Consider the following 56,707-nt stretch of genomic DNA (forward strand, 5'->3'; position numbering starts at 1 on the left):
TCCAGGAACGGGACCACGTCGTCCGGGCCCTCGGGGCCGCCGAAGGAGAGCAGCAGCAGGGCGTCGTACGGGGCGGGATCGTGCTGATCGGACATCGGGAGTTCCTCGGGTACGGCGGACGGTTCGCTACGGTTCCTTCTGTGCGAGGCCCGCCAGGGATGCGGCCCGCCCCATACGGGGGACCGGACGCGCGGGTGTGCGGAGCGTGCATCCGTCGGCGCGCTCCGTGCGGAAGGGATTCCCACCGACACCTTCGAGGAGCATCCCGCACATGCACCGACGTCTGCCCGCCGCGGAGCGCGTCTCCGCCGTCCTTCTCACCACCGCCCTCGCCTCCCTGGCACTCGCGCCCGCCGCGACGGCGGGCCCCGACGGCCCTGCCCGCGCCGTCGGCACCGTCGACCTCGCCCGCTACACCGGAACCTGGTGGCAACTCGCCGCCGTGCCGCAGCTGTTCGAGCTCCAGTGCGCCAAGAACGTCAAGGCGGTCTACGGCACGACCGCTCGCGGCACGGTCGCGGTGGCCAACAGCTGCACGACCTGGCTGGGCACCCACAGCCGCGTCAACGGCGAGGCCCTTCCCCTCGACGCCACCAACGCCCGCCTGAACGTCTCGTTCCTCCCCTGGAAGGACGGCTACCGCCACGGCACCGGGGCCAACTACGTCGTCGCGGGCCTGGGAGCCGCGTACGACTGGGCCGTGGTGACCAACGAGGACCGGACCTCCGGCTTCGTCCTCTCCCGCACCCCGCGGCTCGACCCGGCGCGGACCGCCGACGTCCTCCGCGCGATCCGGGGAGCCGGACTCGACCCCCGCGACTTCCGCACGACCCGCCAGGACGGCGGGGACCCCAACTGGCGCCTCGTGCCCTGACGGACCGGCCCCGCGGGCGGCGGTCCATTGGTCCCCCTGGAGCATCGGAGGATAGGCCGCCCCCGCCCGGCGGGTAGCCCTCACCACGGCGTCCGGCCCTCCGGCGCGCCGCCGCCCCTCCTTCCTTGCCGGACGACGAGAGGAGACAGTCCAGGTGCGCTGCGACGTCGCCATCATCGGGGCAGGGGCGGCCGGGCTGTCCCTCGCCCGGCGGCTCCTGTGTCCGCCGCCCGGAGCCGCCGCCCCCTCCGTCGTCCTGATCGACGCGCCCCCGGGCCCGCTCAGGCCCCCACCGCGGACCTGGTGCTACTGGGAGCGGGGGCCCGGTGAGTACGACGCCTGGCTCACGGCGTCCTGGCGCCGGGTGCGGCTCCACGGCACCGACGCGCGCCCCGTCCCGTGCGACCTGGGCGCGCTGCGCTACAAGATGCTCACGTCCGAGTCGTTCACCCGGGGGATCCGGCCGCTGCTCGCCGGACTGACCCGCGTCGAGGCCGTCGTCGAGGGCGTCGCCGACCGCCCCGACGGGGTCACCGTCTCCTGCCGCACCGCCGACGGCCGCGAACGGCCCGTCCACGCGCGCTGGGCCTTCGACACCCGCCCGCCGGCCCCCCTGCCGCCCAGCCGCGTCCGCCTCCTCCAGCACTTCAAGGGATGGTTCCTGCGCTCCGAACGCCCCGCCTTCGCACCCGACACCGTCGACCTCATGGACTTCCGCACCCCGCAGCCGCCGCGGGGACTCTCCTTCGGCTACGTGCTGCCGCTGTCGAGGCACGAAGCCCTCGTCGAGTACACCGAGTTCAGCCGGGAGCCGCTCCCCGACGAGGCGTACGACGAGGCCCTGCGGCACTACACCGGCTCCCGGCTCGGGATCGGCGCGTTCGAGGTGCGCGGTGTGGAACGGGGACGCATCCCGATGACGGACGCCCGGTACGACCGCCGCGCCGGACGGAGCACCTTCCGCATCGGCGCCGCCGGCGGCGCGGTGAGGCCCTCGACCGGATACGCCTTCGCGGCGATCCAGCGGCAGACGCGCGCCGTCGCGGCCCTGCTCCACGCCGGCCGTGAACCCCTTCCGCCGCCCGCCTACCCACGACGTTCGCTCCTCATGGACGCCGTCCTCCTGCGCGGCCTCGACGCCGGCAGGGTCTCCGGGCCCGAGTTCTTCACGCGGCTCTTCGAGGAGGTCCCTCCCGAACGGCTCCTGCGGTTCCTCGACGGGGAGACCCGGCCTTCCGAGGAGTTCCGCATCGGCCTGCGCACCCCCGTGCTCCCCATGCTCCGCACCACCGCGGAGCTGCCCTTCCTCACCCGTCGGCCCTGAACCGGCCCCTTCGTCACGAGAGCGGACCCCTGCCATGCGCCACACCCGGAACGGCATCCCCGCACGCGGCCGCGACCGCAGGGCGGTCGTCGTGCCCGCCGCCGACGGACGCCCGAAGCCCCCGCCCGGCCACCGGCCGCCGGCCTGCGCCGTCGTGGGCGGCGGCATCGCGGGGATCGCGGCGGCCACGATCCTCGCCGAGCGCGGCGTCGACGTCACCCTCTACGAACGGCAGCCCACCCTGGGCGGGCGCCTGGCGGGGTGGCGGGACCGGCTGAGCGACGGCTCGGAAGTGACCATGAGCCGCGGCTTCCACGCCTTCTTCCGCCAGTACTACAACCTGCGCGGCCTGCTCCGCCGGGTCGACCCGGGCCTCGACCGGCTCACCGGACTGCCGGACTACCCGTTGCGGCACGGCTCCGGCACGTACGACAGCTTCGCCCGCGTCCCCCGTACGCCGCCCTGGAGCGCGCTCGGCTTCGTCGCCCTCAGCCCCAGCTTCGGGTGGGGGGACCTCGGCCGCATGAACGCCCGCGCCGCGCTGCCCCTGCTCGACGTCCGCGTGCCCGAGGTCTACCGGCGCTTCGACGGGATCAGCGCCCGCGCCTTCCTCGACGGCGTCAACTTCCCCCCGGCCGCCCAGCACCTCGCGTTCGAGGTGTTCTCGCGCAGCTTCTTCGCGGACCCCGACGAACTGTCCGCCGCCGAACTCGTGCTGATGTTCCACATCTACTTCCTCGGCTCGTCCGAGGGACTGCTCTTCGACGTACCGAACGAGCCCTACCCGCAGGCTCTGTGGGACCCCCTCGCCGCCTACCTGCGGAGCCACGGCGCCCGCATCCTCACCGGGACCGGCGTCCGGGAACTGGCCCCCGCGGCCGGCGGCGGACACACCGTCCTGTCCGACGACGGACCCCGGCACGCCGACGCCGTCGTCCTCGCCACCGACACCGACGGCCTGCGCGCGATCGCCGAGGCGTCCCCCGGGCTGTGCGACGCGCCCTGGCGAGCCCGGATCGGAGCCCTCCGCACCGCGCCGCCCTTCCTCGTCTCCCGGCTCTGGCTCGACCGGCCCGTGGCCCCCCTGCGGCCGGGCTTCCTGGGGACCAGCGGATTCGGCCCCCTCGACAACATCAGCGTCCTCGACCGCTGGGAGGGCGAAGCCGCCCGCTGGGCCGCCCGCACCGGCGGATCGGTGGTCGAGCTGCACGCCTACGCCGTGGACCCCGCGGCAGACCCCCGCGCGCTCTCCCGCGAACTGGTCGCGCAGCTGCGCCGCGCCTGGCCCGAGACGCGGGCCGCCGCGATCCTCGACGAGCGGCACGAACTGCGCGCCGACTGCCCGCTCTTCGAGGTCGGGGGGCACCGCAACCGTCCGACGGTCCACACCCCGGACCCCACCGTCACGGTCGCGGGGGACCTGGTCCGTACGGAGTACCCCGTGGCCCTCATGGAGCGGGCCGCCACCACGGGCTTCCTCGCGGCCAACGCCCACCTGCGCAGGTGGGGGCTCCGCGGCCAGACGCTGTGGACCGTGCCCGCGGCCGGCCGTTCGGCCGCCCTGCGGTTGCTGGCCCGGGCGGGCGGGGAACCCGTGCCGGCCGGCTGAGCGCCCGGGGCGCGGCGGCGACACCGCGCCCCGGGGCGTACGCCGTGCGGCGCTCCGCACGGCGTACGCCCCCGGGGACAGTGCCGCCTAACCGGGGAAGCGCCCCGTGCTCCGCAGCAGCCAGCGGCGCTCCGCGTACGCCAGGTCGTCCCGCCACAGGCGCGCCGACGCCGACCGCATCGCGGGGCGCAGCAACGGGGCCAGGACCCGGGCCGCCCCGAAGCCCGGACGGTCCGAGGCCGCCACGACGGCCTCCACCACCGCGGTGCGCGGGCGTGCGGCTCCGGCGGGGGTCAGCGGCGTGGCGTGGGTCTCGACCACGGAACCGGCGCCCTCGCCCTCGGTGATGCGCATGGTCACGGTCCGCGGCTCCGGCGCGGTGAAGACCGCCGTCACCGGCACCACCACGCGGCCCGCCACCTTGAACGACACCCGGACGACCAGGGCGTCCTCCTCGTCGGTCACACCGTCCGCCGGTGCGGAGAGGACCTCCAGGTCCACGAAGGAGTACGGGTGCAGCCACGAGCCGTGCCACGGGTCGAGCCGGTTGGCGACGACGTCCTCGGGCTCGCACCCGCCCACGCCCGTGTGGACCGCCGCGACCGCCGCCGCGACGGGCGGCCTCGGCGGCACCACGGGGCGCTCCGTCGGCTCCTCGCCCCCGACCCCGTCGAGCCGCACCCAGACCAGCACCCCGTCGTCGTACGCGGGCCACGGCTCCCAGCCCCCGGCCCGGGAGCCGTCCAGGGCCAGGCCGTGCCAGCGGCAGATCAGGGTCCCGCACCGCACCACGCCGTCCTTCAGGGCGGCCCCGAGGTGCGGGCAGACGCCCGGCCCCGCGCGCACCTCCCCCCGGTCGTCGCGCCAGAGCACGACCTCCGTGCCCGCGACGGTCCTGCCCGCGGGCCGGTCCGAGCGGACGTCCCGGCTCGCCCCCACGACGTACCAGTTGCCGGAGGGCCGGGACGTCGCCCGTTTCAGTCCGGCGGCGATCCCCGCCGGTCGCGCCTGCCGCCACGTCGCCCGCTGGTCCGCCCAGGGCACCGGTTCGCGCCGGAGGCTCAGGGGCAGACGGCGCCGGTCGCCCCGGCGGCTCGGTTCCCTCACCGCGCGTCCCTCCTCGCCCCTTCGTGCCGCTCGCGACCCCCGCTCCGCCCGAGGGCCCCCTCCGGCGGCCGCCCGCCGGGACGACCCGGCGCCTCCGCCGGGCCCGCCCGGCCCGACCGCCGCCCCCGGCCCGTGCCGCGCGCCGCCAAAGCCCGTGCGAGGCCGGGCAGCGCGATCGCCGCCCGGCGCCGCGCGCCGACCACCGCCCGCCGGTGCAGCACCGCGTACCCCTCCTTCTCGATCACCGTCAGGATCTCCCGGTAGAGGACGAAGGCCGTGCGCACACACGGCGCCGACACCGGATCGAGCATGCCGATGCCGGGCTCCGCCTCCCGGTACACCCCCTGGGTCAGGGCCGCGGCCGCGCGCAGCGCGTCGGTGACGCGCGGGTCGCGGCAGCCGGTCAGCCTGCTCCACCGCAGCAGGTCCCGGTCCACGCCGGACGCGGCGAGCAGGTCGGCCGGCAGGTACACCCGGCCCCGGTCCAGGTCCTCCCCGACGTCGCGGAGGAAGTTCGTCAGCTGGAAGGCGACGCCGAGCGCCGCCGCGTACGGTTCGGCCTGCTCACGCGGGACGACGGTGCCGAGGACGGGCACCATCTGCAGTCCGATGACGGCCGCCGAGCCGTGCATGTAACGCCGCAGATCGTCGTACGTCGCGTACTCCCGTACGAAGAGGTCGCTGCGCATCGACCCGAGGAAGTCGTCGAAGTGCCGCGCAGGGATGCCGAGGCGCTCGCGGGTGTGCGCGGCCGCCGCCACCGCGGGATCGGTGACGGGTTCGCCGCGCAGGGCCCCGCGCCACTCGGCCTCCAGGACGTCGAGCGAGGCCGCCCGCTCCTGCGGCGTCGAGGCGGCCGTCTCGTCCACGATGTCGTCCGCGCGCCGCGCGAAGCCGTACAGGGCGTGCACCGCGCTCCGGCGGTCCAGCGGCAGGAGGCGCGTGGCCAGGAAGTACGTCCTGCCGTGGCGCGCGTTCAGCCTGCGGCACTCCGCGTACGCCGCCCGCAGCGCCGGATCGCGCACCCCGGCGGCGTCGAGCTCCCGCGCCGTCACGAGCCCTCCAGGTGACCGGCCGGTGCGGGCGCCGCGCGGCGGACGGCCCCACGGGAGGCCCCGGTGATCCGTTGGGCGGCCAGCTTGCCCGAGACGAGGACGGGCGGCACGCCCACGCCCGGGGTGGTTCCGCAGCCCGCGAGTACGACGTTGTCGGTGCCCCGGACCAGGTTCCGCGGACGGAACGGACCGGTCTGCGCGAAGGTGTGCGCGAGCGAGAACGGGGTGCCCGCGCTGTGTCCCTGGTCCGCCCAGTCGGCGGGGGTCACCAGGCACTCCTCGTCGACTGCATCACCGAATCCGCTCAGTCCGCGCCGCTCCAGCTCCGCGACCAGTGAGTCCCGGTAGGCCGGAGCGAGTTCGCCCCAGTGCGCGGAGTCCGGGCCGATGTCGGTGTTCGGGCAGGGAGCCAGGACGTAGTGGAGGTGCCGGCCGGGTGGTGCGAGCCCGGGGTCCGTGGCCGTCGGGCGGGTGACGAGGAGGGACGGATCGGTCATGAGGTCTCCCGTGCGGGTGAGTTCGTCGAAGGTGCGGGACCAGGCGGAGCCGAACAGGAGCGTGTGGTGGGCGAGTTCGGGCCAGGTGCGGTCCGTCCCCGCGTGCAGGATCACCGCGCTGGGGGAGTGCCGCCGCCGGAGCGGCCGCTTGGGCGCACGCCCCAGGAGCCGGTAGGTGAGGGGGAGTTCCGTGGTCAGCACGACCGCGTCGCACGGGATCCGTCCCTGGTCCGTCACGACCGCCGTCACCCGTTCCCCCGACCGTTCGAGGGCCGTGACCCGCTCGCCGAACCGCAGCTCGGCGCCGGAGCGGCGCGCCGCGTCCGCCATCGCCGTGGGCACGGCGTGCATGCCGCCCCGCGGGAAGAAGACCCCGGCCACGGTGTCCATGTAGGCGATCACCGCGTAGGCCGCCAGCGCCCGCGACGGGGGCACGCCCGCGTAGAGCGCCTGGAACGAGAACACGCGCCGGAGCCGCTCGTCCGACAGGAAGGACCCGATCGCCCGGTCGAGGCGCCCGAGCCCGCCGAGGGCCGCGAGACGGACGAGGTCGGGGTGGAGCAGCTGCGTCGGCGAGTCGAAGTTCGCGTCGATGAAACGGCGCTCCTGCACCGCGTACAGCCTGCCCAGCCAGGCGCGCATGCGGAGGTACCCGTCGGCCTCGCGGGCCCCGGCGAACCGCTCGACCTCGGCGGCCATGGCGTCCGCCTCCGTGTGGACGTCGACGCGGCTCCCGTCCCAGAACAGCGCCCGGTACGCGGGGTGCAGCGGAACCAGCTCCACCCGGTCGTACAGCGAGTCCCCGACAGCCGCGAACGCCTCGTCCAGGAGGGCGGGCATCGTCAGGACGGTGGGCCCCGTGTCCACCCGGAAGCCGCCGAGGTCCATCCGGCCGGCCCGCCCGCCCGGTAGGGGCTCCCGCTCGACCATGGTCACCTCCCGTCCGGCGCCTAGCAGATGGAGCGCCGCCGACAGACCGGCGAAGCCGGCGCCCACGACGACGACGTGGTCCGTCCTGCCCGTGACCCGCCTCAACGGACCACTCCCGCCCCGGCGACCGCACCGACGGGCGCCGCACCCACGGGCCCCGTGTGCACGCGGAAGCCACCGCCCCCGGCCTCGTCGACTCCGGCGGCCTCACCGCCGATCCCGGCCTCGTCGACCCCCGCCGCGCCACCGACCCCGGCCGCATCACCGGAACCCGCACCGGAGAGCACGACGCCACCCGCGTCGAGGAGGATCCGCGCCACGTGCTCGGCCGGACCCGGAGCCAGCTCCGTCCGCCGGAGCGTCCGCAGCGCACGCGCGCACAGCCGTTCCGCGCGCGCGGCGACGTGGGCCCTGGCGCCGCGGGACTCCAGCAGGTCGATCACGCGCCGCAGCTCCCGCTCCGTGGCGGCGGGGGAGCCGACCACGGAGTCCAGGAGCCGGAGCCCCTCGGCGTCCCCGCCGCGGACGCACAGTGACCGTGCCACGGCCATCAGATAGGTCGCCTTGCCCGCCCGGAGGTCCTCGCCGGCCGGTTTGCCGGTGCTCCGCGGATCGCCGAACACCCCCTGCAGGTCGTTCCGCAGCTGGAAGGCGATGCCCGCGCACAGTCCCGCCTGCCGCAGGCCCCGCAGGGTCCGCTCACCGGCCCCCGCCAGGCGGGCTCCCAGCAGCAGCGGATGCACCGCGGAGTACTGAGCCGTCTTCAGCACGGCCGTCCGCATGGCCCGTCCGGCGGAACGCGACCCGGTCGCCTGCGTCTGGAGGTCCAGATACTGCCCGGCGACCATCTCGGTCCGCATCGCCCGCCACTGCGCCCCGAGACCGGGGGAGTACGGGGTCGTCAGAAGCGCCTCCGCGAACGCGTCGTCCGCCCAGGCGAGGGCCAGGTCACCCGCGAGGACGGCGGCGGACGCGCCGAAGCCCCCGAACGGCGGCCGGCCGGGGCCGTCCGTCCCGTACTGGCGGTCGAGCGCGACGTGGACGGACGGGCCGCCCCTGCGGAGCGGAGAGCCGTCCATCACGTCGTCGTGGATGAGGGCGCACGTCTGGATGAGTTCGACGGCCGCCGCCACCCGCAGGGCCGTACCGGCCTCGCCGGCGCCTCCACCGGCCGCGCGCATGGACCACCACAACAGCTGCGACCTGCGACGTCCTCCTCCCGCCGCGAAGGCGGCCACGCGTCCGGCGATGTCCGCGGCGAAGGTCCCCTCCACGGCCCGGGCCTCGGCGAGGCGCTGTCGGAGGAGCTCGTCGATCACGTGGTTGAGGGCCGAGGGGACGTCCCTGTCGATGGAAGGAGGGTCGAGAGTGCGCATGTGGGTTCCCTTGCTGCCGTGCGGCGGGCAGTGCGGTGCGTCTGCTTCTTCCGTACCGCGGCAGCGCGCGGATGCAGCAAACGATGGGCCGAACCGGGCACCGCGCGGGCCGACGCACGGGCTCCGCGTGGTCCCGGCGCGCCCCGTGGCCGCGGCGGGTCCGGTGAGCGACCCTGGGGAGTCCCGCCCCGAGGGGTCCCCGACCGGAAGGGTCCACGACATGCTGCGTGACGGAGACCTCGCCGCCGCGTTCGACCACGCCTCGCCGAGCTACGACCTCATGACGTCCGCCAGCCCGGGCTACCGCGCTCACCTCCGCCGGTCCGCCCGGCGGCTCGGCCTGCCGGACGAGGGCGCCGGACTCACCCTGTTGGACCTGGGATGCGGAACCGGTACGTCCACGGCGGCCCTGCTGCACGCGGCGCCGCGCGCGACCGTGGTCGGCGTCGACGCGTCGGCCGGCATGCTCGCACGCGCCCGCGCCAAGGCGTGGCCCGAGCGGGTCTCCTTCGTCCACGCCCCGGTCGAGCGCATGGAGGAGAGCGGGGCCGGCGGACCGTACGACGCCGTCCTCGCCGCGTACCTCCTGCGGAACGTCGCCGATCCCGACGCCGTGCTTCGCCTCGTCCACCGCCTCCTCCGGCCCGGCGGCCGCCTCGCCGTGCACGAGTACAGCCTCAGCGGACGGGCCTCCGACCGGCTCGTCTGGAAGACGGTCGTGAACGGGTTCGTCAGGCCCTGGGCCCGGCTGCACGGGGACGCGGAACTCTACGGGCACCTCTACCGCAGCGTGCTGGCCTTCGACACGACGGACGCCTTCACCGCCCGGCTGCGGCGCGCCGGCTTCACCCACGTGCGCTGCCTGCCCCAGCCGGGCTGGCAGACGGGCATCACCCACACCTTCGTCGCGCAACGCCCGTGATTCCCCCGCGCACTCCCGGGGCAGCGGGGGCGGGGGAGGGGCGCACGGGCGGACCGCGTCGGCTGGCGGCCGGCGGACGCCCGTGGTCGGCTGGCGCCGTGGGCACCTCTCCGCTGCCGCCTCGTCCCGAGGGACCCGATACGGCGGGCAGCATCGCGACCCCTCCCCTTTCCCCGGATGTGTCCGGAGACGACTGGTGTCCGAAAGACCGCCCTCGCCCGCGTGCGCCCACTGCCAGGACCGGAACGACGACGGGCCGCCGCACGGCGACATCGTGCGCGAGACCTTCGAAGCCCTCTTCAGCGACTGGTACCCCCGGGTCCTCGGGTGGGCCCGGCACCGCTGCATCGACCTCCACGACGCGGAGGACGTCGCCCAGCAGGTGTTCGTGGACGTCTGGCTGCACTCCCGCAGGTACTGCCCCCGCCGCGGCGGTCTCGGACCCTGGCTGCACGGCATCACCGCCCACAAGGCGGCGGACGCGTCGGGGGCCGTGGTCCGCCGGCACGAAGGCGCCCGCCGTCTGACGCGGGGCCCGGCCCCGGAGAGCACCGACGCCACCGCGCGTGCCGTGGAGCGCCTCGGCATCGCCCCGCACATGGCCGAACTGCCGGCCGACCGGCGCGAGATCCTCTTCCTCGCCTACTACCTGGGGCTCACCCAGCCGGAGATCGCACAACGCCTCGGTCTGCCGCTCGGCACGGTCAAGAGCCACACCAGGAGGGCCCTGAGAGCGCTCGCCCTCGTCGTCACCGAACGCGCGACGCCGTCGGCACGGCGGACCGCACACCACCGGTCCCGGACATCTCCCGGATGAGCCCGCGCGCGGTCCAGGCCGGGCCGCGGCGCCCGACCCACCGGGACCACCGGCCGATTCCGGGGAGCGGTTCGTCGAGCAGCCGGCGCAGGGCCCGCCCGGCCGTCAACTCGTCCAGTCGGGAGGGGTCGACGCACCGGGCGACACCGGCCCGCTCGGCGTCGTGGGCGATGGCGAACTGGTCGCTGGAGAAGGGCAGGACGAGGGCGGGCCTGCCGGCGGCCAGGCACTCCGTGAAGGAGTTGTTCCCCCCGTGGTGCACCATCGCGTCCACCCTCCCCAGCAGCCACCGTTGCGGCACCGTCGCCTCCACGTGGACGCCCGGCCCCGCGAGCGCGGACAGGGCCGCCGCCCGGTCGCCCGCGGCCACCACCGCGGCCGTCCCGGGGACATGGGCGAGCAGCCCCCTCACGAGCAGCGCGAGGACGTCGTCACGGGCGGAGAGGAACGTTCCGAGGGCGATCAGTACCAGGCGGTCGTGCGTGGCCCCGAGCCGCCGCACCACCTCCTCCCACTCCGGTCCGGGCTCCGGCTCGTCGTTGGGCCCGCAGTGCCCTCCGTACAGGAGCGACGGCCCGTTCTCCGGATGCCGGGGCAGCCAGGGGAACTCCGGATAACCGAACGCCACGGCGTACGGCGAGGTCAGCGCGAAGGCGCGGCCCGGGGGCGGGGCGTCCGGAGCGTGGACGCGCGCCACGTCCGCGAAGCAGCGGGTGAACGCCGCCTCCACCGCTCCCGCCGCGCCGCGCAGCTCCGCCAGCCGATCCTCCCCCGGCCGGATCTCCCGGGGCCACGCGTAGGGCACGCCGAACAGGACGTCGTCGGAGGGCGGGACGTACGTCGGATGGCCGGGGCAGTACGTCGCGTAGCGCAGGCCCAGGCAGTGCAGGGCCAGGGTGACGGGGTAGCTCAACTGGTCGACGACGTACCAGTCCGGGCGCAGCCGCGCGTCGAGGACCCTGAGCGCGGCCAGCGTCCCCTCGGGATCGGACAGCATGTCCCGGCCCCGGTGACGGCTCTGCGTGAGCAGCGCCGGGACCGCTCCGCGCCGCGTGGAGTCGAGGAACTCCCCGAGCCGTTCGGCCTCCCCGGCCGCCTGCCGGGTGCTGCGCGCCACTCCGGTGTTCGCGTTCCGCGTGACGGTCAGCGGGACGAACGCCACGCCCGCGCGCGCCGCGTACCCCTCGAAGGACGGCCCGGACGCGAAGACCACGTCGGCGCCCTCGCGTGCCAGGGCACCGGCCAGCACGGAGAGGGGCTGCGCGTGGGAGGCGAAGGGAGGGCTGACGACGACCACGCGCGGCGCGCGCACCCGGGCGGCTGCTGATGACTCCATGCCGACGGGTTCAGCCCTTGGGCGCCGGTCGGATGCGGGGGCGCGGCGCCGGACCGGCGGGGCCCGTCGCTCCCCGTGGATCACCGCTCGTGCATCCGGCACCCGGATCGCCGACGAAGAACTGCGCGCCGACCGTCGTCGACGAGGAGAAGCGATGAACCGCTCCCACACCGCAGGGGCCCGCCCGCTGCCCGCAGGTCAGCACCCCCTGCGCGCCGGCCCGCGCAGGGGCGCGGGGGACCCGTCCGAGCCGTTCCTCGCCGTCCGCGCGGCGCACTGGCGAGCACCCCTGACCGGTGACGACCCCGGCTGGCCGGGCACACCGCACCTGCTCGCGGAACTGGTGCGCGCCGAGTACCGGGGAAGCGACCGCACGACGGCCCCCGCGGTCTTCGCGACGCCCGGTGACCTCGTGCTGGCGCGGCTGCGGCGGCAGCTGCGCACGGGAGGCCTCCCGACGCCGTCCGCATGCGTCCGGCTGCTCGACGGCTGCGACCGCACGCGATCCGCCGTCTTCGACGCGTGGCCGGACGTCGTCCGCCGGTTCGGCCCCCTCAGGTCGGAGGCCGCCCTGCGCGTCGGTCTCCGCAAGGGGACCGCCTCCGAGGAGGCGGTCGCGGCCATGCTGGACCTCGCCGCGGCGGCCGAGCTGCGCCCCCTCACCCACCCGGAGCTCCGCGCGGCCGCCACGTCGTCCGGACGCCGCACCCGGCACGCCGCGTGGCGTCTCCTCTCCGCGACGGGCGGGCAGTCCCTCGTACCCGGCGTCCGGACGGCCGAGGACGCGTACGAACGGACGCTGCTCGCCCTGCTGGGCCGGAGCCGCTCGGCCGACCGGACGCGGGACGAGCCGCGCCACGGCGTCGTCGTCGCCCAGTCCATGCTGCTGGGGCGGCTCGACCGCCCGGGCGAGGGCATGAGCGGCGGCCTCGGCGTCCTCCTGGGCTCCCTCGGGGACGCCCTCGCGGGCACCGGGACCGTCGCCCGCGTGCTCACCGTCGTCACGGCCTGCACGCCGGAGCTGGAGGCCGACCCCGTACTGCTGCGGCGACGGGCCCCGGGACACTGGGTCCTGAGGATTCCGGTGGACAGCGCGCACCAGCTCCGCCCCGACGAGTTCGGGAGGCACCGGGAGGCGATGGCCTGGTGGGCCGCCGCACTCTTCGCCTCGCTGTCCACGCCCGTCGACGTCCTGCACGTCCGCTACGCCGACGACGGCTCGCTCGCCCTCGCCGAGGCCGCCCGCAGGGCCGGGACGCGCGTCGTCTTCACGGCCGCCCCGGACCCGCACCGGCAGATGACCGAGCGGTACGACACCACCGCCGCCGACGGGGGAGCCCTCCGGGACGACCTGCACCGCGTGTTCGTCGCCGACCGGCTGGTGGAGCGTGCCGACCGGGTGGTGGGCATCGCGGGCCGGGACGGCGCGGCGACGGAACTGCTGCGCTACTTCCCGCAACTGCTCGACCGGAACGGCGCGGGCGTGCCGAGCGCTCCTCCCGAGGGCATCCCGCCGTACGTCGCGCCCCCGCGGGAGGCGGCGAGGCGCGCGGAGCTGCTCCGGGCGGTCGACGCGGCCGTCGCGGCCACCCCGAAGCCCGCGGACGGCGGCACCCCGTCGGTGCTGCTCGGCGTGGGACGGCTCCACCCGGTCAAGCAGCAGGACCTCCTGGTCCGGTCCTGGATCGACTCCGGGTGCCACCGGCGTGCGGCCCTGGTCCTCGTGGGCGGCAGCCCGCACGCCGGAGACCCCGTCGAAGGCGTGATGCGCGCACGGGTCGAGGACGCGCTCCGCGCCTGCCCCGAGGCGCGACGGCGTCTGGTGCTCCTCCCGGCCCTCTCCAACGCGGAGGTCCGGATGCTCGAACGGAGCCTGGCCGATCCGGCGCGGCGGTCCCCCGCCCGCTACGTGTGCGCCAGCGCCAAGGAGGAGTTCGGCCTCGCGGTCCTCGAAGCCATGGAGGCGGGACTGCTCGTGGCGGGCCCGCTCCGCGGCGGTGTGCCGCACTACCTCGTCGACGGCCACAACGGGCTCCTGATCGACACCTCCCGAGCGGAGACACTCGGCGACGGACTGGCCCGGCTGCTCGCCGTCGACCCCGAGTCGGCCTCGGCGATGGCCGCCCGTGCCCAGACGCTGGTCCGCACCACGTTCTCGTCCGCGGCCATGGCCGGCACGCTGGCCGAGCACTACGCGGCGGTCACGGCCGTCCGCGCGGCCACGGCCGACGCGAGCCGCGCGTCCGGCCTCCCGGCCGTCTCCGCCTGAGGCGGTGCGCGCGGCCCGCGACGGGAGCGCAGCGGGGAACGGGAGGCTGAGCCCCAGCGCCGCCACCGACGGCTCCCGGGTGGCCCGCCGCCCGCACCGGTGCCGGAACGAGGAGTGGGAACGGGCGGTCCGAGCGCGCCGCCCGCGCCGCGCGGAGCACCCGCGGCGGGGTGGCGCCCCCGAACGAGCCCCGTGGCTCACTCGGTGATCTCGACCGGTGTACCCGCCGCTGCCGCCGGGACCGCGGGCGTCTTCCCTTGCGTGAGGCCCTGGAGCAGCGTGGCGAGGTCGACGCCCGTGGCGGAGGTGAGGAGCTCCATGCCCTGGGTGACGTTGTCGGTGACGGTGCGGGTCAGCCGGCTCGCCCCGTCCGTGGAGATGACGGTCATCTTGTCGACGGCGGCCAGCGGTTCGGCGGCCTTGGCGACGACCTGCGGAAGGACCTCGACGAGCATCTGGAGGACGGCGGCGTCGCCGTACCGCTCGAACGCCTCGGCCCGCTTGTGCATGGCCTCCGCCTCCGCGGCGCCCTTCGCCGCGATGGCGCCCGCCTCCGCGTCGCCCTCCAGCCGTGCGGCCTCCGCGATGGCGGCGCGCCGGGCCCGCTCGGCCTCACCGCGCTTGGCGCCCTCGATCGCCTCCGCCTCCGCGAGCGCCTGGCGGCGCTGCTTCTCGCCCTCACCGGTGAGGCGGGCCCGCTCGGCCTCGGCCTCCGCCGCCGCGATGGCCGCCATCCGCTCGGCCTCCGCCTGCTTCACCCGGGCGGTGCGCTGCGCCTCCGCCTGCTGCTCGGCCTGGTAACGGGCGGCGTCGGCGGGCTTGCGGACCTCGGTGTCGAGCTGGCGGTCCGTCAGAGCGGCCTGGCGGGCGGCGACCTTCTCCTGCTCGGAGAGGATGTCCTGCTGACGTGCGGCCTCGGCGAGCGGTCCCGCGGCGTTCGCCTGGGCGGCGGCCTCGTCCGTCTGCGCCTTGATCTCGGCCTGCTTCAGGTACAGGGTCCGCTGCGCGACGGCGATCTCCTCCTCCGCCTTGAGGCGGGCCTGTTCGGCGGCACGGCGGGCGACGGCCTCGGCGATGTCGGCCTCCTGCTTGGCGCGGGCCGCCTCCGGCCGGCCGAGGTCCTCCAGGTAGGAGCCCTCGGTGGTGATGTCCTGGATCTGGAAGGCGTCGAGCACCAGCCCCTGCCCGGAGAGGCTCGCCTCCGCCTCCTCGGCGACCTGCCCGGCGAAGGCGGCGCGGTCGCGGATGATGTCCTCCACCGACATCCGGCCCACGATGGACCGCAGCGCGCCGGACAGCACCTCCTGCGTGAAGCCCACGATGCCGTCCTGCTGCATCAGGAACCGCTGGGCGGCCGCCCGGATCGAGTCCTCGGTGCCGCCGACCTTGACGATCGCGACGCCTTCGAGGTTGGCCTTGACACCGCGCAGGGTGACCGCGCCCCGGACCGCCACCGGAATGTGCCGGCTGGACAGGTCGAGGCTGAACTTCTGCTGGACGAACGGCACGACGAAGACCCCGCCGCCGACGACGACCTTCTGGCCACTGTTGTCGGTGAACACCCGCCCCGTGGCGGGGTCGGTGGACTTCTTGCCGCGTCGGCCCGTGACGATGAACGCCTCGCTCGGGCCCGCGACCTTGTAGCGCGTGACGACGACGAGACCGAGCAGCACGAACAGGGCGACGATGCCGAGGACGGACAGGAGCACAGGGCTCATGACGGAACCCCTTTCGATCGGAACCGGACCAAGAAGAGAGGGAAGGGCCGAGGCGCGGCACCACCCCTGGACGGGAAGTACGGTCAGTGCTCGACCGGACGTACCGACACCGAGGTCGCCGAGAGCACGGACTCGACCCACACCTCCGCGCCGCGCACGACGGGAACGTCGGCCTTCGCCGCGTACTTCACCGGCTGCCCGGCGAGGTACAGCAGCACCTCGCCGTAGCCGCCGGCCGGGATCGCCGTGACCACCGAGCCGGTCGAACCTGCCAGGTCCTCGGCCCGCGGCGCGGGCGCGGCCCCGTCGCGCGTCAGCGCCCGACCGAACCTCCAGGTCAGGGAGGCGACGACGACCCCCGCGACCGCACCCGCACCGGCGGCGACCCCCGCCCCCGTACCGGTGGTTCCGAGCACGATCGCCCCGGTGAAACCCAGAGCCGACACGAACCCGGCGACCACCGGCAACGACAGCAGCCCGTCCGCCCCACCGCCGATGCCGTCGAGGACCCCCTCCAGCACCCCGTCGAACACCAGGGACAGGACGAGCAGCACGAGACCCGCGATGCCGAGACCCAGAAACCAGCCCATGCGCGTCCCTCCGTCCCCCGCGGCCGCTGCCGTCGCTGACCGGATGGTTCCATGGAGCCGCGCAGGTGTTCACTGCCGGAGTTCGGCAATCTTTACGCGTTCTTGATGCCGGGGACGCGCGGACGGGACATGGGGGCGGGATGAGGGACGGGTACGTGGAGGAGTACGGGCCGCTGCTCGCGGACGTGGCGGCGACCGGACGGCGGCTCGGCCGTGAGGAGTTGGAGCGGCGCCGGGAGACCGGCGAGCGCGCGGCGCGCGAGGGGCTCGCCCTGCGCGAGCTGATCGGACACCATCTGGCGGCGGTCCGGGCCGCCTGGCCCGAGCAGCCGCTCTCCCGGCGGACGACCCTCGATCTCCTCACCGCCGTCGAGCAGTCCGTCGACGCCTTCGCCGGCGGCTTCGAGCGCGCCCAGCGCCTCGCCGTGCGCCAGGAGGAGGCGGAGCGGCGGGAGTTCATCGACGATCTGCTCTACGGCCGCAGCGACCTCGGGCGGATAGCCGAGCGGGCCGAACGGTTCGGCCTGCGCCTCTCCGGTGCCCACGCGGTCGCCGTCGCCCGCGGCCCGCAGTCGTACGGCGAGGCGGACGCCGTCCCGCAGCGGGTGGAACGGGCCCTGATCGGCAGGTTCGGCGACCGGCACATCCTGCTCACCACCAAGGGCGGCCGGATCGTGTGCGTCGCCCCCGGCGACCAGGCCGACGTCCTGACGTACTTCGCCAAGCAGGCGTTCGCCGCCACGGGCGGCGGCCAGGCGGCCATCGGCCGGCCCCAGCCCGGCCCGCGCGGTGTCGTCCACTCGTACGAGGAGGCCCTCGGCGCCCTCGACCTCGCCGACCGCCTCGATCTCGACGCGCCGGTCCTGCACGCGGCGGACCTCCTCGTCTATCCGGTCCTCACCCGGGACCGGCAGGCGATGGAGGACCTCGTCCGCAGCGTCCTCGGCCCCCTGACCTCGGCGCGGGGCGGCGCGCGACCGCTCCTCGACACGCTGACCGCCTTCTTCGACTCCGGCTGCGTCACCACCCAGGCCGCCCGCCACCTCGACCTGTCCGTGCGGGCCGTCACGTACCGCCTCGACCGCATCCACCGCCTTACCGGCGCCGACCCCGCCGATCCGGCGAGCCGCTACACCCTCCAGACCGCCGTGATCGGCGCCCGTCTCCTCGACTGGCCCGCGAAGGAGCTCTGAGCAGTCGCTCCGGCGGCCGGGGCGGCGGGGAATCCGGTGTCCCCGGGCCGAGGGGGCAAGGTAACGTCCCTGTCATGTTCTTCCCGACTCCGATGTACGAGTGAGAGCGTGACGGGCCCCGCTGACGTGCTTCGACGTCGCCGCCCGTCCCCCACCGACGAATCCGTGGATCACCTCACAGCAACGGGAGAACCCGTGACCGACAGCAAGAACATCAACAACCCCGTGGGCCAGGGCGGCGGCCAGCGCAAGCGGCTTTCCCGCGCCGAACGCCAGAACAACGGCCCGCACCGCAACGCCGACCGCCAGAGCGCGGCCGAGAAGAAGGCGGAGCTGGTGCGCAAGATGCGCGAGAAGACGGGCGGGGCCGAGGGCGCGGACCGGACGGACGCACCGCAGTCGGGCGCCGACACCGCACGGAGCTGACGCACCGCCGCCACGGGGCGGCACCGCACGGCACAGGGGCACGGACCGCGACCCGCGGTCCGTGCCCCGCTGTCTTCACCGCCTGCTCCGCCCCGTCGCGAAGGTCAGGCCGCGACAGGACGGCTGGAAGGCCGTGCGCGGGGGAAGGACGGGTACGACCCGCGGTCGGAGCGGCCGCGGGACGACGAGGGAGGACACGTCCATGGCACAGGACCACCGGCCGACCGGCACCGACTCCGACGCCCGCTCCCCGGGGAGGGCCCAGGTGGCCCAGCGGAACCGGCTCCTCCGGCTGGGCGCGCCGCCCGTCGCGGCGGCCGCGCTGACGGCGACCGTCGCGCTCTGCATGACGCTGGTCGCCTTCGGGAACATCACCGACTTCGGTACCAACCAGCAGTTCGTCCAGCACGTCCTGAGCATGGACACCACGTTCAGGGACCCCGACCTGATGTGGCGCGCGGTCGAGTCCCGCGCCCTCCAGAACGCCGCCTACGTCGCGGTCATCGTCTGGGAGACGCTGACCGCGGCGGTCCTCCTCGCCGCCACCTGGCTCTGGGTCACGGGACTGCGCCGCGACGCCTACGAACGGGCCCGCGCGGCGAGCACGGTCGGCCTGGTGATGGTGCTGCTGCTCTTCGGCATGGGCTTCCTCGCGATCGGCGGCGAGTGGTTCGCCATGTGGCAGTCGTCCGACTGGAACGGCCTGGACGCCGCCGCCCGCTACGTCGCCCTGGCGGGCTTCACGCTCCTCGTGGTGCACCTGCCCGGAGTTCGCCGGGCCGCCGCCGAACGGACCTGACGCGCCGCGCGCCGAGGGGTGCCGGCGCGGCGAGGAGCACGTCCCCCGAACGGCCCGGAGGAACTCGCCGCCCGGGACGCGGGCGCGTCCAATGGGAAGCGGTCGGGCGGCGTCAGGAGGCGGCAATGTCGTGGGCGACCCGGCTGCGGAACATGCGGAGCGAAGCCGAGCGCCGCTTCCCCGTCCTCTCGGAGCTGACGAGCAGACTGGTCAGCGGGAACCTCCTCGACGCGGGCACCCGGCTCGCCGCTCAGGCGTTCCTGGCCGCCGTCCCCCTCCTGTTCGCCGTGGCGGCCTTCGCCCCGCTCGGCGTGCGCGAGCAGCTGGGGGAGTCCCTCCGCGCCATGTTCGGGCTGACGGGCCGGTCGGAGGACGAGCTGCAACAGGTGCTCGACGGGGCCGCCGCCGACGGGCTGCGGGAGACCACCGGAATCGTCGGCGCGGTCGTGGCGCTGGTGTCGGCCACCAGCTTCAGCCGGGCCATGGCGAGGGTGTGCGAACGCGCGTGGGGCCTGCCCAGGGCCGGGACGCGGGTCGCGGCCTGGCGGTGGGCGGTGTGGCTGCTCGCCCTGCTCCTGGTGGTGCTGCTCCAGGCTCCCATCCGGGACGGCTTCGGTGCCGGGGCGTGGCTCGGCGTCCCGCTGTTCTTCCTCGTGAGCACGGGAGTGTGGCTGTGGACCCAGCACCTCCTGCTCGTCAACCGGGTCCGGTGGCTGCCCCTCCTGCCCGGCGCCGTGCTGGGCGCCGCGGCCACGAGCGCCCTCGCGCTGACGGCACGGCTCTACCTGCCGGGCGCGCTCAACAGGGCCTTGGCGGAGTACGGCTCCCTGGGCCTGGTCCTGACGATGCTGTCGTGGCTGATCGTCGTGTGCGCCGCGGTCACGTTCGCGTTCACCATCGGCGCCGTCCTGGCGCGGGAGCCCCCGCTCAGCCGCTACCTCGGAACCGACCCTGACGGCACCGGACCGGCCCCCGGCCCCCTGCCGCGCCCGTGACGGGATTCACGCGGGGCCGACGACGATCAGGACGTCTCCCGTCGTCCAGCGTCGTGTCTCGGTCTTCGGGGGGTTGAGGCGGGGCGTTCGGGAGGTGCGGGGGCGGTAGCCGATCGCCGCGACACCGTGGCGGGCGGCGGCCGTCACGAGGGCCGCGAAGGGCGCCTCGGTGCCGGGCGCGACGAAGTCGGTCGCGGGGCGGAGGCGGACGCCGTCGCCGGTGGGTGCGAAGAGGGCCTCGAAGGCGGCCGTGAGATGCGGGTTCTGGGCCACCTGGGCCATCAGGAGGGCGGTCAGCCGACCGGTGACCACGAGGTCGGTGCGGGGTCCCGCCGGGGCGAGGGGGCGGTTGCGGGCGTCGGTGAGCTCGGCGACCGTGGGCACGGCCCGGCCCGACTCCCGCTCCCGGGCCCGGAGGCGGAGGAGGGCGACCAGGGTGCGGTGGTCGGCGTCGCAGGGACCGTCGCCGTCCGGACCGGCGAGGACGAGCACCTGGTCGTACGTCTCCGCCACCGGGGGCACCTGGTCGTACGGCTCCGCTTCCGCAGGCCGCCGGTCGTACGGCTCCGCTTCCGTCGGCCGATGGTCCGCGTCGGCCCGCACCGCGGTGACCCCGGCCGCCGCCAGGCCCTCCGTCAGGCGCTCGCCCCGCCGGTTCCAGCCCAGGACGAGGACCCGGCGCGCGGCGGACGGCGCCGGGGGCCGGGCGGGCAGGGCGGCCGCGGGGGTCCGGGGGGCGGCCGGGAGGACGGTCGCCCGGTGGTCCTCGGCCAGGACGAGGAGGCCGTCACCGGGGGTGAGGACGGTCTGCGGGGGCGGGTTGAGGTGCGGGGTGCCGTCCGCCCGGACGATGCCGACCGCGCAGGCGTCGGGGCAGGCGGCCGACAGCTCGCCGTAGCGGCGGCCGGGGAGGCCGGGCGGGCGGAGGGTGTGGAGTTCGGCGCCCGCGAAGTCGAGCAGGTCCTCCAGGACGGGCGCGAGACCGGGCTCGAGGACGCACTGGACGAGCAGCCGGGCCGCGAGGTCGTCGACGTCCAGGACCGTCGCGCCGGGCCCGCCGGCCAGACGGGCGTCCGGGAGGTGGACGCCGTCGCGGACCGCCGCCACGACCGGGACGGGGCAGCCCTCACCGACGGCCGCCCGGAGCGCGAGGAGGGTCCTGACGACCCGGGCGTCGGCGTCGGGGGCGTCCGGCGGGACGACGACCACCGCCCGTGCGGCGGCGGGGCTGACCCGGGCCAGCGCGGCCGGGTCGGCGGGACGGCCCCGGCGGAACAGCGGCCGCGCCCGTGCACGGGACGGCAGCACGTCACGCGTCTCCCGCTCCATCTCCGCCTTGTCGCGGTCGGCGAGGACCACCACGGCGCCGCGCCCCCGCTGGGCATGGGCGGCGAGGAGTTCCGCGACGACCGTGGGGGTCTGCTCGGACCAGCCGAGGACCAGGGTGTGGCCGCGCTCGACGACCGTGGTCTGACCGCGCTCCAGTTCGGCGAGCCGGTCCGTGAGGGCGGTGGTGACGATCCCGACCAGGAAGGAGACGTACAGGAGGGAGACCAGGGCCAGGAAGACGGTCAGGGCGACCCGCAGCGGCGGGCCGACCTCACCGCCGAGCCGGAGGGTCTGGCCGACCGTCCGCCAGACGGTGGCGGCCTTGCCCTGGAGGGTGTCCGGGGCCTTGCTGTCGGTCCAGACGAGCAGGGCGCTGACGGGGGCCACCAGCCCCAGGCAGGCCAGGGCCAGCCAGGCCACGAGGGCCGTCACCCCGCGCACGACGGTGCGGTCGACCCAGTACCGCGCGCGGGCCCGCACGCCGGGCCGGGCCGCCGGGCCCGCGGCCGGTGGTCCGGACGGCCGGACGGCCGGGGTGGGCGGGGCCCGCCGGGGCGTCCGCTGGGAGGGGACCGTGGACTCGCGCTCCTTGGGCACGGAAGCAGAGTGACGGTGGCCCCGGTGCGAAACGCCGCCGATGCCCGGTGTTCATCCTTTCGTGCAGGCGCGCGGGAGGCACGCGTTCGAGCCGTTCACCCGGCGCGCGGCGTCGGGGGCGTACGCGCGGGCGAGCCCCTCCGGGCGACGCCGGCGCACCTCGGCGAGGCCAGGACCGGTGCCGTCATTTGGAAGGTTTTGTATCGCTCCGGACATCAATCCGATCGGAGTGAGTTCCAGATCGATCAAGAACGCCTCTATAGTGCGGTCGTTCCGAACCTCCCTGTGCCTGCCTCACGAGAGTCCGGTAGATGTCGGCGTCGCCCACCCCGTTCCGCCCCGCCCTGATCACCTCCGTGCTGACCGTCGCCACGGGTGGTGCGCTCGTCGCCGCCGCGACCAGCGCCGCGCCGGCGGAAGTCCGCGCTCCCCTCGCCTGGTTCACGGTCTGCGGGGTGCTGCTCCTCGCGGCCGCCGCCTTCGCCGTCACCTGGTACGCCCGCACCGCCCGCGGCCTCGCCAGGCGGGCCGAACAGCTGGCCGCCCAGGTCGCCTCCCAGGACACCTACGCCGTGCAGCGCCAGGCCGCCGCCGAGCGCGAGGCCGCGGCCCTGAAGCAGCGTCACGAGGCCCAAGCGGCCGCCGAGGCCGCCGCGCACGCGGCCCGCACCGACGAACTGGTCCGGGCCCAGCGGGCCGAGACCGAGCGGCTCACCGCCGCACACGCGGCCGTCGTCGCCGAGCTCGAACAGCGGCTGCGCACCGCCGAGTCCGCCCGCTCCGCCGCCCTCGCCGCCGCCGCCAACACCGCCGGCCGGATGCAGGCCCTGGCGACCAGCATGATGGCCGACCTGCGGGAGATGGAGCACCGGCACGCGGACGAGGACGTGCTCGCCGACCTCCTCCACCTCGACCACCGCACCGCCCAGGCCGGCCGGCTCGCCGACTCCGTCGCCGTCCTCACCGGCGCCCGCTCCGGCCGCCGCTGGGCCCGGCCCATCGTCATGGAGTCGATCCTGCGCGGCGCCATGGGCCGCATCGCCGGCTACCAGCGGGTCCGCCTGCACTCCACCAGCGAGGCGGCCGTCGCCGGCCACGCCGCCGAGGGCGTCATGCACGCCCTGGCCGAACTCCTCGACAACGCCGCCAACTTCTCCCCGCCCAGCGCGGAGGTCCACGTCTACGTGGAGGAGGTCCCCGCGGGCGTCGTCATCACCGTCGAGGACAGCGGTCTGACCATGAGCGACGTCCAGCTGCGGCGCGCCGAGGCCGCCGTGGACGCGGCCACCCAGGACCTGGCCGGCCTCTCCGGCACCCGCCTCGGACTCCACGTGGTCGGCCGGCTGGCCCGCAAGCACAACCTGTCCGTCTCCTTCCGGCCCTCCGCGCGCGGCGGCACCGGAGTCGTCCTGATGATCCCCCAGGAACTCGTCGCCCGGGGCCCCGAGACGACCGCGGCCGCGCCGGCCTCCGCCGTACGCGCGGTGCCCGCCCGGACCAGCGCGCCCCGCGCCGTACCGGCGGCCGAGCCGGAGACCTCCCACGAGACCGCGCCCGAGCCCCCCGCGGAGGACGCGGCCTCCGGGCCCCTGCTGCCGCGCAGGCGGCGCGGCCGGACCCTCGCCGCGCACGAGAAGGGCGGCCGGGCCCCGGCCGATCCCGCGGCGCGCAAGAACACGCCCCGCACGGGCGAGGCGACCCGCGCCCGCTTCGGCGGCTTCCAGAGCGCCCTCCGCGGCACCGAGGCCAGGCCCGCCGAGACCCCCGGCACCGCCGAGGCCCCCGGCACCACCGAGGCCCCCGGCACCACCGAGACCCGCGGCACCGCCGCCCCCGGCCCCACCACCCCCGCGGCGGAACCGACCACGCCGTCCTCGAACGACCCCCACCCGGAAGGCAATCCGCGATGACCGGCACGACCACCGACGACAAGCTCAGCTGGCTCCTGGAGGGCCTGCTGGAACGCACCCCGGGCACCCGGCACGCCCTGGTGCTCTCCCGGGACGGCCTCAAGCTCTGCCGCACCTCCGCGCTCTCCGTCGACCAGGCCGACCAGCTCGCCGCCATCGCCGCGGGCATCCAGAGCCTGTCCCACGGAGCCTCCGTGGAGTTCGGCGACGGCACCGGCGGGGTCCGCTCCGCGATGGCCGAGTTCTACGGCGGCATCCTCTTCATCGTCGAGGCCGGCGAGGGCGCCCACCTCGCGCTCGTCGCCGACGAGGACGCCGACGCGGGACTCGTCGGGCACAACATGACGGAACTGGTCGAGCAGCTGGGCGAGCACCTCGTCGCGAGGCCGCGGGGATGAGCCGCCTCAGGCCGGGCCGCGACGACTCCCCCGACCGCCTCTACACGGTGACCGGCGGCCGCAGCCGTACCGGGTCCACCGCCTTCGACGTGGTGACGCTCGTGGTCGCCGAGAACGACCCGGTCCCCGGCATGCAGTCCGAGCACGCCGCCATCCTGCGCATGTGCCGCTTCCCCACCGCCGTGGTGGAGGTCGCAGCCGGGCTCGGACTCCCCGTGTCCATCACCAAGATCCTCCTGGCCGACCTGCACGACACCGGCCGGATCAGCGCGCGGCACCCGCGCCCCACCTCGTACCGCCTTCCCGATCACGACATCCTGGAGCAGGTGCTCGTTGGACTCCGCAATCTCTGAGCAGCGCCCGGCCCTCAGCAGCACCGCCGACAACGGACTGAAGATCGTCGTCGTCGGGGGCTTCGGAGTCGGCAAGACCACCCTGGTCCGCTCGGTCAGCGAGATCCGCCCGCTGAACACCGAGGAGACCATGTCGCAGGCGGGCGAGGGCATCGACGACACCGGGGGCGTCGCCGCCAAGACGGCGACCACCGTCGCCTTCGACTTCGGCCGGATCTCGCTCGACGCGCACAACGTGCTCTACCTCTTCGGCGCACCCGGCCAGGAGCGGTTCTGGTTCCTGTGGGACCGGCTGTTCTCCGGGACCCTCGGCGCGGTCGTCCTCGTCGACACCCGCCGGATCGCGGACTCCTGGTACGCCGTGGACCGGCTGGAGCACCACGGCACCCCGTTCGTCGTGGCCTGCAACGACTTCGGCGGGCCCGCGCACACCGCCGCCGAGATCCGCGAGGCCCTCGACCTCCCCGCGGAGGTCCCGCTCGTCTTCTGCGACGCCCGGTCCCGGGAGTCCAGCAAGCACGTCCTCATCACCCTCGTCGAACACCTGAAGCACGTCGTGGCCACCGACCCCGAGCGCGGTCCGCGGCCCGTCCCGGAGGCCGCCCCGTGAACCCTGCCGAGCCCGCGCCGGTCCCGCTGAGCGGCCCCGGCTTCCACACCGACCCGGTCGAGCTGTACCGGCGCATCCGACGCGAGCACGGGGCCGTCGCCCCCGTCGTCCTCGACGGCGGCATACCCGCCTGGCTGGTCCTCGGCTACCGCGAACTCCACCAGGTCACCAGCGACCCGGTGCTCTTCTCGCGCGACTCCGACCTGTGGAACCAGTGGGACGCCGTCCCCGCCGACTGGCCGCTGCTGCCGATGATCGGCCGCAAGCAGCCGTCGATCCTGTACACGGTCGGCGAGCGCCACCGCGAGCGGGCCGAGGTGATCTCCTCCGCCCTCGAATCCGTCGACCCCTTCGAACTGCGGCGGCGCGCCGAGCGGTTCGCCGACGAGCTCATCGACGGGCTGTGCGGCAAGGGCGGGTGCGACATCATCGCCGAGTACGCCATGCTGCTGCCGGTCCGGGTGCTCGCCAGCGTCTACGGCTTCGCCGACGAGCAGGGCCCGGCCCTCGTGACCGCCATGAACGACATGATCAACGGCGGTCCCGGCGCGCTCGCCGGACAGCGGCACCTCGCCGAGTCGATGGGGGCGCTGCTCGCCGCCAAGGCGGAGACGCCCGGGGACGACGTCGCCTCGCGGATGCTCGGCAACACCGCCGGGTTCACCGTCGAGGAGGTCGCCCAGGACCTCATGGTGATGATGGCCGCCGGCCACCAGCCGACCGCCGACTGGATCGGCAACTCGCTGCGCCTGATGCTGACCGACGACCGCTTCGCCGCCTCGCTCTCCGGCGGCCGGCACAGCGTCGGCGAGGCGATGAACGAGGTGCTGTGGGAGGACACGCCCACGCAGAACGTCGCCGGCCGCTGGACCTCGCGCGACACCACCCTCGGCGGCCGGTCCCTCGGCCGCGGCGACCTGGTGCTGCTCGGACTCGCCGCCGCCAACGCCGACCCGCACGTCCGGGCCGACACCGGAGCCCTCACCGGCGGCAACAACGCGCACCTCTCCTTCGGCCACGGCGAGCACCGCTGCCCGTTCCCCGCGCAGGAGGTCGCCGAGACCGTCGCCAGGACCGGCATCGAGGTGCTGCTCGACCGGCTGCCGGACGTCGACCTCGCCGTCCCCGAGACCTCACTGACACGTCGCCCCTCCCCCTGGCTGCGCGGCCTCACCGCGCTGCCGGTGACGTACACCCCGACCCCGGCCCTTGGAGGGACCGCATGACCTGCCCCATCGACCACACCGCGGGCGGCGAGCCCGTCGTCCTCGACCCGTTCGTCACGGACCTCGACGGCGAGAGCGCCCGGCTGCGCGAGGCCGGGCCGCTGGCCCGCGTGGTCCTCCCCGGCGGCGTACCCTGCTACGCCGTCACCCGGCACGCCGAGGCGCGGGCCCTCCTCACCGACGCCCGGCTCGTCAAGGACATCGAGCAGTGGGGCGCCTGGCGGCGCGGCGAGATACCGCTCGACTGGCCCCTGATCGGCCTCGCCAACCCCGGCAGGTCGATGCTGACGGTCGACGGCGAGGAGCACCGCCGACTGCGCACGCTCGTCGCCCAGGCGCTCACCGCGCGCCGTGTGGAGCGGCTGCGGGCCGGCATCGAGGCGCTGACGACACGGCTGCTCGACCGGCTCGCGGAGCTTCCGGCCGGCGAACCGGTCGACCTGAAGGCGGAGTTCGCCTACCCGCTGCCGATGAGCGTGGTCGGCGAGCTGATGGGCGTGGACGCGGCGGACCACCCGCGGATGAAGGCGCTGTTCGACAAGTTCTTCTCGACGCAGACGCCGCCGGAGGAGGTCCCGCAGATGATGGCGGACCTCGGCGCGCTCTTCGCCGGCATCGTGGCGGGCAAGAAGGAGTCGCCCGGTGACGACCTGACCAGCGCCCTCATCGAGGCCTCGGAGGACGGCGACCGGCTCACCACGGAGGAGATCACCAACACCCTCCAGCTCATGGTGGCCGCCGGGCACGAGACGACCATCAGCCTCATCGTGAACGCCGTGGTCGCCCTGGAGACCCACCCCGAGCAGCGTGCCCTCGTCCTCAAGGGCGAGGTGCCGTGGGAGAACGTGATCGAGGAGACCCTGCGCTGGTCGACGCCCACCTCGCACGTCCTCGTCCGCTTCGCGCGCGAGGACATCCAGGTCGGCGACCGGGTCCTGCCGAAGGGCGAGGCGTTGATCGTCTCGCACGGCGCGATCGGCCGGGACGAGCTCCAGCACGGCCCGACGGCGGGCGACTTCGACGTCACCCGCGCGTCGATCCGGCACATCGCCTTCGGCCACGGACCGCACGTCTGCCCGGGCGCGGCGCTCTCCCGCCTGGAGGCGTCGGTGGCGCTCCCCGCCCTGTACGCCCGTTTCCCCGAGCTGCGGCTCGCCGTGCCGCGCGAGGAGCTGAGGAACAAGCCGGTCGTCACCCAGAACGACCTGTTCGACCTTCCGGTCCTCCTCGGCTGACGCCCCGAACAACCGGTGGCCCGCTCCCCGAGGGGGAGCGGGCCACCGCGTCGTCAGGGGGCGGTTCCACGGCGAACCGTCACACGGCGAAGGGCTCGGCGGCCTCCAGGACGTACCGCGGAAGGTAGGGCGACTGGACGCGGACGGTCCAGCCGCGGCGTCGGGCGTGGCAGGCCAGGGCGAGGACGTCCAGGTTCACGGCGGCGTCCGGAGCGTCGGCGCGGTCGGCGACCTGGTAATGATCGCGGTGGGCTTCGAGCGCGTCGGCCAGGGCCAGGTTGAAGCCCTCCTCGTCACCGTCCACGAGCTGCGACAGCAGCACCGCCGGCGGCATGGCGAAGCCCCAGTCCCTGGCCTGCTCGCCCCGGTCCAGGGCCCGCCGCGCGGCCTGTTCCGGATCGGTGCCCGTCAGGTAGGCGTGCAGCGCCTCGCGGTACGCGTTGAACGCGGAGCCGTCCGGCCCGGCGAAGGCGGGGCCGGTGAGGACCAACGGGGCGAGGTCCTCGCGCGCACCGGTGATGAGCGCGAAGGCCGTGGCCTTCTGCCAGGCGCCGGCGCCGGCTCTGTTTCCGCTCTCGACCGCGTACCGCAACCGCCGGCCGTCGACGGTCACCTCGACCTCGGTGCCCGGCTCCGCCAGCGCGATCCGGAAGAGGGCCGACCCCGCCCCGGAAGCCAGCCGGAGGGACGCGAGCTGGGCGTCCACGCCCTCCTCCGGGCTTCCCGCACGCCACTTGAAGAGGCGCTCCTGATCGTCCATGACGCCGGCGAGCCGCCCGACCGCGAGGGGTCCCCCCGCCGCGGGGTCGAACGCCTCCCGGACGCGCTCCTCGTACCTGGCCTCCAGCTGCGGGCTCACCGTCCAGTCGAGCCCCGGCCGCTCGACCACCAGCGGACCGGCGGCGAGCGCGGCGACCGCGTCGGGCCGCCGGTCCCGGCCGAACCCCCCGACCCGGGGGCCGCGGCTCTCGAAGCCGGTGACCAGGGCGTGCGGGAGGTAGTCGGTGGAGACGGCGGGCGCCCAGCCATGGGCCCGGTGGGCGAGGGCGGCGAGGGCGATGGCGACGAGCGGGAGGAGGCTGCCGGGGGAGGCCGAGGAACCGTGCCGGGTGCTGTGCCCGACCAGGAGCGCGGCCAGCGCCTCGTCGAAGGCCTCCCGGTCCTCGGCGGCCAAGGCGCGCAGCGTGCGCAGTGCCGCGCTGTCCGGCCGGTCCAGCAGCGGCTCGCCGGTCTCCTCGGCGCGGACACGGACGCGGTCCAGGGCCGCGTCCACGGCGGCGAGCCTGGCCCGCGCGCTCGGCGGGTACTCCGCGTCGTCGCCGGTGTCGTTCAGGGCCACCGCCGTCAGCCCCGTGGCGAGTTCCCCCGCGGGCGTGCCCTTCGCCCGCTCGGCGAACTTCTGCCGGGCGAAGTGGAAGGCCTCGCCGTGCCACGAGGCCCTGTCCCTGAGAACGGCCAGGCAGAGCGCGTCGATCCACTCCCCGGGCGTGACGCTCTCGGCGGGGGCGTCCTCGCCCGGCTCGTAGCTCATGCCGAAGTTCACGTAGTCCAGGAAGACGTGGAAGCTGCAGTGCGGGTGGTAGGCGGCATAGGCGACGGCGCCGGCCGCCGCCTCGGAGGCGTCCTTGAGAACGGCCTTGGCCTCCGCGGTGTCGAGGTCGGGCGTCTCGACGGACAGCGCCCCCAGGTAGTCGAGGAACTCCTCGGCGATCGCCCGCCACTCGTAGGTGGCCATCCGCCCGGCCCGCGACATGGACCGGACGTGGCCTCCCACGCGGTTCGTGAAGTCCTCGCGCGCCGCTCGCACGGCCGCTCCGCCCACCTGGTGACGCTCTATTCGCACTGCCCCGCTCCTTGATCAAGTCCTGGCGCGAGCCTAAACCCCGCATCTGACAGCGCCCGGGCCTCCCCGTCGCCGCGAGCACACGTACGAGCCTCCGCGCGGTCGACACCGTGGGGCGCGCACAGGCAGACGCGGGTGCACGGCGGTGCGCGCCGCGCCCCGCCCGTGGTCCTCGCGCACCCCCCGGCGAGCTGCGTGCGCCCTACCGGTGCTCGCGCGGCGACGGAAAGGATGAGCGCACCGCAGGCGAACCAGGTGACCCGCACCCCCTGTCCTCGGCCAGGCGGGAACGCGGCGGAAGGAGCTCATGGTGTTGCTTCTCATCTCCCCGGACGGTGTCGAGGAAGCCCTCGACTGCGCGAAGGCCGCGGAACACCTCGACATCGTCGACGTCAAGAAGCCCGACGAGGGCTCGCTGGGCGCCAACTTCCCCTGGGTCATCCGGGAGATCCGCGACGCCGTGCCCGCGGACAAGCCCGTGTCCGCCACCGTCGGGGACGTACCGTACAAGCCCGGTACGGTCGCGCAGGCCGCGCTCGGCGCGGTCGTCTCCGGTGCCACGTACATCAAGGTCGGCCTGTACGGCTGCACGACCCCCGAGCAGGGCGTCGAGGTGATGAGGGCGGTCGTCCGCGCGGTCAAGGACCACCGTCCGGAGGCGCTCGTCGTCGCCTCCGGCTACGCCGACGCCCACCGCGTCGGCTGCGTCAACCCGCTCGCCCTGCCCGACATCGCCGCCCGCGCCGGTGCCGACGCGGCCATGCTGGACACCGCCGTCAAGGACGGCACGCGGCTCTTCGACCACGTCCCGCCCGACGCCTGCGCCGAGTTCGTCCGCCGCGCCCACGCGTCCGGCCTGCTCGCGGCCCTCGCGGGCAGCGTCAAGCTGGCCGACCTCGGCCCGCTGACCCGCATCGGTACGGACATCGTGGGCGTACGGGGAGCGGTCTGCGCCGGCGGCGACCGCAACACCGGGAGGATCCAGCCGCATCTGGTGGCCGCCTTCCGGGCGGAGATGGACCGGCAGGCCCGGGAGCACGCCGTCGGCGCCGCGCGGACCGTGAGCTGACCACCGGGATGCCCACACCGGAAACCGGTCACGCCGCAGAGCGCCGCGCCGGACGCCTCCCCGTCGTCGACCCGGCCACCGGGGAGGCCTTCGACGAGGCCCCCGACCAGAAGCCGCACGAGCTGGACGAGGCGGTCGCCCGCGCCCGGCGCGCCTGGCACGCCTGGCGCGCCGACCCCGCCGCCCGCACCACCGCGCTGTACGCCGCCGCCGACGCCGTGGAAGCGGCCGGGGACGGCCTCGCCCGGCTGCTCACCCGGGAACAGGGCAAGCCCCTGGCCGAGTCGTACGCCGAGGTCGCCCGTACGGCGGCCCGGCTGCGCTACTTCGCCGGCCTGGCCCCCAGGACCCGCCGGATCGACGACGGCCGACCCGTCCACAGCGAGGTCCGCTGGCGGCCCGTCGGGCCCGTGGCCGCGATCGTGCCGTGGAACTTCCCGCTCCAGCTCGCGGCGGCGAAGTTCGCCCCGGCGCTGGCGGCCGGCAACACCGTGATCCTCAAACCGTCCCCCCACACCCCGCTCGCCACCCGGCTGCTCGGCTCCGTCCTGGCCGCCGTCCTGCCCGACGACGTCCTGACCGTCGTCACCGGCCGTGAACCCCTCGGTGCCCGGCTCGCCGCCCACCCGGGCATCCGCCACGTCACCTTCACCGGCTCCGTGCCCACCGGCCGGGCCGTCGCCGGGGCAGCGGCGGCCTCGCTCGCCCGGGTCACGCTGGAGCTGGGCGGCAACGACGCCGCCGTCCTCCTGGACGACGTCGACGTGGACCGGATCGCGGACCGGCTGTTCTGGGCCGCGTTCCGCAACTGCGGGCAGATCTGCATGGCGGTCAAACGCGTCTACGTCCCCGCCCGGCTCCACGCCGAGGTCGTCGAAGCCCTCGCCCAGCGGGCGACGACCGTCCCCGTCGGAGCCGGACTCGAACCGAAGACCCGGATCGGCCCGGTCAACAACGCCGCCCAGCTCGCCCGGGTCGAGCAGGTGACGCGGCGGGCCCTGGCGGACGGTGCCCGGGCCGCGGCCGGTGGGCACCGGCTCGACGGAGCGGGATACTTCTTCGCTCCCACGATCCTCACCGACGTCCCGCCCGACAGCCCGGTGGTGACCGAGGAACAGTTCGGACCGGTCCTGCCGGTCCTCCCGTACCGCGACCTCGACCAGGCCATCGACGCGGCCAACGGCACCGGCTTCGGCCTCGGCGGCTCCGTCTGGGGCACCGACCTCGACCGGGCCGAGGCGGTGGCCGACCGGCTCGAATGCGGCACGGCCTGGATCAACCACCACGCCGAGCTCTCCCTCGCCCAGCCCTTCGCGGGCGTCAAGGACAGCGGCGTCGGCGTCGCCGGCGGACCGTGGGGCCTCTACGGCAACCTCCGCCCGTTCGTCGTCCACCGCCCGCACGAGGAGGGAGCGTGACCACGAGGTTCCGGGCAGCCGTCCTCCGCTCCTACGAGGACCCCTTCACGATCGAGGAGGTCGCCCTGACCGAGCCCGGCCCCGGCGAGATCCTGGTCGAGATCGCGGGAACCGGCCTGTGCCGTACCGACCTCGCGGTACGACGATCGGCCGGCCGCAGCCCGCTCCCGGCGGTCCTCGGCCACGAGGGCGCCGGGGTCGTCGTGCGGACGGGCGCCGGCGGCGGCCCCGGCGCAGCACTCGGCGTCGGCGACCACGTCGTGCTGAGCTTCGACTCCTGCGGCCACTGCCGGAACTGCCGCGCCGCCGCCCCCGCCTACTGCGACTCCTTCGCCTCCCTCAACCTCTTCGGCGGACGCGAGCAGGAACCACCGCGACTCACCGACGCGACCGGAAAGGCGCTGGCCCCCCGGTGGTTCGGCCAGTCCTCCTTCGCCGCCTACGCGCTCGTCCCCGCCCGCAACGCCGTCCGGGTCGACCCCGCCCTGCCCCTCGAACTGCTCGGACCCCTCGGCTGCGGCTTCCTCACCGGTGCCGGAGCCGTCCTCAACACGTTCTCCGCAGGGCCCGGCGACACCCTCGCGGTCCTCGGCGCCGGAGCGGTGGGCCTGGCCGCGGTGATGGCGGCCACCGCCGCGGGCGTACGGACCGTGGCCGTCGACCGCCATCCCGTGCGGCTCGCCCTGGCGGAACGGTTCGGCGCGACACCGCTGCCCGCCGGATCGCGCGGACTGCCCGAGCGGCTCCGCCGACTCACCGACGGTGGTGTCCAGTACGCCCTCGACACCACGGCCTCGGCACCGCTCGTCAACGACGCGCTCCGAGCGCTGCGACCCACCGGCACCCTCGGTCTCGTCGCCCGCCTCCACACCCCGCTGCCACTCGAACCGGGAACGCTCGACCGCGGCCGGTGCCTGCGCCACATCTGCGAGGGCGACGCGGTACCCGCACTGCTGATACCGCGGCTGACCGGCCTGTGGCAGGCCGGCCGCTTCCCCTTCGACCAGCTGATCCGCACCTACCCGCTGGCCGACATCAACGAGGCCGAACGCGACTGCGACGCCGGCCGCGTGGTCAAACCCGTCCTGCTCCCGGAGAGGAGAGACCGATGAGCGAGAGCCCCACCACCGATGACCTCCCCCGTCCCGTCACCGGAGGCCCCGCGGCCGCCCCGACGCCCCGGCGGACCGACGCCGGGGGCGTGGAAGGAGGCGTGGGGCTGACCGCCCTCCTGGTGGCCGCGGCCCGGGCGATCGAGACCCACCGCCCCGACAGCCTGGCCCGGGACGTGTACGCCGAGCACTTCGTGCGGGCCGCTCCTGCGTGTGCGGAGTGGCCGGTACGCATCGGACAGGTGCCCGACGGGGACGACAACCCGCTGTGGGGCAGGTTCGCCCGCTACTTCGGGTTGCGGACCCGGGTCCTCGACGACTTCGTCCTCGAGTCGGTCCACGGCGGCGCCCGCCAGCTGGTCCTGCTCGGCGCGGGGCTGGACACCCGCGCCCTCCGGCTGGACCTGCCGTCCGACTGCGTCGTTTTCGAGATCGACCGGGCGGGCGTGCTTGCCTTCAAACAGCGGGTCCTCACGGAACTGTCGGCCGCCCCGCGGGCGAAGCGCGTCCCCGTACCGCTCGACCTGCGCGAGGACTGGGCCACCGCGCTGACCGCGGCCGGGTTCGACCCGGCCGCACCGAGCGTCTGGCTGGCCGAGGGACTGCTGTTCTACCTGCCGGGGCCCACCGAGACGTACCTCGTCGACACGGTGGACCGGCTGACCACCGGGGGCAGCGCCCTGGCGTTCGAGGCCAAGCTGGAGAAGGACCTGCTGGCCTACCGCGACAGCGCCATCTACACGGCGACGCGCCGGCAGATCGGCATCGACCTGCTCGGCCTCTTCGACCCGGGACCGCGCCCCGACACGGCGGGCCGCCTGACGGCCAGGGGCTGGTCCACGTCGATGCGCACGCCCTTCGACTTCACCCGCCGGCACGGACGGGGCCCCCTGCCCGAGCCGAACGACGCCCTGGAGGGGAACCGGTGGGTCTTCGCCCACAAGCCCGGGGCGTGACGTCCGCCGGGCCGGCGGAGCGCCCGGGACGGCCGGTGCCGCCCCGGGACGCTCGCGAGCGGACCGGGTCAGACGGCCGCTGCGCCCACCAGCCGGTCACCGGGGATCCCGGCCAGGTCCGGTGCGTAGTAGTCCTCGATGCCGGCGGCCCACGTGGCCACGGTGATGCGGTCGTCGGCGTCCGGGCCGAAGGCGTCGAACAGCGCGTCGATGTTCGCCTCCTCGAAGCCGATCGCCGTCATCAGCGACATGAAGAGCGGGCGCTCGATCAGACCGTCCCCGTCCGGGTCCCCGAGCGCGGAGAGCGCCCGGGCGAACTCGGTGACGGTGGGACCGAAGCGCTCGGGGTCGAGCACGAAGGGGCGGAACTCCTCGACGGTGATCACGCCGTCGCCGTTGGCGTCCAGCTCGGTGGCCAGCGTCGTCCAGTAGCGGCGGAACGCCGCCCGGATGGCCTCCTTGGCGTCGTCGTCCGACGCGACCGCCGCCTTCAGCACGCGTTCCGTCATCAGATCGAAGTCACCGGAGTCGATGACTCCGTTGCCGTTGACGTCGAAGAGGGAGAAGACCAGCTCGACCCGCTGGGCGGCCTCGTTGCGCATGTGCGTCACCTGTCTCGTGCGGCCCGACGGTGCCGGGCCGGGGCTCAATGCGTTCTTCCACGTAACCGCGCCGGACCGGAAGCCGTGACGGTGAGGCGGTCGCCGTAACCGGAAGGAGTGAGGGGACGAGCGGCGGCCCGGGGCGTCACGCGGTGGCGCGGGAGGCGTAGGCGCGGACGTCGGCATCCGGGTCGCGCGTGGCGGCGGCGAGGGCGGTCCGGGCCTCGGGGGCGGCGCGGTGCTCCAGGAGCGAGAGGACGGCGGCCTTGCGGACGTCCGCGTTCGGGTCGGCCAGGGCGCGGGCGAGGGCCGTGACGGCCTCGGTGACCGGAGCCGCCCGCAGGGCGCTCGCGGCGCCCGCCCTGACCTGCCAGGCCGGATCGGCCAGGGCGGCCGCGGCCCGCGCCGCGTACGGCGGCGGGCACCCGGTCGAGGCCAGCGCGCCGAACGCGGCGCCCCTGACGAGCGGGTCCGGGTCGGTCAGCAGCCGGTCGAGCGGCGCGGGGGCCGGGGCGTGCACGGCCGCGAGTCCGCGGGCCACCGTGACCCGCACCTCGCGGGCCGGGTCGCCGGCGGCCACCGCCAGTTCGTCGACCGCGTCCACGGAGACCAGGCCCCGGACGGCGGTGAGACGCACCTCGATGTCGTCGTCGGCCAGCGCGGCCGCGTAGTCCGCGGCATCGCCCAGCCGCAGGGCGCGCAACACGTCGAGCGCCGCCGCTCGGACGGTCGGGTCGGTGACGGCGGGGTCGGCGGCGGCCGCCGCGGTCCTGAGGCCCGCGCCCAACTCCGGCTCGGCGGGCAGCACTTCGACCAGCTCTCGCAGCACCGACGCGGCGGCGGACCGGACGGCGGGTGCGGTGTCGAGCAGACGAGCGGCGAGGGCGGGGCCGGCGCCGGCCGGCGCCGTCTCGCCGAGGGCGGACACCGCCGCCGCCCGTACGGCCGGATCGGCGTCCGCGAGGTACGGCAGGAACGTCTCCAGCTCGGCGGACTCCTCGGCGAGGGAGAGCAGGCGGAGCAGCGGGGCCGGCGTGAGCGCCGTCTCGGCGTCGTTCCCCACCGCGGTCGGCGAAGGGCCCGCTGCCGGTGCGGCGACCGGCGCGGCGACCGGCGCGGCCGGGCGGGCGGCGGGGGCGGCTTCCCTCGGCCCGGCCGTGGCGACCGGCACCAGGGCGACCTCGCCCAGTGGGCGCTCGGGTCCGGGCACCGGCGCGTACTCCGGGACCGGCACCACGTACGGCTCGACCGGCCGCGCCGTGAACTCCATCGTCCCCGCGGCGGACTTGCGCAGGTCGAGGTGGTGCAGCCAGCCCGCGTCGTCCCGGCCGGGGTGGTCCAGGCGCTCGTGGTACAGCCCCCAGCGCGACTCGGTTCTCGCCAGGGAGGCCCGGGCCGCCATCTCCGCGCAGTCCCTGATGAACGACACCTCGGCGCACCGCATCAGTTCGTGCGGCGTGCGCGCGCCCATGCCCTCGATCTCCCGGGACATCCGGGTGAACGCCTCGACCGCCAGGGACAGTTTCGCCCCCGTCTTGGGCGGTGCGACGTAGTCGTTGACGAAGCGCCGCAGCTTGTACTCGACCTGTGGCTGCGGCGGTCCTTCGGGGTGGCGCAGCGGCCGGTAGACGAGTTCGTGGGCGGCGGCCAGTTGGTCGGCGGGCAGCTCGCCCTCGAACGCGCGGTACCGCGCCGCGTCCTCGCCGGCCAGGTCGCCGAAGACGAAGGCCCCGATCATGTAGTTGTGCGGTACGCAGGCGAGGTCGCCGGCCGCGTACAGCCGGGGTACCGTCGTACGGGCGTGGGCGTCCACGCGTACCCCCGAGGCGGAGTGTCCGCCGCAGAGCCCGATCTCCGAGATGTGCATCTCGATGTCGTGCGTGCGGTAGTCGTGGCCGCGGTTCGCGTGGAACGTGCCGCGGGTGGGCCGTTCCGTCGTGTGCAGGATCGACTCGACGGCGCCGACGGTCTCCTCGGGCAGATGGCTGAGCTTGAGGTACACCGGCCCCCGGTCGGAGGCGAGTTCGGCCGCGAACTCGGACATCATCTGGCCCGACCAGTAGTCCGACTCCACGAAGCGCTCGCCGTGCCGGTTCACCTGGTACCCGCCGAACGGGTTGGCGACGTACGCGCACGCCGGCCCGTTGTAGTCCTTGATGAGCGGGTTGATCTGGAAGCACTCGATCCCGGTGAGCGCGGCCCCCGCGTGGTAGGCCATGGCGTAGCCGTCGCCGGCGTTGGTCGGGTTCTCGTAGGTGCCGTACAGATAGCCCGAGGCGGGCAGGCCGAGCCGGCCGCACGCACCGGTCGCCAGGATCACCGCGCCCGCCCGGACGATCACGAAGTCGCCCGTGCGCGTGTGGAACCCCGCCGCGCCGATCGCCCGCCCGTCGTCCGGGTGGGTGAGCACCCGGACCGGCATGACCCGGTTCTCGATCCGGATCCGCTCGCGCATCTCCCGCCGCCGCAGCTGCCGGTAGAGCACCTTCTTGACGTCCTTGCCCTCCGGCATCGGCAGCACGTACGAGCCGGAGCGGTGCACCTGGCGGACCGCGTAGTCGCCGTGCTCGTCCTTCTCGAACTTCACGCCGTACGACTCCAGGCGCTGGACCATGCCGAAGCCGCGGGTCGCGGTCTGCCGGACGGTGGACTGGTCGACGACGCCGTCGTTGGCTCGGGTGATCTCGGCGACGTAGTCGTCGGGTTCCGCCCGGCCCGGGATGATCGCGTTGTTGACCCCGTCCATGCCCATGGCGAGGGCGCCGGAGTGGCGGACGTGCGCCTTTTCGAGGAGCAGCACGGACGCGCCGCGTCCGGCGGCGGTGAGCGCGGCCATGGTGCCCGCGGTCCCGCCGCCGATGACCAGGACGTCGCAGGACAGTTCGGTCGCGTCGGCGAGCGCGGGGACGGGCAGGGGGGTGTCCACGAGCGTGTCCACGGAGGTGCCTTTCGGATGCCGCTCCGACATCGGGAGGGAATCGGGATCGGGAGGGGAATGGGGATCAGGAGTGGGATCGTGACCGGCAGTGGTGTCGGGACCGGGAACGGGGGTTTCAGAGGGACGCGAGGATGCGGCGGCGCACTTCCGCGGTGCCGGGAGCCGTCCGGGCGTCCCGCTCCCGCGGGTGCGGGACGTCGAGGACCTGCCCGGAGGGCAGCTGGAGCACCCGGTCGCCGAGGTACAGCGCCTCGTCCACGTCGTGGGTGACGAAGACGACGGTGGCGCCGGTGCCCCGCAGGATGTCGACCAGCAGGTCCTGCATCCCGGCCCGGGTGTGCGCGTCCAGCGCCCCGAAGGGCTCGTCCATCAGGACCGCACGGGGTGCGCCGGCCAGGGCGCGGGCCAGCTGGACCCGCTGGCGCTGGCCGCCGGACAACTGGTGCGGCAGCTTGTGGGCGTGGTCGGCGAGGCCGACCCGGTCCAGCCACTCGGCCGCCGAGCGCCGCCGTTCGGTGCGGGGGACCCGCCGGATCGAGAGCGGCAGCTCGACGTTGGCCCGGACGGTCCGCCAGGGCAGCAGGGCATCGTGCTGGAACACCAGGGCACGGTCGGCTGCGGGCCGGTCGATCGGCTCCCCGTCCTGGCCGACCCGGCCCTCCAGCGGCGGCAGCAGCCCCGCGAGGGTGCGCAGCAGCGTGGACTTCCCGCAGCCGGACGGGCCGACGACGGCCAGCAGTTCGCCGGGCGGGATGTCCAGCGTGAGCGTGCCGGGGACGGCGGCGCCGTCCGGGTGGCCGAGCCGCACGGCGTCCAGGGTGAGCGCGGCACCGGCGAGCGGGGGCGCGACGGTCATCGAACCGGTTCCTTCCGGGGAGAGACGGCGACGGCGGCGGGGTCCGCGACGAGCGGGGGAGCGTCCCCCGTCGGAGCGGGGGCAGCTGCGCGCACCCTGCGGAGGGGCCGCCTCGGGGTGTCCGTTCCGCCGCGCGCGGTCGGGCGGGGCAGCCACGCCGTCGTACGACGGCCGAGGTACTCCACCGCCGTCGAGGTGAGCCACCCGAGGCCGCCGATGGTGGCCATGCCGACGAACACGCCCGGGTAGTCGACGACCGTGTAGTCCTGCCAGGTCCGGTAACCCACGCCGTACTCGCCGGAGATCATCTCCGCGGAGATCACGCAGATCCAGGCGACGCCGATGCCCACGGACAGGCCTCCGAAGATGCCGGGGAGGGCGCCCGGCAGCACGACCGAGCGGAGTACCCGGAGCCTGCCCCCGCCCATGGTGAGCACGGCCTCCTCCCAGGTGGGCGTGAGGGCTCGGACCGCGTGCCGGGTCGACACCAGGACGGGGAAGAAGGCCGCGGTGAAGGTGATGAAGACGATGCCCTGCTCGTTGGTCGGGAGGAGCAGGATGGCGACCGGGACGAGCGCGATGGCCGGGACGGGGCGTACCACCTCGACCACCGGTCCCAGCAGGTCGGAGGCCCACCGGGAGCGGGCGACGGCCGTGCCCGCGGCCACTCCAAGGACGGCGGCCAGCAGGAAGCCCACCACGATCCGGCGCAGGCTGTGGCCCAGGTCCTGCCAGTACGCGGCGGTGCCGACCCGGTCGGCGAAGGCCGAGGCCACCTCGACGACCGTGGGGAACTGCTCGAAACGCAGCCACAGGTTGACGTCCAGCGAGGTCAGCAGCTGCCAGAGCGCGAGCGCCCCGGCGAGCGACCCGGCCCTGACCAGCCGGCGGCCCGCGCTCATGACGCCAGCCGTACGGCGTCGGCGTAGGCGACGACCCGGGCGCCGGGGTGCCCGGAGACGTACGTCCGCGCGTTGGCCGGGGTGACGAAGGCCCGCAGCCGCTCGCCGTCCGCGACCCACACCGCCTTGTCGGCGAACCACAGGGTGCCGGTCAGCGCGTCCGGCACGTACGCGGCCCGCACGTCGGCGCCCCTGACGGCCTTCAGCAGCTCCTCGGGAGTGTCGAAGGAACGCGTGGTGGCCTGTCCCTCGAGCCACAGTTCCGGCTTGACCGCGGTCACCTTCGGGTACGCCGGCCTCGACGCGGCCCGCTCCAGGGGTGCCGGGTCGACGAACTCGTCCACGTCGACGTCACCGACCAGCTCGGCCGCCCGCAACAGCGGCAGGTCCGCCTTCAGCGCGGCGACCAGCTCCGGGCGCAGCTGCGGGTCGAAGGTGGAGATGCCGTTCGCACCGTTGTAGAGGTAGACCACCTCGGCGGGCAGCCCGGTGGCCTTCGCCACCGATTCGGCCGCGGCGACGGGCTGGGCGCGCAGGTGGTCGGTGGCCCGGCGCTGCGCCGTGAGGAAGTCGTCCAGGACGCCGGGCCGTTGGTCCGCGAACTTCTGCCGCACGGTCACCCCGTGGAAGGTCGGCAGATCGAGCACGGCGCCGTCGTACAGGGCCTTGGCCCGTCCCTCGAAGGCCAGCAGGCCCGGCCAGGCGACGAACTGCGACAGCGCGTCGACGCTGCCGGCGCTCAGCGCGGACGCGCCCACGCTGGGCTGCTGGTTGAGCTTCTGGACGTCCTTCCGCGGGTCGAGACCGGCCTGCTCCAGGGCGCGCACGAGCGTGCCGTCGGCGGCCGAGCCGACACTGGTGGACACCTTCTTGCCGCGCAGGTCCGCCAGCGACTCCAGGGACGAACCGGGGGCGGTCACGACGGTGTTGAGCCCGCCGCGCAGGTTGTAGCCGGTGACCGACACCAACCGGGTCGGCTGGCCCAGCTGCTTCCCCCGGGCGGCGTTGATGAGCAGCGGGAAGTCGCCCATCGAGCCGATGTCGATCTTCCCGGCCGCCATCTGGGCGGTGATCGGCGCACCGGTCGCGTAGTCCTGCCACACGACCTCGTACGAGACGCCGTCCTCCTTCCCGCGCGCCGCGAGCTCCTCCTCGAAGTAGCCGAGGGAACGCAGCAGCGTGCCGGCGGTCACGGTGTTGATGGTCTTGGACTGGTAGCCGACGGTCACCGTGACGGTCTTGCCGCCGTCGGCGCCCGCCGTCCCGCCGCAGGCGGTGGCTAGGGGAAGCAGCGCGGTGGCCAGGAGCAGCGGAAGCGGGATTCTCTTGCGGGGCATGGAGGCCGGCCTTTCAGCGGAGCAGGTAGGGCATGTTGACGGTGACCGCACCGGTGGGACAGCGCGCGGCGCAGGGGCCGCAGTACCAGCACTCGTCCACGTGCATGTAGGCCTTGCCGTCGTCCTCGCGGATGGCGAGCGAGTCGAGCGGACACATGTCGACGCAGAGGGTGCAGCCGTCGATGCACTTGGACTCGTCGATGGTCACGGGGACGTCCGAACGCTGCGGAACGAGAGGCATGGCGGTCTCCAAGACCGAAGAGGGCGGGAAGGGGGGAAGGTACGGGGAGAGGCCGTGGTCAGACGGACCGGTGCAGCACGCCGCTCATGGTGATGCGGTCGCCGCGGAACCGGATGAACTCCAGATCCACCGGGCGTCCGTCGGGCAGGCGGGTCAGCCGTTCCAGCATCAGGACGGCCGTGCCCCGAGGAGCCTGGAGCACCGCGGCGGAGTGCGCGTCGGCGGTGATCGCCTCCAGGGTGATCTCCGCGTGCCCCAGCGGACCGCCGGTGAGCGATTCCAGGAGCCGGAACACGTCCGTGTTCTCCAGGTCGCAGCCGAGGAGTTCCCCGCCCACGTCCATGGGCAGATAGGACAGGTCCAGGGACAGCGGAAGCCCGTTCAGGCGGCGCAGCCGCTCGATGCAGAGCACGTCGCTGTGGGCGGGCACCCCCAGCCGGTGCGCCACCGGCCCGGGGGCGGAGACGGGGCCGACGGTACGGACCTCGTTGGTGACCCGACCGTGCTCGTGCAGCGTCTCGGCCAGGCCCTGGAGGCGGTTCAGGCCGTGCGGGTACTTCTCGCACACCACCACGGTGCCGACGCCGGGCTGCCGCTCGACGAGCTGTTCGCCGCGCAGCAGGTCCAGGGCGTGTCGCACGGTGTTGCGGCTGGCCCGGTACTCCCTGGCGATGACGTCCTCCAGGGGGAGGACCTGCTGGGGGAAGCCGCCCGCGAGGATCTGGTGGCGCAGCAGATCGGCGAGCTGTCGCGCCCGGTCCGCACGCAGTCGTCGTCGGCGCGCGGCGGCGACCGGGCGGGCTGCGGGGGTGGGTTCGGCTGGCATGTCAGGGAACGTACCGGGGGAGTGCGGCCGATGGTGTTGCCGCGGTATTGCGCCACCTGACGGTTCGTAGGGACCGCTCTGACCTGCGTGTTTCACCCCCGCGGACACAAGATCCGCCACCGGGGCGTCCACCACGTGGACAGCCGGGTTCGTTCAGCGCGTGGGTTCCCAGGGACGAAACCACGGGTCGGGCCACGCCTCGGCGGCGGCGAGCAGGGGATAGAGGGTCGCGCCGTCGATGCTCTCGCGGATGAGGTCGGCGTGGCCCCCGTGGCGTGCGGTCTCCTCGATCAGGTGGAGCAGGACCCAGCGGACCGACCACTCCCCGACCTCGGCGGGGAACCAGGGGAGACCCTGCGGCACCGGAACGGCCTGCCCGAGGTCCGGAACGCCGGCGATCACCGCGTCGGTCCGCGCGGTCGCCTCCGCGTGCGCCGCCAGCGCCCAGGCGAGGGTCTCGTCCGCAGCGAGTCGGAACTCGTCGTCGTCCGACTCGTCCGCCTTCCGCTGGGGCCCGTGTCGCTCCCCGAGAACGAGGTTGGTCCAGAAGGTCTCGCACCGCGCGGCGTGTTTGATCAGCCCGCCGATGCTCAGGTCACCGACGGGGGACGTCATGCGGGCCTGTTCGTCGGTGAGACCGTGGGCGGTGACGCGCAAGGCGCGCCGCTGGTGCGCGAGATAGGCGGTCAGGGCCGAGCGCTCGTCGGCGACGGGTGGGGCGAGTCCGGGCATGGCGGTCCCTCTCCTGTTGCAAGTTCTTGCAGCAAGTTTCGGTCAGACTCTACTGGCGCAGCGCGCCGCCGTACACGGGTTCGCCCGTACTGCTCCGCAGGCCCACCGCTTGATGTGCCGTCACGGGCGGTGCCCCGGTCGTGACTGAAAGAGATTTCAGAAACTTGCATCGCATCCGGGCCTGTCCCGAGGATGCGGGCCATGGCCAACGACCCGAAGCGCACAGCGCGTTCCCTCGCTCTCACCACCCTCACCGCGGCGGGCCTCCTGGCGGGCCTCGCCGCCGCCCCCGCCTCCGCGGCCGCCCCCGTGTCGGCACCCGGCTGCGTGGAGTACTTCCAGAGCTGGCGCTACACCGACGTCCACAACGGCTGCGGCGACACCGTCACCGTCACGGTCACGTACACGAACGGCGAGTGGGCTCCGTGCCGCGTCGTCGAGCCCGGCGGCTGGGCCACCTTCTCCGGCTACGGCACGAACGGCAACTACGTCACGGGGTTGTGGACGTGCGACCCCCTGGCCGCCGACCCCGCCTGACCCCGCGCCCCCATCCTCGACCGCACGAGCTGAGTCCGCCCGGACCGACGTGACTCGGTCCGGGCGGACTCGCGGCGTCCTGCCGTGCTCCAGTGGCGTGAGCCGCGGGCGGGGGCGCCGTCCCCGCCCGCGGCTCACGCGTGGGGCGTTCAGTCGATGGCGTCGACCACGTGGCCGAGGTCGACGAACTTGAAGCCGGTGGCCTCGCGGTCACCGTCTCCGGGCGTCTCCTCGCCGTCCTGGACGACGAGCAGGCCGTTCGGGTAGCGGGTGCCGAGCGGGGCGTTGAGGGCGGCGGCGCCGTCGCAGACCTCGGAGCCGTCGAGGGTGGCGGAGGCCGCGGCGATGCGGAAGGTGTTCTCGTACTCGTTGTCCTCGTCGCGCTCGCGGTCGTACGCGACGAAGGTGTCGTCTCCCTGGCTGGAGGCGAGCAGGTAGCCGTCGCCGTCCGCCTCGGTGACCAGGGTCAGGCCCTCGACGTCGGCGCTGAGGTGCGTGCCGCCGAAGCCGGGGTCGGCGCCGGGCGTGCACTCCTCGGTCTCCTCGTCGTAGGTGCCCGGGACGCCGTACTCGCGGACCTTGTCGATCAGGCGCGGCGTGCCGGTCAGGCCGGCGTCGATGCGCCAGATGCCCACGTCCTCCTGCCCCGCGTACAGGGTGCCGTCCACCGGGTCGACGACCATGCCCTCGACCTGCGGAAGTTCACCCGGCTCGCCGCACGGCGTCCAGGGGGCGCCGTTGGGCATCCGGAAGGAGGACGGCAGGTCGAGGACGCGGACCTGCCGGTAGTCGACCGTGCCGGCCGAGGTGGCGACCAGCTCCATCAGGGCGATCCGGGTGCGGTTGCGCTGGCTGACCAGGGCGTAGGAGCGGCCGGTGGCGCGGTCGGTCCAGGTGGCCAGCCCGTACGCGGTCTGCTGCTCGTTGATCTCTGCTTGGTCGGCGGAGAAGACGGGCCGCACGGCCGGGTCGGTGACGTCGGTGAGCGGGCCGCCGGGCTTGTCGCGGTCGATGCGGTAGATCCTCAGCCGGTCGTTGCCGCGGTCGCTGACCACCGCGACGTCCGCGCGCCCGCCGCCCAGGCGCAGGCCCTGCACCAGGTCGACGTTGTTGAAGCGGCCGGGCTTGTCGTCGGCGCCCGGTCCGGCCGGGGCGGGGATCGACTGCACCTGGCGCGCGTCGAGGTCGTAGACCCGCAGACCGCCCTGCTTGGCCGTCGCGATCACCAGGCTGCGGCCCGGGGCGGCGGAGTTGCGCCAGATCGCCGGGTCGTCCGCGTTGGCGTTGCCGCCCGCCTCGTCGTCGTACAGCGGGGTGGTCTCGGCCTTCGGCAGGACGCTGACGATCCCGGAGGCGTGTGCCGGGAGCGCGAACGAGGTGGCCAGTGTCGTGCAGAGAGCGAGCGCGGAGGCGCGAACAGCCAGACGTGTCGTCATGTTTCTTCCTGAGATAGGGGTGTTTGCCCTGGTAGGAAGACCTTCGTCGTCCAGCCTGTCATGTACGCGACGCAAAGGTGGACGGCGCTTGAACACACCGGGAAACCCGCGGAGTGAGGACCAGCCCCGCCTCACCACCGCCGAACAGCACTGCGCCCGGCTCGCCGCCGACGGCGGGAGCAACCGCGACATCGCCGCCGCCCTCACCGTCAGCGTCAAGACGGTCGAGGCGACCCTCACCCGCGTCTCCCGCGAACTGGGCCCGCACTCCCGCGTCCAGCTCGCGCGCGCCGTCGACGCGGCGTGCGAATGACCCCCGCCGGCACGGACCCGGGACCGTCGGGACACCCACGCGGCACCCCCGGTCACGGCAAGGGGGGCGGGGCCAGGGTCGGCCGGTCGTCGGACCCGGTCCTTGCGGCAGGTCAGATCCAGCCCCGGCGTGTCGCGACGACGCCGGCCTGGAAACGGTTCACCGCGCCGAGGAGTTCGAGGAGGCGGCTCATGCGCCGCCGCATGGTGCGCACCGACCAGCCGAGCTGGCGGGCTATCGCCTCGTCCTTCAGGCCGCCGACCAGCAGGGTGAGCACCAGGCGATCCTCCTCGCCGAGCGGGTCCTCGGCCGGCGCGTCGAGCGGCAGGGCCTGTTTCCAGCACAGTTCCCAGTAGGCGGTGAGGGCGTCCAGCAGCGTGGACGGCCGGATCACCGCGGCCCGCACGCCGTCGAGATCCAGGGAGAGCGGCATCAGGGCCAACCGGCGGTCCGCGACGGCGAGTTTGATCCGCAGCCCCGGCATCACCCGGGCCTGCTCGCCCCGGCGCACGAGGCCGCGGATGTCCTCGAGCACCCCCGGCCACTCAAGTGCCTCGGGGGCGTAGACCGCGCGGTAGCGCACGCCGCGCCCCAGCGCGGTGCTCTCCACCGGGTTGGAGGTGGTCAGCGCGTACGGCGGCCGGTCCAGCGTCATGACGTCGTCGCGCGCCTCCTGCTGGAGGCGGACGAACCAGCGGCCGAGTGCCTCGCGCCCGGTGACGATCTCCACCTCGTCCTCCCCGGCGGTGCCCGCCTGCGCCGCCGCGAAGAGGCGCGACAGCTCGCCGGCCGCCGACCGGACCCGGTCCAACTCCGCTGTCCTGTTGCGGATCAGGGACTCGACCGCGGCACCCGGCTCGATCGCCGCGTACCGCCGACGGGCCCCCGCGAGCCGCCCGACCAGGCCGTGGTCGTGCAGCCGGTCCAGCGCCCTGGCGGCACGGAGGGGCGAACAGCCGAGGTCGGCGGCGAGCTCGGCAGGGGCCGCCGAACGCCGGGTCAACACGGCCCGGTAGACGCTTTCGTCGAACGGATCGATGCCTGCCGCGGTGAGCTCGCTCGTCATATGCGGATCCTGGCCCACGTGTGCCAGGTGCAGCAATGGGCCGTCAAGATCCGTTGTACGGAGAGTGACTTCGGCGCTAGGACTTTTCCCCATGGCCAAGAACCCACGAAGAAGCCGACGTCTGCTGGCCGCCGCGGTCACCACCGTCGCGCTGGCCGGGACGCTCACCGCGACACCCGACGCCGCCACAGCGAAGTCGCCCGACCCGAACCAGCGGGTCATCGTCGAGCTGTCCGGAGACGCCGCCGTGGCAGCGGTGCCCGGTGGCTCGCTCACCTATCCGACAGCCGCCGCCACCTCCGCCGTCGGCGACGCCCGACGAGCCCTGGCCGCGCGGCAGGACGCCTTCCTCAGGACGGCACGGCAAGCCGGGCTGCGCCCCGCCGCACCCCGCCGACTGGGGCTCCTCGTCAACGCCGTGGCGATGACGGTGCCCGCCTCCGAGACGGCACGGCTGGCCGCACTGCCGGGCGTCGTCGCCGTCCGGCCCGACACCCGGATACAGGTGCGCACGGACGCGAGCGTTCCGCTGACCGGCGCGCCCGACGTCTGGAAGCGCGAGGACCCGACCGGGGCGAAGGCCACCGGCAGAGGGACTGTCGTGGCGGTCCTGGACAGCGGCGTGGACTACGGCCACCCCGACCTGGGCGGCGGCTTTGGCGAGGGCCACAAGGTCGTCGGCGGCTTCGACTTCGCCAACGGCGACGACGACCCGATGGACGACAACGGGCACGGCACCCACGTCGCGGGCATCATCGCGGGCAAGGCGGCCCGCGAGGGAGGCGTCAGCGGCATGGCGCCCGACGCGCGCCTGCTCGCCTACAAGGTCACCGGCGCCGACGGCAGCGGCTACACCTCCGACATCATCGCCGGCATCGAGGCCGCGGTCGATCCCGCCAACCCCCACCCGGCCGACGTCTGCGCAGCACCGACAACGGCTCCACCTGGGAGAACATCTCGAGCGGCCTTCAGAACACCGACACCACCGAGCTGGCCGCCGCCCCCGACGGCCGCACGCTCTACGTCGGCACGGTCGACGGCGGGGTCCACCGCCTGAAGCTGCGCCGCTGACGCCCGACGCTCGGGCACGGAGCCGAACGCTCCCGTGCGGAGGGGCGCCGGCCGGGGAGAACCCCCGGTCAGGCGCCTCTTTCGCTTTTCGGGAAAGCCCTGCGTGTTCTCTCCGCCGGGCGGTCCGAGGTGCGCGACCATACGGACGCCGTCAAGAGCGCGCAGCCCTATGGAAGCACCGACAGGAAGAGGGACGGACGTGTCCGGCAGCGAAAGCGAGAACCCCGCAATCCCTTCCCCCACCCCCGCGCCCACTCGTCCCAGGACGAACCGGGACTGGTGGCCGAACCAGTTGGACCTCCAGGTTCTCCACCAGAACTCGCCCCGGGCCAATCCGATGGGCGAGGAATTCGACTACGCGGAAGAGTTCGCCACCCTGGACGTCGAAGCGCTGAAGCGCGACGTCTTCGAGGTGATGACCACGTCGCAGGACTGGTGGCCCGCCGACTACGGCCACTACGGGCCGCTCTTCATCCGGATGAGCTGGCACGCGGCGGGAACGTACCGCATCGCCGACGGCCGCGGCGGCGGCGGTTCCGGCGCGCAGCGCTTCGCCCCTCTCAACAGCTGGCCGGACAACGCGAGTCTGGACAAGGCGCGGCGGCTGCTCTGGCCGGTGAAGCGGAAGTACGGGCGGAAGATCTCCTGGGCCGACCTCCTGGTGTTCGCCGGAAACTGCGCCATGGAGTCCATGGGGTTCAAGACGTTCGGATTCGGCTTCGGCCGGGAGGACGTCTGGGAACCGGAGGAGGTCTTCTGGGGGCCCGAGGACACCTGGCTCGGAGACGAGCGCTACAGCGGTGACCGGGAACTCACCGGTCCTTTCGGTGCGGTGCAGATGGGCCTGATCTACGTCAATCCCGAAGGCCCCAACGGAAATCCGGACCCCCTCGCCGCCGCCCGGGACATTCGCGAGACGTTCGGGCGCATGGCGATGAACGACGAGGAGACGGTCGCGCTCATCGTCGGCGGCCACACCTTCGGCAAGTGCCACGGCGCGGTGGACCCCGAGTACGTCGGTCCGGAACCGGAGGCCGCCCCGCTGGAGCAGCAGGGACTCGGCTGGCACAACTCCTTCGGCAGCGGCAAGGGCGCCGACACGATCACCAGCGGGCTCGAAGGCGCGTGGACGAACGAGCCGACGAAGTGGGACAACGGTTACCTGAACAACCTGTTCGCCTACGACTGGGAGCTGACGACGAGCCCGGCCGGGGCGCAGCAGTGGACCCCCAGGAACCCCGAGGCGCAGGGCACCGTGCCGGACGCGCACGATCCCGGCAGGCGGCACGCCCCCATGATGCTCACGACGGACCTCGCGTTGAAGGTGGACCCCGTCTACGCCCCCATCTCGAAGAGCTTCCACGAGAACCCGGACAAGCTCGCCGACGCGTTCGCCAGGGCCTGGTACAAGCTCCTGCACCGCGACATGGGCCCGGTCTCGCGCTACCTCGGCCCCTGGATCCCCGAACCGCAGCTGTGGCAGGACCCGGTGCCGCCGGTCGACCACGAGCTGGTGACGCCCGAGGACGTCGCCGTCCTCAAGGACAGGATCCTTTCCTCCGGGCTGACCGTCTCCCAGCTGGCCGCCACGGCCTGGGCGTCGGCGGCCAGCTTCCGCGGCACCGACAAGCGGGGCGGTGCGAACGGCGCCCGGATCCGGCTCGCGCCGCAGAAGGACTGGGAGGTCAACGCCCAGCCCGAGGTCGCCGAGACCGTGCGCACCCTCGAAGGGATCCAGCAGGACTTCAACAACTCCCAGAGCGGGGGGACCAGGATCTCGCTCGCCGACCTGATCGTCCTGGGCGGCTGCGCGGCGGTCGAGCGGGCCGCGAAGAACGCCGGGCACGACATCACGGTCCCGTTCGCGCCGGGACGCACGGACGCCACGCAGGACCAGACGGACGTGGAGTCGTTCGCCGTGCTGGAGCCGCGGGCCGACGGGTTCCGCAACTACCTGTCGGCGGGCGAGAAGCTGTCGCCGGAGACGCTGCTGCTGGACCGTGCCAACATGCTGAACCTGACGGCGCCCGAGATGACGGTGCTGGTAGGCGGTATGCGCGCCCTCGACACGGGCTTCAAGCGGTCCTCGCACGGCGTGTTCACCGACCGGCCGGAGACCCTGACCAACGACTTCTTCGTCAACCTGCTCGACATGGGGACGCAGTGGAAGGCGTCGGCCACGGACGAGAACGTGTTCGAGGGCCGCGTCGCCGGGTCGGAGGGCGGCGCACCGAAGTGGACCGCCACCGCCGTGGACCTGGTCTTCGGCGCGAACTCCCAGCTGAGGGCCATCTCGGAGGTCTACGCGGCCGAGGACGCGCGGGAGAAGTTCGTCCGCGACTTCGTCGCGGCCTGGGACAAGGTCATGATGCTCGACCGGTTCGACCTCGCCTGACGTTACGCCCCCGCCGACGACGACCGTGGTCGGGGGCGGGCGTCCCGGCCGGCTGCCCGTGGCGCCGGCCGGGACGTGTCACCTCCGCCACCTGAGACGGACCGGCGACGAAAGCCGCGGGGCGCCTCGTCACAGGGCGGACGGTCCGGTCGACCTTGCCTGCCAGGCCCCGCCGTCCACCTGGTACACCGTCAGTCGGCGGTGGACGGCGTCACCGGCCCCGTCGAAGGCGACGGGGCCGGTGACGCCGTCGAAGGCCAGCCGTTCGACGGCCTGCGGCAGCTTCGCACGGATGTCACCGGCACGAGGGCCGCCGTTCGGCTTCGCCACGGCCTTCACCGCCTCGATGAGGGCCCAGGTCGCGTCATAGGCGTAGGGGCCGTACCAGCCTGGCGGCTGCGCGTAGCCCGCCTTCTCGTACCGGGCGAGGAAGTCGCGGCCCGCCGCCGACTCCGTGGCCGGTGCGCCGATCTGGGTCGCCAGGTCACCGTCGGCGCGGGGGTTCCCGGTGAGGTATGCCTGGTCGAAGAGGCCGTCGCCGCCCATGAAGGGCAGGGTCACGCCCGCTTGCTTGAGCTGCTGGGACAGTGGCGCCGCGGTGTCGTAGTAGCCGCCGAAGTAGACGGCATCGGCGCCCGACGACCGTACCCTGAGGGCGAGTCCCGCGAAGTCGCGTTCCGCGGGATCGACTTGTTCGGTGCCGACGACCGTCCCCCCGAGCTTCTTCCATGCGGTGGTGAGGCCGGAGGCGACGGCGGTCCCGTGGGGGCTTGCGTCGTCGACCACGTAGAGCTTGGTCTTCCCGACGCCGCGCAGGTACCGCGCCGCGAAGGGCCCCTGGTCGGCATCCGTGCCGATCGTCCGGAAGTACGTGGCGTGCGGACGGGCGCGGGTGCCCTCGGCCCAGTCGGGGCCCAGGGTCAGGACGGGGTCGGTGTTCGCCGGCGACACGTTGACCACGCCCGCGCGGGAGAGCACGGGCACCAGGGTGTGGGCGACGGCGGAGTTGAGGGGGCCGACGACGCCGACCAGCCTGTCGTCGGACACGAACCGGGTCGCGTTGGCCGCCCCCTTGGAGGGGTCGGCCCCGTCGTCCACGGCCGTGAGCTCGAAGGTCACGCCGGGGACGTGTCCGGTCTCGTTGGCGGTCCGGACCGCGAGTTCGGCGGAGTTCCTGACGCCGGTGCCCATCGAGGAGAGTCCGCCGCTGAGGGGCGCGTCCACCCCGATCCGCACCGTGAGGGAGGAGGCCGTCGAGCCGCTGCCGCTCCCGCCGCCCCGCGGGCCGTCGTCGCGGGTGAGGGACCAGGTCAGGAGCGAGCCCGTGGCGAGCACGGCGAGCGCCGTCCCCAGGACCGCGGAGCGCCGGGTGAGGCCCCGGAGCCCCCTGGACGTCCGGTCGCCCGGCTCCGGCGGAACCGTCGCGTCGAGTGTCGGCGGCTGCTCTTGGGGGGCCACGACGACCGGCGGCGCGGTCGGCCGGTCGGGCACGCGGTGACGCGCGGGACCCGCGCCGCCCCCGGAGGAGTCGACGACGGTGGGGGTCGGTACGGACGGCGTCGACGAGGGGGCCCGCTCGGGCGTCGTCGAGGCGGAGGACGGTTCCGCCGGCGCGTCCGGCGGCGGAACCGTCCTCGGGCCGGGAGCGGGTTCCGGTCCCGGCCCGCCGCCCGGTCCGGTCTCCGGCGCGGGGCCGGGCCCGCGGTCCGGGCCGTCGGGGGAGGAGGCGGAGCCCCGTACGGCCCTGAGCATCTCGGCCGCCTCCGAGGCGCCCAAGCGCTCGGCCGGGTCCTTGGTCAGCAGCGCGTCCAGCAGCGGGGCCAGCGGGCCGGCGTGGACCGGCGGCCGGTGCGGACGGGTGAACACGGCCACCGCGAGGGCGTGGAGACCCTCCGCCTCGAACGGGGGATGCCCTTCGACGGCGTGGTAAAGGGTGGCGCCGAGCGCCCAGAGGTCGTTGGCGGGAGTCGGACGCTTGCCGTCGAGCTGCTCCGGCGGCATGTACTGCGGGGTGCCGATGACGATCCCGCTGTGGCTCAGCTTGGTCGTGGCGTCGGCGAGGTGCGCAATGCCGAAGTCGGTCAGGACGACCCGGTCCTTGGCCAGGAGCACGTTGTCCGGCTTGATGTCGCGGTGGACGATCCGTGCCGCGTGCGCCTCGGTCAGCGCGTCCAGCACGGCGGCGCCGATCTCCGCCACCCGCCGTACGGGCAGCCGCCCAAGGCTGCTGATCTCGGCGGCCAGGGACCGGCCGCGAATCAGCTCCATGACGATGACGGGGGCGCCGCGGTGCTCCACGACGTCATGGACGGTGATGACGCCCGGGTGGCTGAGAGTGACCGCTGCGCGGGCCTCACCGGTGAACCGCCTGAGCAGCGCCTCGCGGTCGGCCTCGGTCATGCCCGGAGGGAAGAGGATCTCCTTGACGGCGACTTCGCGTCCGAACAACTGCTGGTCGAGCCCGCGCCAGACCCGGCCCATGCCGCCCTGGCCGATGCGTTCGACCAGGCGGTAGCGGCCGGCGATGAGTGCGTGGTTCTCCTCGGTCACGCGCACACTCTAGATCCTGATGAGCCGACCGGGTGACGGAAAGACGGCTTGATCACGCCCCCGACGAAGAGCCCGAGGGGCGCGGGAAGCCGGCCGCGGCCCCCGCCTCGGCGCCTCCCCGCTCCGGCGGGGCCGCCCCCCCGCGGCGTCAGCTCGCGTCCGTGAGGCTTCGGTCGAGGACGCCGGTGAGCCGCGCTCCCGCGCGGTCGGTCCCACGGCGCTCCCCCCGCACGCCCGCCGACGCCTTCTCCAGCCGCAGCCGCGCCGTGCGCCCCCGCAGGGTCAGCGTCATCAACTGGTTGCCGAACCACGGTCCACCGGTGCGCTCCCACCGCACCTGCGGCCTCGCGACCCGCCCGTGGCGGGCGAGGAGATGCCCGATCACCTTGGCGAACCGGCTCCAGCCGAACCGGAACGCCCCCCGCATCGCCGCGGGCACCGAGTTGTGCAGCGGCGAGCAGGTGAACTGGAAGACGCGTGAGCGCGGCTGCAGCCCGGAGGTCCAGACGGGCTCCGCCACGTACGCGTGGTGGACGTCTCCGGAGAGCACGCACACCGTGGCCGGGGCGGCTTCGGCCCTCCCCACCTCGGCGACCGTCTCCGTCAGCCTCCGGAACGACGAGACGAACGCCGCCCAGTGCTCCAGGTCCGCCCGTCGGCGCAGCCACTCGCCGAACCGTGCCCAGCGCGGCCCGCGCTCGCCCCGGCAGAGCGCCGCGTGCCAGCCCTCCGCGAAGTGGACCATCGGCGGCAGCAGCCACGGCAGCGAGGTCCCGACCAGCAGGTGGTCGACCCCGTCGAGGCCGTCGAGCGCCTGCGCCCGCAGCCAGGCCGCCTCCTCGGCGTCCAGCATCGCCCGGTGCTGCTCCTCCAGCACCCGCGCCGCCCGGGTGTCGACCATCAGCAGCCGGGTGCGGCCGAAGTCCCTCCGGTAGCTCCAGCGCACCGTCGCCGGGTCGGCGTCGGCGCGCTCGGCGAACGCGCGCAGCACCTCCGTGCCGTCACCGGCCGCCAGCACCGCCGCGTACAGCTCGTCCTTCTCCAGTTCGGCGGGGGAGAGGTTCCCGAGGTGCTGGTAGACCCAGTACGACATCAGGCCGCCGGTGATCCGCTCGTGCCACCACTCCGTCGCCCGCATCTCCGCGACCCAGGCGGCGCTGGTGTTCCAGTCGTCGATGACGTCGTGGTCGTCGAAGATCATGCAGCTGGGCACGGTCGAGAGCAGCCAGCGCAGCTCGGGATCGCCCCAGGACTCGTCGTAGAGGCGGGTGTACTCCTCGTAGTCCGCGACCTGGTCCGGCGGGGCGGCGGAGCCGGTGCCCGCGGACCGCCGGTGCCGGGCGATCCAGGCGCGGGTGTCGGCGGAGGTCTCGTCCGCGTACACCTGGTCGCCCAGGAGGACCAGAACGTCCGGCCGCCCGGCGTCCGGGTCGGCGGCGAGCCGGGCGGAAAGGGTGTCGAGGACGTCGGGGCCCACCGGATCGGACTTGTCGGCGGCGGGCGCCGCCCACCGGCACGACCCGAAGGCGACGACCGCGTCCGTCGCCGCGACGGGGGGCGTGCGGATGGTGCTGGCCGGCTGGGGCGCGTCGGGGAGGGGCCACACCCGCTCGCCGTCGAGGAGCACCTCGTACGGGGTGACGGTCCCGGGGACGAGCCCGGTCACGACCACCAGCGCGTAGTGGTGGCCGGCGACGCGGAACGTGGGCGCCGAACCGCCGGCGCCGCCCGGGCACCGGACCTCCGCGGTGCACGCGCGGTCGGTCTCGACCCACACCGTCGCCCTCGTGCCCGACTCCCAGTCCACGTGACGCAGGAGCGGACCCAGCCTCAGACCGGCCACCGCGAGCCCCTTCCCGTAGCCGCACGGCACGAAACCGTCCCTCCGTACGCTACTCGCCCGCGGCGCAAAGAGCGCCGCGGCGCCGTACGACCCCGCTCGTACCCGGGTTCCGCCGGTCCACGCCACGTCGCCCGACCCCGGCCCGCGCGACTCCGGTCACGTACGGAAGACCTGTTTGTTCCCGGTTCGCCCGGTGAAGAGATCCATGTTCCCAGGGGGACGACGGACGCCCCCGACCGCACGACAGAACAGACGAGACCCCATGCCTTCCCGTCCCGCAGACACCGACGCGCGTCAGCCGCTCCGCCAGGTCCTCACCACCCGTCTCCTGTACTTCTTCATCCTCGGTGACGTCCTCGGCGCGGGCGTGTACGTACTGATCGGGCAGGTGGCCGCGAAGTCGGGCGGCGGTGTGTGGGTGCCGCTCACGTGCGCGCTCCTCCTGGCACTCCTGACCGCCGCCTCGTACGCCGAGCTGGCGACGAAGTACCCCAGGGCCGGCGGGGCCTCCCACTACGCCACGCGCGCCTACGGACCCGCCGTGGGCTTCTTCGCCGGTTACTGCATGCTGGCCGCGGGCATCGTGTCGGTCGCGGCGCTCGCCCGGGGCTTCGCCGGGGACTACCTCGCCGCCCTCGTGTCCGTGCCGGTGGTGCTCGTCGCCGTGGTCTTCCTCGTCCTGCTGGCGCTGCTGAACGCGCGAGGTATCCGGGAGTCCACCCGGCTGAACACGCTCGCCACCCTGTGCGAGGCGGGCGGACTGCTGCTCATCGTGGGACTCGGGGCCTGGGTCGTCCTCCGGGGCGACGGCGACGTGGGCCGGCTGACGCAGCTCGGGACGGAATCCGCGTCGCCCACGGCGGCCGTGCTGGCGGGAGCGGTGCTCGCCTACTACTCCTTCGTGGGCTTCGAGACCTCGGTGAACGTCGCCGAGGAGACCCTGGACCCCGCACGCTCCTATCCCCGCGCCCTGTTCGGAGCGCTCGCCACCGCGGGGCTCATGTACGCGGCCGTCGGCGCGGCGGCCTCCGCCGCCGTGCCCACCGCCACCCTGGCCGCCTCCGACGGTCCCCTGCTGGAAGTGGTCCGGGCCGCCGGAGGGGTACCGCCGCGGCTGTTCGCGTTCATCGCCCTGGTCGCGGTGGCCAACGGGGCCCTCCTGACCGGGATCATGAGCTCCCGGCTGGCGTACGGGATGGCCAGGGAGGGCCTTCTCCCCGGGTTCCTCGCCCGCGTCCTCCCGAACCGGCGCACCCCCTGGGCCGCGATCGCCGCGACGACCGTCGTGTCCGCGCTGCTCGCCGCGACCGGCGAGATCGACGTCCTGGCGGGCACCCTGGTGCTGCTCCTGCTGGTCGTCTTCTTCACCGTGAACACCGCCGCCCTGGTCCTGCGGCGTGACCGGTCCGCCCCCGCCGACCACTTCCGCGCCCCCACCGTCGTGCCCGTGCTCGGCGCCCTGTCGTGCATCGTCCTCGCGACGCAGATCGAGGCCGACGTCTGGGCACGCGGACTGGTCCTGATGGCCGTGGGCGCAGGCCTCGGCGTCCTCATGCTGCTGCGACGGGGACGGCGGACGGCAATCGGGCGCTAGGCCGTCTCTTTCGGATCTTGCCGGGCTCCCGGCGTCCGGTGCCGGACCCGAAGGAAACGACCTAGAAGGCGTAGCGCACCCGCAGCCACGGCGTCCGTTCCGTGATCATGCCGGTCAGCGCCTCCACGGCCTCGCGTTTGACCGGGGTGCGGTAGCGGACGTTCAGGGCGCCGTTCTGCGACCTCTTGGGCTGCTGGAGGTCCGGTCGCCACAGGACGTCCTCGGCACGCGGGTGCCAGCCGAGGTTGACCCCGTGCAGGTCCTCGTTGTGGGTGAGCATGATGATCTCCGCCGCGGCCTGCTCCTTCACCCGCCGCGGGAGCACGTCGTCCATCATCCGCAGCAGCTCACCCCAGGCCTCCCGCCACCCGGGGCGGATCACCACCGGCGACAGGTTGAAGTGCACCTCGTACCCGGCGTCCAGGAAGTCGCCGGCGGCCTCCAGGCGGGCGGGGACCGGGCTGGTGCGGATGTCGAGGAGCCGGGAGTCGTCCGGTGGCATGAGGGAGAAGCGGATGCGGGTACGCCCGCGGGGGTCGAGCCGCAGCAGGTCGGGGTTGACGAACTTGGTCGCGAAGGACGCCTTGGCGGTCGGCCAGCGACGGAAGGCGTGGACGAGGTCGGCGGTGTTGTCGCTGATCAGGTCGTCCACCGCGCAGTCGCCGTTCTCGCCGACGTCGTACACCCACGCCCGCTCGTCGCACTGGTTCGGCTCCGTCTTCGGTCCCGTCGCGGCGATGTGCCGACCGATCGCGGCCAGGACCCGTTCGACGTTGGTGAAGACGGTGATGGGGTTGGCGAAGCCCTTGCGGCGCGGCACGTAGCAGTACGCGCAGGCCATCGCGCAGCCGTTGGACAGCCCGGGGGCGATCCAGTCGGCGGAGCGGCCGTTGGGGCGGACGGTCAGGGAGGAACGCTCGCCGAGGACGAGGGTCTCCCGCTTCACCCGCACCCAGTGCTCGACGTTGCCTTCGTTGCCGTGCAGGTGCGGGATGCGCCAGTGCGAGCCGGTCTCGACGAGCCGGGCGTCGGGGAACCTCGCGATGATCTCCTGCCCCCGCCAGGACGCCGCGGCACCGGGTTCCGCGTGGATCTCCGCCACCCGCAGCAGCCGAGCCGCCTCGGGTCCCTCCCGGAACGCCCGCCCCTCGCGCGCCCCGGCCGACGCGGACGCGGCGACGAGCTCCGCCACGTCGAAGAGGCCTTCGGCCTCCCCGCCCGTCTCCTGAGGCTGTCCCATTCCCACTCCGCTGCCGATTCCGGTGCCTTTGCCCCAGTCTACGAGCCCGGTCCGTCACCCCTCGCGGTCGGACGCAGGCCACACGTACGGAAGATCGTCCGGCACGTCGGGGAAACGGGCCCGGTAGTGCGCCGGGTCCTTGCGCACCAGCGCCGAACGGTGGCTGCGGTGGAACGCCGGGTTCCCCAGCCACGGCGGCAGCTCGTCCGCCCGCGCGAGCTCGTCCTGCCCGCGCACCGTGCCCGACGGCCGCCAGGCACGGTAGTCGTCCAGCAACGTCACCGCGCAGGTGTCGGCCCGCCCCTGCCCGGTCCACACGGCGCAGACGTCCAGCC

Annotated in this window: 48 protein-coding genes (1 of these 48 cut by a window edge); 25 read left to right on the forward strand and 23 right to left on the reverse strand. The window is 74.4% G+C overall.

Annotated features, from left to right (window positions below):
- The first annotated feature begins 271 nt into the window (after positions 1–271).
- From ACWDVG_RS15340 to ACWDVG_RS15350, 3 genes are all read left to right on the forward strand, one after another.
- The gene (locus ACWDVG_RS15340; RefSeq protein ID WP_451699639.1) at positions 272–874 is read left to right on the forward strand and encodes a lipocalin family protein; all 603 of its coding nucleotides are present in this window, start codon (positions 272–274) and stop codon (positions 872–874) included.
- Between the two features lie 154 nt (positions 875–1,028).
- Entirely contained in the window at positions 1,029–2,198 is a 1,170-nt protein-coding gene (locus tag ACWDVG_RS15345) for a lycopene cyclase family protein (protein ID WP_451699640.1), read from the forward strand.
- A gap of 34 nt (positions 2,199–2,232) precedes the next feature.
- Positions 2,233–3,807, forward strand: coding sequence for an FAD-dependent oxidoreductase (locus tag ACWDVG_RS15350; protein WP_451699641.1), 1,575 nt, complete (start codon positions 2,233–2,235; stop codon positions 3,805–3,807).
- 87 nt (positions 3,808–3,894) lie between these two features.
- Here ACWDVG_RS15350 and ACWDVG_RS15355 read toward each other — a convergent pair whose 3' ends face one another.
- From ACWDVG_RS15355 to ACWDVG_RS15370, 4 genes are read right to left on the reverse strand one after another with little or no spacing between them, the layout of a single operon-like run.
- A complete protein-coding gene (locus ACWDVG_RS15355; RefSeq protein ID WP_451699642.1) occupies positions 3,895–4,914 on the reverse strand; it encodes a DUF5914 domain-containing protein in 1,020 nt (339 codons plus the stop codon).
- Positions 4,911–5,969: a phytoene/squalene synthase family protein gene (locus ACWDVG_RS15360; RefSeq protein ID WP_451699643.1), complete on the reverse strand. Its 1,059-nt coding sequence runs from the start codon at positions 5,967–5,969 to the stop codon at positions 4,911–4,913. The genes ACWDVG_RS15355 and ACWDVG_RS15360 overlap by 4 nt, the downstream gene beginning before the upstream one ends.
- Entirely contained in the window at positions 5,966–7,501 is a 1,536-nt protein-coding gene (locus ACWDVG_RS15365; RefSeq protein WP_451699644.1) for a phytoene desaturase, read from the reverse strand. Before ACWDVG_RS15365 ends, ACWDVG_RS15360 begins: the two co-directional genes overlap by 4 nt.
- Positions 7,498–8,772 carry a polyprenyl synthetase family protein gene (locus ACWDVG_RS15370; protein ID WP_451699645.1) on the reverse strand — a complete coding sequence of 425 codons (1,275 nt, stop codon included), beginning with the start codon at positions 8,770–8,772 and terminating at the stop codon, positions 7,498–7,500. Before ACWDVG_RS15370 ends, ACWDVG_RS15365 begins: the two co-directional genes overlap by 4 nt.
- Before the next feature lie 220 nt (positions 8,773–8,992).
- Between ACWDVG_RS15370 and ACWDVG_RS15375 the strand changes: the two genes are divergently transcribed.
- Together ACWDVG_RS15375 and ACWDVG_RS15380 are read left to right on the forward strand one after the other, a co-directional pair.
- Positions 8,993–9,694, forward strand: coding sequence for a class I SAM-dependent methyltransferase (locus ACWDVG_RS15375; protein WP_451699646.1), 702 nt, complete (start codon positions 8,993–8,995; stop codon positions 9,692–9,694).
- 196 nt (positions 9,695–9,890) lie between these two features.
- A complete protein-coding gene (locus tag ACWDVG_RS15380; protein WP_451699647.1) occupies positions 9,891–10,511 on the forward strand; it encodes an RNA polymerase sigma factor in 621 nt (206 codons plus the stop codon).
- On the opposite strand, the gene ACWDVG_RS15385 is transcribed toward ACWDVG_RS15380, so the two are convergent.
- Positions 10,444–11,847: a glycosyltransferase gene (locus ACWDVG_RS15385; RefSeq protein WP_451699648.1), complete on the reverse strand. Its 1,404-nt coding sequence runs from the start codon at positions 11,845–11,847 to the stop codon at positions 10,444–10,446. The two genes, ACWDVG_RS15380 and ACWDVG_RS15385, sit on opposite strands and share 68 nt — an antisense overlap.
- 154 nt (positions 11,848–12,001) lie before the next feature.
- Between ACWDVG_RS15385 and ACWDVG_RS15390 the strand changes: the two genes are divergently transcribed.
- Positions 12,002–14,116, forward strand: a complete 2,115-nt coding sequence (locus ACWDVG_RS15390; RefSeq protein ID WP_451699649.1) for a glycosyltransferase family 4 protein — start codon at positions 12,002–12,004, stop codon at positions 14,114–14,116.
- Between the two features lie 197 nt (positions 14,117–14,313).
- Here the strand turns inward: ACWDVG_RS15390 and ACWDVG_RS15395 are convergent, their stop codons facing one another.
- Both ACWDVG_RS15395 and ACWDVG_RS15400 read right to left on the reverse strand, forming a co-directional pair.
- Positions 14,314–15,834, reverse strand: coding sequence for an SPFH domain-containing protein (locus ACWDVG_RS15395; protein WP_451699650.1), 1,521 nt, complete (start codon positions 15,832–15,834; stop codon positions 14,314–14,316).
- 83 nt (positions 15,835–15,917) lie between these two features.
- Positions 15,918–16,424, reverse strand: a complete 507-nt coding sequence (locus tag ACWDVG_RS15400; protein ID WP_451699651.1) for a hypothetical protein — start codon at positions 16,422–16,424, stop codon at positions 15,918–15,920.
- 140 nt (positions 16,425–16,564) lie between these two features.
- Here ACWDVG_RS15400 and ACWDVG_RS15405 point away from each other — a divergent pair, with 140 nt between their 5' ends.
- The 4 genes from ACWDVG_RS15405 (at position 16,565) to ACWDVG_RS15420 (ending at position 19,837) form a co-directional block, all read left to right on the forward strand.
- The gene (locus ACWDVG_RS15405; protein WP_451699653.1) at positions 16,565–17,617 is read left to right on the forward strand and encodes a PucR family transcriptional regulator; all 1,053 of its coding nucleotides are present in this window, start codon (positions 16,565–16,567) and stop codon (positions 17,615–17,617) included.
- Between the two features lie 195 nt (positions 17,618–17,812).
- Entirely contained in the window at positions 17,813–18,043 is a 231-nt protein-coding gene (locus ACWDVG_RS15410) for a DUF6243 family protein (RefSeq protein ID WP_451699654.1), read from the forward strand.
- 202 nt (positions 18,044–18,245) lie between these two features.
- Complete coding sequence (locus tag ACWDVG_RS15415; protein ID WP_451699655.1) at positions 18,246–18,842, forward strand: DUF2165 domain-containing protein; 597 nt, start codon at positions 18,246–18,248, stop codon at positions 18,840–18,842.
- A gap of 125 nt (positions 18,843–18,967) precedes the next feature.
- Complete coding sequence (locus tag ACWDVG_RS15420) at positions 18,968–19,837, forward strand: YhjD/YihY/BrkB family envelope integrity protein (protein WP_451699656.1); 870 nt, start codon at positions 18,968–18,970, stop codon at positions 19,835–19,837.
- Between the two features lie 6 nt (positions 19,838–19,843).
- Here ACWDVG_RS15420 and ACWDVG_RS15425 read toward each other — a convergent pair whose 3' ends face one another.
- A complete protein-coding gene (locus ACWDVG_RS15425) occupies positions 19,844–21,763 on the reverse strand; it encodes a CASTOR/POLLUX-related putative ion channel (protein ID WP_451699657.1) in 1,920 nt (639 codons plus the stop codon).
- A 311-nt stretch (positions 21,764–22,074) separates the two neighbouring features.
- Between ACWDVG_RS15425 and ACWDVG_RS15430 the strand changes: the two genes are divergently transcribed.
- The 6 genes from ACWDVG_RS15430 to ACWDVG_RS15455 are packed head-to-tail and all read left to right on the forward strand — an operon-like array spanning position 22,075 to position 27,495.
- Entirely contained in the window at positions 22,075–23,673 is a 1,599-nt protein-coding gene (locus ACWDVG_RS15430) for an ATP-binding protein (RefSeq protein WP_451699658.1), read from the forward strand.
- A complete protein-coding gene (locus ACWDVG_RS15435) occupies positions 23,670–24,071 on the forward strand; it encodes a roadblock/LC7 domain-containing protein (RefSeq protein ID WP_451699659.1) in 402 nt (133 codons plus the stop codon). The genes ACWDVG_RS15430 and ACWDVG_RS15435 overlap by 4 nt, the downstream gene beginning before the upstream one ends.
- Positions 24,068–24,424, forward strand: a complete 357-nt coding sequence (locus ACWDVG_RS15440; RefSeq protein ID WP_451699660.1) for a DUF742 domain-containing protein — start codon at positions 24,068–24,070, stop codon at positions 24,422–24,424. Before ACWDVG_RS15435 ends, ACWDVG_RS15440 begins: the two co-directional genes overlap by 4 nt.
- Entirely contained in the window at positions 24,405–25,034 is a 630-nt protein-coding gene (locus ACWDVG_RS15445) for a GTP-binding protein (protein ID WP_451699661.1), read from the forward strand. The genes ACWDVG_RS15440 and ACWDVG_RS15445 overlap by 20 nt, the downstream gene beginning before the upstream one ends.
- A complete protein-coding gene (locus ACWDVG_RS15450; RefSeq protein ID WP_451699662.1) occupies positions 25,031–26,260 on the forward strand; it encodes a cytochrome P450 in 1,230 nt (409 codons plus the stop codon). Before ACWDVG_RS15445 ends, ACWDVG_RS15450 begins: the two co-directional genes overlap by 4 nt.
- Entirely contained in the window at positions 26,257–27,495 is a 1,239-nt protein-coding gene (locus ACWDVG_RS15455; protein WP_451699664.1) for a cytochrome P450 family protein, read from the forward strand. Before ACWDVG_RS15450 ends, ACWDVG_RS15455 begins: the two co-directional genes overlap by 4 nt.
- A gap of 79 nt (positions 27,496–27,574) precedes the next feature.
- On the opposite strand, the gene ACWDVG_RS15460 is transcribed toward ACWDVG_RS15455, so the two are convergent.
- On the reverse strand, positions 27,575–29,338 hold the full coding sequence (locus ACWDVG_RS15460; RefSeq protein WP_451699665.1) for an Imm49 family immunity protein: 1,764 nt from the start codon (positions 29,336–29,338) through the stop codon (positions 27,575–27,577).
- Positions 29,339–29,648: 310 nt separating this feature from the next.
- Between ACWDVG_RS15460 and ACWDVG_RS15465 the strand changes: the two genes are divergently transcribed.
- From ACWDVG_RS15465 to ACWDVG_RS15480, 4 genes are read left to right on the forward strand one after another with little or no spacing between them, the layout of a single operon-like run.
- Positions 29,649–30,407, forward strand: coding sequence for a (5-formylfuran-3-yl)methyl phosphate synthase (locus ACWDVG_RS15465; protein WP_451699746.1), 759 nt, complete (start codon positions 29,649–29,651; stop codon positions 30,405–30,407).
- An 8-nt stretch (positions 30,408–30,415) separates the two neighbouring features.
- Positions 30,416–31,825, forward strand: a complete 1,410-nt coding sequence (locus ACWDVG_RS15470) for an aldehyde dehydrogenase family protein (protein ID WP_451699667.1) — start codon at positions 30,416–30,418, stop codon at positions 31,823–31,825.
- Positions 31,822–32,937, forward strand: a complete 1,116-nt coding sequence (locus ACWDVG_RS15475) for an NAD(P)-dependent alcohol dehydrogenase (protein WP_451699668.1) — start codon at positions 31,822–31,824, stop codon at positions 32,935–32,937. Before ACWDVG_RS15470 ends, ACWDVG_RS15475 begins: the two co-directional genes overlap by 4 nt.
- Positions 32,934–33,893, forward strand: coding sequence for a class I SAM-dependent methyltransferase (locus tag ACWDVG_RS15480; RefSeq protein ID WP_451699669.1), 960 nt, complete (start codon positions 32,934–32,936; stop codon positions 33,891–33,893). The genes ACWDVG_RS15475 and ACWDVG_RS15480 overlap by 4 nt, the downstream gene beginning before the upstream one ends.
- 68 nt (positions 33,894–33,961) lie before the next feature.
- Here the strand turns inward: ACWDVG_RS15480 and ACWDVG_RS15485 are convergent, their stop codons facing one another.
- The 8 genes from ACWDVG_RS15485 to ACWDVG_RS15520 all read right to left on the reverse strand — a co-directional run bounded on the left by ACWDVG_RS15485 (position 33,962) and on the right by ACWDVG_RS15520 (position 42,327).
- Positions 33,962–34,495: an EF-hand domain-containing protein gene (locus tag ACWDVG_RS15485; RefSeq protein ID WP_451699670.1), complete on the reverse strand. Its 534-nt coding sequence runs from the start codon at positions 34,493–34,495 to the stop codon at positions 33,962–33,964.
- Between the two features lie 145 nt (positions 34,496–34,640).
- Positions 34,641–37,463 (reverse strand): fumarate reductase/succinate dehydrogenase flavoprotein subunit, encoded by a 2,823-nt coding sequence (locus ACWDVG_RS15490; RefSeq protein WP_451699672.1) that lies wholly within the window; start codon positions 37,461–37,463, stop codon positions 34,641–34,643.
- An 85-nt stretch (positions 37,464–37,548) separates the two neighbouring features.
- A complete protein-coding gene (locus ACWDVG_RS15495; protein ID WP_451699673.1) occupies positions 37,549–38,289 on the reverse strand; it encodes an ABC transporter ATP-binding protein in 741 nt (246 codons plus the stop codon).
- On the reverse strand, positions 38,286–39,191 hold the full coding sequence (locus tag ACWDVG_RS15500; protein WP_451699674.1) for an ABC transporter permease: 906 nt from the start codon (positions 39,189–39,191) through the stop codon (positions 38,286–38,288). The genes ACWDVG_RS15495 and ACWDVG_RS15500 overlap by 4 nt, the downstream gene beginning before the upstream one ends.
- Entirely contained in the window at positions 39,188–40,528 is a 1,341-nt protein-coding gene (locus ACWDVG_RS15505; RefSeq protein ID WP_451699675.1) for an ABC transporter substrate-binding protein, read from the reverse strand. Before ACWDVG_RS15505 ends, ACWDVG_RS15500 begins: the two co-directional genes overlap by 4 nt.
- Positions 40,529–40,541: 13 nt before the next feature.
- Positions 40,542–40,769 carry a 4Fe-4S dicluster domain-containing protein gene (locus ACWDVG_RS15510; protein WP_116157163.1) on the reverse strand — a complete coding sequence of 76 codons (228 nt, stop codon included), beginning with the start codon at positions 40,767–40,769 and terminating at the stop codon, positions 40,542–40,544.
- 58 nt (positions 40,770–40,827) lie between these two features.
- Entirely contained in the window at positions 40,828–41,595 is a 768-nt protein-coding gene (locus tag ACWDVG_RS15515) for a GntR family transcriptional regulator (protein WP_451699676.1), read from the reverse strand.
- 153 nt (positions 41,596–41,748) lie between these two features.
- Positions 41,749–42,327 (reverse strand): DinB family protein, encoded by a 579-nt coding sequence (locus tag ACWDVG_RS15520; protein ID WP_451699677.1) that lies wholly within the window; start codon positions 42,325–42,327, stop codon positions 41,749–41,751.
- A gap of 201 nt (positions 42,328–42,528) precedes the next feature.
- Between ACWDVG_RS15520 and ACWDVG_RS15525 the strand changes: the two genes are divergently transcribed.
- Positions 42,529–42,864, forward strand: a complete 336-nt coding sequence (locus tag ACWDVG_RS15525; protein ID WP_451699678.1) for an alpha-amylase — start codon at positions 42,529–42,531, stop codon at positions 42,862–42,864.
- Between the two features lie 149 nt (positions 42,865–43,013).
- Here ACWDVG_RS15525 and ACWDVG_RS15530 read toward each other — a convergent pair whose 3' ends face one another.
- The gene (locus ACWDVG_RS15530) at positions 43,014–44,300 is read right to left on the reverse strand and encodes a phytase (RefSeq protein WP_451699679.1); all 1,287 of its coding nucleotides are present in this window, start codon (positions 44,298–44,300) and stop codon (positions 43,014–43,016) included.
- Positions 44,301–44,388: 88 nt separating this feature from the next.
- Between ACWDVG_RS15530 and ACWDVG_RS15535 the strand changes: the two genes are divergently transcribed.
- Complete coding sequence (locus ACWDVG_RS15535) at positions 44,389–44,613, forward strand: helix-turn-helix domain-containing protein (RefSeq protein WP_451699680.1); 225 nt, start codon at positions 44,389–44,391, stop codon at positions 44,611–44,613.
- 112 nt (positions 44,614–44,725) lie between these two features.
- Here the strand turns inward: ACWDVG_RS15535 and ACWDVG_RS15540 are convergent, their stop codons facing one another.
- Positions 44,726–45,679: a helix-turn-helix domain-containing protein gene (locus ACWDVG_RS15540; RefSeq protein ID WP_451699681.1), complete on the reverse strand. Its 954-nt coding sequence runs from the start codon at positions 45,677–45,679 to the stop codon at positions 44,726–44,728.
- A gap of 91 nt (positions 45,680–45,770) precedes the next feature.
- Here ACWDVG_RS15540 and ACWDVG_RS15545 point away from each other — a divergent pair, with 91 nt between their 5' ends.
- A complete protein-coding gene (locus ACWDVG_RS15545; RefSeq protein ID WP_451699682.1) occupies positions 45,771–46,736 on the forward strand; it encodes a S8 family peptidase in 966 nt (321 codons plus the stop codon).
- Positions 46,737–46,949: 213 nt separating this feature from the next.
- Positions 46,950–49,145 (forward strand): catalase/peroxidase HPI, encoded by a 2,196-nt coding sequence (gene katG, locus ACWDVG_RS15550; protein ID WP_451699683.1) that lies wholly within the window; start codon positions 46,950–46,952, stop codon positions 49,143–49,145.
- 129 nt (positions 49,146–49,274) lie between these two features.
- Here katG and ACWDVG_RS15555 read toward each other — a convergent pair whose 3' ends face one another.
- A complete protein-coding gene (locus tag ACWDVG_RS15555; protein WP_451699684.1) occupies positions 49,275–51,695 on the reverse strand; it encodes an ABC transporter substrate-binding protein in 2,421 nt (806 codons plus the stop codon).
- A 148-nt stretch (positions 51,696–51,843) separates the two neighbouring features.
- A complete protein-coding gene (locus ACWDVG_RS15560) occupies positions 51,844–53,538 on the reverse strand; it encodes an alkaline phosphatase D family protein (protein ID WP_451699685.1) in 1,695 nt (564 codons plus the stop codon).
- Positions 53,539–53,800: 262 nt separating this feature from the next.
- On the opposite strand from ACWDVG_RS15560, the gene ACWDVG_RS15565 reads away from it, so the two are divergent.
- The gene (locus ACWDVG_RS15565; protein ID WP_451699686.1) at positions 53,801–55,132 is read left to right on the forward strand and encodes an APC family permease; all 1,332 of its coding nucleotides are present in this window, start codon (positions 53,801–53,803) and stop codon (positions 55,130–55,132) included.
- A 61-nt stretch (positions 55,133–55,193) separates the two neighbouring features.
- Here ACWDVG_RS15565 and ACWDVG_RS15570 read toward each other — a convergent pair whose 3' ends face one another.
- Positions 55,194–56,372, reverse strand: coding sequence for a spore photoproduct lyase family protein (locus ACWDVG_RS15570; RefSeq protein WP_451699687.1), 1,179 nt, complete (start codon positions 56,370–56,372; stop codon positions 55,194–55,196).
- A gap of 54 nt (positions 56,373–56,426) precedes the next feature.
- Positions 56,427–56,707 carry the 3' portion of an MSMEG_6728 family protein gene (locus tag ACWDVG_RS15575; protein ID WP_451699688.1) on the reverse strand. The gene runs 187 nt beyond the window's last position, so 281 of the gene's 468 nt are visible here — the last part of the coding sequence; its start codon lies beyond the right edge, outside the window — the gene reads right to left on this strand; its stop codon occupies positions 56,427–56,429.

This window comes from Streptomyces sp. NPDC003327 (assembly GCF_053589515.1).

Excerpts from the sequence above, each read along its gene's own strand:
- ACWDVG_RS15500 (WP_451699674.1), bottom strand. The coding sequence starts at position 39,191 with ATGAGCGCGGGCCGCCGGCTGGTCAGGGCCGGGTCGCTCGCCGGGGCG.
- ACWDVG_RS15385 (WP_451699648.1), bottom strand. The coding sequence starts at position 11,847 with ATGGAGTCATCAGCAGCCGCCCGGGTGCGCGCGCCGCGCGTGGTCGTC.
- ACWDVG_RS15415 (WP_451699655.1), top strand. The coding sequence starts at position 18,246 with ATGGCACAGGACCACCGGCCGACCGGCACCGACTCCGACGCCCGCTCC.
- ACWDVG_RS15570 (WP_451699687.1), bottom strand. The coding sequence starts at position 56,372 with ATGGGACAGCCTCAGGAGACGGGCGGGGAGGCCGAAGGCCTCTTCGAC.
- ACWDVG_RS15490 (WP_451699672.1), bottom strand. The coding sequence starts at position 37,463 with ATGTCGGAGCGGCATCCGAAAGGCACCTCCGTGGACACGCTCGTGGAC.
- ACWDVG_RS15400 (WP_451699651.1), bottom strand. The coding sequence starts at position 16,424 with ATGGGCTGGTTTCTGGGTCTCGGCATCGCGGGTCTCGTGCTGCTCGTC.
- ACWDVG_RS15405 (WP_451699653.1), top strand. The coding sequence starts at position 16,565 with ATGAGGGACGGGTACGTGGAGGAGTACGGGCCGCTGCTCGCGGACGTG.
- ACWDVG_RS15435 (WP_451699659.1), top strand. The coding sequence starts at position 23,670 with ATGACCGGCACGACCACCGACGACAAGCTCAGCTGGCTCCTGGAGGGC.
- ACWDVG_RS15340 (WP_451699639.1), top strand. The coding sequence starts at position 272 with ATGCACCGACGTCTGCCCGCCGCGGAGCGCGTCTCCGCCGTCCTTCTC.
- ACWDVG_RS15420 (WP_451699656.1), top strand. The coding sequence starts at position 18,968 with ATGTCGTGGGCGACCCGGCTGCGGAACATGCGGAGCGAAGCCGAGCGC.
- ACWDVG_RS15565 (WP_451699686.1), top strand. The coding sequence starts at position 53,801 with ATGCCTTCCCGTCCCGCAGACACCGACGCGCGTCAGCCGCTCCGCCAG.
- ACWDVG_RS15525 (WP_451699678.1), top strand. The coding sequence starts at position 42,529 with ATGGCCAACGACCCGAAGCGCACAGCGCGTTCCCTCGCTCTCACCACC.
- ACWDVG_RS15495 (WP_451699673.1), bottom strand. The coding sequence starts at position 38,289 with ATGACCGTCGCGCCCCCGCTCGCCGGTGCCGCGCTCACCCTGGACGCC.
- ACWDVG_RS15455 (WP_451699664.1), top strand. The coding sequence starts at position 26,257 with ATGACCTGCCCCATCGACCACACCGCGGGCGGCGAGCCCGTCGTCCTC.
- ACWDVG_RS15485 (WP_451699670.1), bottom strand. The coding sequence starts at position 34,495 with ATGCGCAACGAGGCCGCCCAGCGGGTCGAGCTGGTCTTCTCCCTCTTC.
- ACWDVG_RS15515 (WP_451699676.1), bottom strand. The coding sequence starts at position 41,595 with ATGCCAGCCGAACCCACCCCCGCAGCCCGCCCGGTCGCCGCCGCGCGC.
- ACWDVG_RS15440 (WP_451699660.1), top strand. The coding sequence starts at position 24,068 with ATGAGCCGCCTCAGGCCGGGCCGCGACGACTCCCCCGACCGCCTCTAC.
- ACWDVG_RS15480 (WP_451699669.1), top strand. The coding sequence starts at position 32,934 with ATGAGCGAGAGCCCCACCACCGATGACCTCCCCCGTCCCGTCACCGGA.
- ACWDVG_RS15430 (WP_451699658.1), top strand. The coding sequence starts at position 22,075 with ATGTCGGCGTCGCCCACCCCGTTCCGCCCCGCCCTGATCACCTCCGTG.
- ACWDVG_RS15530 (WP_451699679.1), bottom strand. The coding sequence starts at position 44,300 with ATGACGACACGTCTGGCTGTTCGCGCCTCCGCGCTCGCTCTCTGCACG.
- ACWDVG_RS15395 (WP_451699650.1), bottom strand. The coding sequence starts at position 15,834 with ATGAGCCCTGTGCTCCTGTCCGTCCTCGGCATCGTCGCCCTGTTCGTG.
- ACWDVG_RS15370 (WP_451699645.1), bottom strand. The coding sequence starts at position 8,772 with ATGCGCACTCTCGACCCTCCTTCCATCGACAGGGACGTCCCCTCGGCC.
- ACWDVG_RS15545 (WP_451699682.1), top strand. The coding sequence starts at position 45,771 with ATGGCCAAGAACCCACGAAGAAGCCGACGTCTGCTGGCCGCCGCGGTC.
- ACWDVG_RS15540 (WP_451699681.1), bottom strand. The coding sequence starts at position 45,679 with ATGACGAGCGAGCTCACCGCGGCAGGCATCGATCCGTTCGACGAAAGC.
- ACWDVG_RS15375 (WP_451699646.1), top strand. The coding sequence starts at position 8,993 with ATGCTGCGTGACGGAGACCTCGCCGCCGCGTTCGACCACGCCTCGCCG.
- ACWDVG_RS15470 (WP_451699667.1), top strand. The coding sequence starts at position 30,416 with ATGCCCACACCGGAAACCGGTCACGCCGCAGAGCGCCGCGCCGGACGC.
- ACWDVG_RS15505 (WP_451699675.1), bottom strand. The coding sequence starts at position 40,528 with ATGCCCCGCAAGAGAATCCCGCTTCCGCTGCTCCTGGCCACCGCGCTG.
- ACWDVG_RS15510 (WP_116157163.1), bottom strand. The coding sequence starts at position 40,769 with ATGCCTCTCGTTCCGCAGCGTTCGGACGTCCCCGTGACCATCGACGAG.
- ACWDVG_RS15520 (WP_451699677.1), bottom strand. The coding sequence starts at position 42,327 with ATGCCCGGACTCGCCCCACCCGTCGCCGACGAGCGCTCGGCCCTGACC.
- ACWDVG_RS15390 (WP_451699649.1), top strand. The coding sequence starts at position 12,002 with ATGAACCGCTCCCACACCGCAGGGGCCCGCCCGCTGCCCGCAGGTCAG.
- ACWDVG_RS15350 (WP_451699641.1), top strand. The coding sequence starts at position 2,233 with ATGCGCCACACCCGGAACGGCATCCCCGCACGCGGCCGCGACCGCAGG.